The following is a 56851-nucleotide window of genomic DNA, read 5'->3' as shown; positions in this document are numbered from 1 at the left end:
TACGACCCGAGTGGTTTTGTGTACGAGGCTGTGACCGCCAACCGCCTGAACGGCGTGAAGGCGACGGTTCTGTATCAGGAGCCGGCCAGCAAGGAATGGGTGGTCTGGGACGCAGGCCCGTATGAACAGGTGAATCCGCACGACACGGACGATCAGGGCAAATACGGCTGGGACGTTCCGGAGGGCAAGTGGAAGGTGGTTTGGGAGAAAGACGGCTATGAGACCCAGTCGAGTGCCGAGCTGGATGTCCCGCCTCCGCATACCGAAGTGAATGCCGGGCTCGTATCCTATGAAGCGCCCAAGGTTCACTCCGTAACCGGTGTGAGCGGATCTGCCGGTAGTGTTGTGGATATCGAGCTGACCAAATATGTCAAAGTAACGGAAGCAGCGGCAGCGGCACAAGCCGTAATCGTGACCGATCCGGATGGCATCCAACTGGAAGGCAGTGTCTCCTTCGTCGATCCGGCCGACAATCCGGCCGATCCTGACGGTGCCGATCTCTCGAAGACCATCCGTATCACCCCCAAGACAGCACTGAAGCCTGGAAGGGACTACAGCGTGAAGGTGAGCGCCGCCTTCCAGAGCTACGCAGGGGTCTGGATGACGGAAGCCCATGCGGGCACGTTCGAAGTACGGACGCGCGACGAGGATGGACCCTCCGCCGCAGCAGATGCAGTGAAGGTAGAGGGCGGAGGCTCCATCCTCACCGTCACTTTCAACGAGAAGCTCAGCGGCACGGTGGATGCAGCGAAGTTCACGCTGAACGGCAGTGCTGACAGCATCGTATCTGCTGTGAGAGCGTTGAAGCCGAATGCCGCGAATGCCGCGGATACCGATTACGAACAGAAGGTGATGCTCACCCTGAGCGAGCCGCTGGCTCCGGGAACCGAAGCTCAGCTCGGTATCCTGGCCGGAGCGGTCGCAGATGCGGCCGGCAACGGGACGGGAGAAGCAGTGCTGAAGGTAGTGAATGCCTCCGGCGCATCCAGCAATGCAGCGCTCTCTGCGCTGGCTGTAGAGGAAGGTGCCTTGACACCGACGTTTGATCCATCGGTTCGGTCCTACAAGGTCCAGGTTCCTCAAGCAGCCGAAGCCGTGAATGTGACGGCATCCCTGGCAGACGGGGCGGCCCGACTGATGATCGACGGAACGGCAGCGGCAAGCGGAGTGCGCAGAACGGTCCGCATCCCGGATAACGGCTCCATCGCTGTGCGGGTAACCGCGGCGGACGGAAGTACCGTGCGGGAATACAGCCTGGAGGTGGTCCGGGGCGTCACGGAGCCGCTCGGAGCCGAGGCGGCCTTGTCGGCACTGACCGTCACGCCGGGCACCCTGTCGCCGGTGTTTGATCCGGCTGTGGAGACGTACACGGTTGAAGCCGCGGCGAATGTTACCGAACTGCAGGTTACGGCGACCGCCAAAGATTCGAAGGCGAAAAGTGTGAGCATCGCCGGTGAAGCTGCAGTGAGCGGCACGCCGAAGATGATAGCCATCCCGGCGGGGGGGCAGATCGAAGTTGTGGTTACCGCCGAGGACGGCGCAACGAAGCGGACGTACAAGATTGCGGTGGGCCGGAAGCCGGATTCGGGCAGCGGCAGCGGAGGCGATAACAGCGGAGGTGGCGGCAGTTCGAACTCCTCCGGCGGAGGATCCGCGCCTCCTCCAGCCAAGCCTGAGCTGACGCAGACCGAAGCGTTTACCAGCGCAAGCGGCGGTACCGGAGTGCGCGTTACCCTGCGGAGCGAGGCGATTGCTTCCGCTCTGCAGACGGGGACGGACGGGCAAAAGCAGCTGCCCGTCGAAGTGAAGGAGCAGGCAGGCGAATACGTGCTGCAGCTCTCGGCAGACGCGCTAGCGAAGCTGACGGAGAGCCATGCCAGTGTCATCTTCCAAGCGGCAGGCCTGCAGGCTTCCATCCCGTCGGCCCTGCTGGAGACAATACAGCTGCCGGCAGGAGCGCAACTGAACTTCACGATGGGCGCCGCTTCCGCCGCTGAACAGTCAGTTATGTTGGAAGCCGCGGCCCGACAAAGCGACGCACTGCAGCTCTCCGGGCAAGCGGTGAAGATCAAGCTGGAGCGGGTACAAAATCAGGAGGCTGCCCTGCTGGCCTTCGGCCATCCGGTGGTCTTGGAGCTGCCGGTACAGGAGAGCAGGCAGGAAGCGGTCTACCGGTTCGAGGAGGCGGACAGCAAGTGGGCCTTCGTATGGAACCAGCGGCAGGGATCCGGCGGCAGATCGGCCATTGAAGCCGATTTCTCCGGCACGTACGCTGTCATGGCCTACACGAACCGGTTCGGTGATATGACAGGGCACTGGGCGTCACTCGATATGGACTGGATGGCCCGCCGGCTGCTCGTCAGCGGAGCTGCTCCGGGAGCGTTCAACCCGGATCAGTCGGTTACCCGTGCCGAGTTCGCTGCGCTGCTCGTCCGGGCCCTGGATCTGAAGCCGGCAGCGACCGCAGGCTACCAAGGGTTCAGCGATGTTCCCCAGGACGCATGGTATGCGGCTGAGGTTAGAAGCGCCGCGGAGGCCGGACTGCTGCAGGGGGTTGCGGATCACCGCTTCGCTCCTCAGGCTTGGATTACCCGCGAGCAGATGGCGGTACTGATCTGGCGGGCGAATGTGTACCTGCGGGAAGCCGCAGGACAGCAGGCGGGAACCACCGATGCGCTGAAGCCGTTCAAAGACCAGGGAAGCATCTCCCCTTGGGCTGAGGCTGCCGCGGCGGCTGCGCTCGAAGCCGGTCTGATCCAGGGGACCGCTGCGGATACGTTTGATCCGCAGGGCTCCGCCACCCGTGCACAGGCTGCCGTGATGATCAAGCGGCTGCTGCAGCTGGGGAACGGACAATAACGCTGGGGAAATGAATGAACAGCCGGGCAGGGGAGGAATCTCCTGCCCGGCTTTTTGTACGCCCAGCATGGGCGCCATCTCTAGGGTGAGAGTCCCGAACGGGGGCTGGCGAGCGCCTACCGTTAGCCAAGGGCAAGGGTGTCGGCCGTGAGGCGGAATCTGAAGGAAGCCGGAGGCAAATGCACGGGCCAAGGTACACGAACCTAATTTGAGGCAGTGTCAGTCGGATGAGTCTCCAAGACAAGACGAAATCCAAAGCCGCCAAGGGCTGATGCTGTAAACTTAGGTGGTCGCGGGCAGACAGATGGCGTTCTTATCTGGGGAGGCCTGCGGATACGCGAAGTGACTTCGTAACCGCGGCTGAGAAGCCGCGCTGAATCCGCAGGAGTCAGCAGAGGCCATAGTACGCGAGTACGGGACGCCGGAAAGCGGAAGGGCTGAACCGAAAGGAGAGAGGAAACCGGTGCGTTCGCGTGAAGAGCAGAGACAGCAGAATATTCCGCAAGGGAGCTCGCGGCAGAGAGAAGCGGTGAAGCCGCCAGGGTATGCCGGAGCGCCGAGTTCTTCGCCGGCACAAGCCGACCTTTTCTCTCGCAAAGGCCAGAGCAGGCTGCTGGAGAAGATGCTCGAAGGGCACAACCTTCGGCTCGCCTACAAGCGAGTGGTACAGAACGGAGGAGCGCCCGGAGTGGATGGTGTAACGGTAGCCGAGCTACAAGCTTACCTGAAAACCCACTGGGAACAGGTGAAAGCCAACCTCCTGACGGGAAGCTACAGACCCGCGCCAGTCAAACGGGTGGAAATCCCCAAACCCGGAGGCGGTGTACGGCTGCTTGGCATCCCGACCGTAATGGACCGTTTTCTCCAGCAGGCGCTTCTGCAAGTGATGAATCCGATTTTTGATGCACATTTCTCGGGGTACAGCTACGGTTTCCGCCCGGGAAGACGGGCGCATGACGCCGTAAAGCAGGCACAAAGCTATATCCAAAGCGGCCTCAGATGGGTCGTGGATATGGATCTGGAGAAATTCTTTGACCGGGTGAACCATGACATGCTCATGGCTAGAGTAGCACGGAAGGTGGAGGACAAGCGTGTCCTGAAGCTCATCCGCTCCTATTTGAACGCCGGAGTCATGTCGCATGGAGCGTTGGAGCGCACACCGGAAGGCACGCCGCAGGGCGGTCCGCTCAGTCCGCTTCTGGCGAACATCCTGCTGGACGATCTGGACAAGGAACTGACAAGACGGGGACTGCGGTTTGTCCGCTATGCGGACGACTGCAACATCTTTGTCTCCAGCAAGCGAGCCGGGGAGCGCGTGATGGAATCGGTGATTCGCTTTGTGGAAGGAAAGCTGAAACTGAAAGTGAACCGGGATAAAAGTGCAGTGGACCGGCCATGGAACCGCAAATTCCTAGGCTTTAGTTTCCTGTCGAACAAACAGGCGACGATTCGGCTGGCTCCTAAGACAATTTCGCGATTCAAAGAGAAAGTCCGGGAACTGACGAACCGAACCAAGCCTGTACCGATGGAGGAACGCATCCGGCGCCTGAACCAGTACATGCTGGGCTGGCTAGGTTATTTTCGCCTAGCCTCGGCGAAGACGCACTGCCAAGCCTTTGACAAGTGGATTCGGAGAAGACTCCGCATGTGTCTATGGAAACAGTGGAAACGGGTGAAGACACGCATTCGCGAACTACGTGCGCTCGGCGTTCCGAACTGGGCTGCCTATATGTTGGCAAACTCCCGTCGAGGTCCGTGGGAAATGTCCCGTAGCACAAACAATGCCCTCCCGACTTCCTACTGGGAAGCGAAAGGGCTTAAAAGTTTGCTTTCTCGTTACTCGGAACTTTGTTAACCTTTTGGAACCGCCGTATGCGGACCCGCATGTACGGTGGTGTGAGAGGACGGAGGCTAGCCGCCTCCTCCTACTCGATTATTTAGATGGACGTACCAAAATTTTACAAGTTGATTTATGATGGAGGGAGAAGGGAGGGGAAGGGGCTTGAAGGCAATCCTGACAAAGGGGGAGAGATAATAATACATTCCAACTGGAAATCGTTATGTCTAAGCTACAGGTATTGACATTGACACTAGTGTTATAGTTTAAAATCCAAAAGGAAGGTAATTCACGAATGAAGATCAGTGCGCTTGCGGAAAAAACCGGCGTCAGCGTAAGGTGTCTGCGGCACTATGAGCAAAAAGGGCTCATCCACTCGACCCGGCTGGAAAACCGATACAGGGGACTATGATGAAGAGATCATCGACCGGATCAAGACCATTCAGTTTTATCTCAGTCTAGGATTTACGACTGAGCAAATCGCTGGGTTCCTGAACTGCGTATTGAAGTATCAAGAAGCCTTATGCACGGAAATCAAACCTTTGTATGAAAAGAAAATTCGGGATTTGAACATACAAATCAAGCAGCTCCTTGAACTCAGGGAAAGGCTGGAGTCCCGCTTTCATCAGATCGAACTGCATAACAGCAGCTGAAGCAGTGCAGCAGGCAGCATGGCGGAATAGCCAAGCGGCAAGGCGAAGGACCGCAAATCCTTGATCCCTCGGTTCGAATCCAGGTACCGCCTCCATCTTCATGCTGCGTCTTGTTTTCTGCGGCGGTATAGCCAAGCGGCAAGGCAAAGGACCGCAGATCCTTGACCCCTCGGTTCGAATCCAGGTACCGCCTCCAAATCTATATACCAGAGGAGAAAAACTCCATGGCCATGGTAGAGAAAGCAAGAAAGAAAGGGTATCACCAGCTGGTGGGCTCGGAAGAGGAGCTCATGTCCCTGCTCCGCAAGGAAGTGGCGGAAGCGGAAGGGCAGGAATTGGTCATTATGGCCGGGCACTTCATGCTGTTCCTGGACGAGTCTCAAGAAGGGCTGGTTCCCGGCGTGATGGAGGTGCAGCCAACGGACCTCATGAAGCAGCGGATTGCGAACCGGGTCGGAATTTTCCCGGCGTATACCTGGGGCAAAGGGGCTCAGCTTGCCAAAGAATTCCGCGACCGGTTCTCCGATATCAAGTTTCTGCTTCTGATCAATGACTGGCAGTACGTACCCGAGAAAGGGACGGCTTCCGACCTTCGAGCACAATTCTACGAAAACTTCTCCGAACTGCCTTCCATTTATATAGACCTCCTGCAGGCCTAAGGGTTCGGGCCGAAACATATGCTTTCAAGCCGCAAGCATCCGCTGGCTTTCCCGGAGACCTGGCTGAAGTACCGATTCCAAAAGAGTGCCGATAAACTGGTGAAAGAGGGGAAACTTGAGAAACGGATGGTGGAAGACCGTCCAAACCAATCCGAAGTGACCTTCCTGGATGAAGAAGGCAACTATAAGACACTGATCAGCTGCGGCATCACAGGCTGTGCAGGCGAAGTGACCGAGATGATCTCGGAAGTCCACAAAGCGGGCCACCGTCTTATGGTGATCTTCGCACCGGGCGAATGCTACCAGCCGGTTCGCACGGGAGTAGAGATTGCACTCAACCTGTACGGGCTGCAGGACATGAAGATCATTATTGCGGATCCCGGCGGAAGCGGAGAGATGAGCATGGAAGAAATCTATGAGAAGATGGTGAATTTCTCCGTATTCTATTCTTAAGAGGAGGGGCTGCATGGGCAGCCCCTTCGAAGCATTCGCGATGGGAGGGAACTTCGTGTCCGTCATTTATCTGGATAACTGCGCAACCATGCCCTGCCGCAGGGAGATTGCAGAGGCTATGACCGCGTATTTTTGCGAGGAATTCGGGAATCCGTCCTCGCAGCACATTCTGGGCAAGAAGGCCAAGCACGCGGTGAACGGGGCGCTGGCCAAGGTCGCCCGGTTCATCGGGGCGGAACCGGATGAGATTGTGCTGACCTCAGGGGCGACCGAGAGCAACAACCTGGCGATATTCGGCGTATTCGATGTGCATGAGAAGAGCCCGGTGAATGCCGTGTTCTGCCCGACCGACCATAAGTCGAGTCTTGATGCCGCCAAGGAGCTGAACCGCCGCGGTATCGATATAAGGTATGTCGATGTACTCCGGAACGGGCGCATCTGCCTCGATTCCCTGGAGCGGCTGCTGGACGAACATACGAGGCTGGTCAGCATTGCCTGCGTGAACTCCGAGATTGGCACGATCCAGCAGGTGGAGAAGATCGCCCGCTTGTGCGCGGATAACCGGGTGATCTGCCATATGGATGCGGTGCAGGCGGCAGGCCGGATCGAGCTGAACGTAAAGGACCTGGGGATCGGGGCGCTCTCGCTTTCCGCGCACAAAATCTACGGACCCAAAGGCGTCGGAGCATTGTATGTGGAAGCTTCCGTATCCAAACGGATGAGGCCCCTCCTCTTCGGGGGAGGACAGAACCGTCTGCGGAGCGGGACTCTCCCTACACCGCTGATTGTAGGGCTGGGCATGGCCTGCGAGATGACGGAAGAGGAGTTGCAGGAGAACTACGAGGCGACCGAGAGGGTGCGGGATTACTTCATCCATGTGCTGAGTCAGCAGGTGGATGAGTTTATTCTTACGACCGACTGCGTAAGTGTCCCGCATATTCTTAATGTGCAGTTCCCGGGCGTCAGTTCGGAGACACTGGTGACCGGGCTTCGGGAAGTGGCGGTCTCCTCCGGCTCCGCCTGCAACTCCGACAGTCTGGAGCCTTCCTATGTGCTCACGGCCATCGGCCTTACGGAGGAGCAGGCCAACAGCTCCATCCGGTTCTGCCTGCATCCGGACCTCTCCTATGAAGATGTCGAACGGGCGGTATCGAAGATTGCGCAGAAGATTTACAGCATGAAGTGCTTAAGTACGATGTGAAGAAGGGACATCCATGACGGCATATCGTGTTAACCCCTATATCAAATTGGCGCTGGGCATGTGCATCATCGGCAGTTTCGTCGTGGTCAACAAAGTGCTGAGCGCCTCGGTTCCCATCTTCCTCGCTTCGGGGATCCGGCTGTTCATCGGGGCGCTGGTCTTGAACGCGATGCTGTGGTATAAGGAGCGCGCCTTTCCCCGGCTGTCGCGGAGGGATTTTCTGATCGTATTCATTCAGTCCTTCGTCGGGGTGTTCCTGTTCAGCTTCTGCCTGCTGTACGGGCTGAAGTTTACCAGCGCCGTGGAGAGCGGCATTATTACAAGCACCACGCCGGCGGTGATCGGGCTCATCTCTTTTCTCTTTTTTAAGGAAAAATTAGCAGCCCACCAGCTCACCGGTATCGCGCTGGCCTTGGCGGGAGCTCTGGTGATTAACGTCTTCGGGATTCTATCGGGCTCGGAGTGGAGCCTCTCGCTATGGGGGAACCTGCTGATCTTTGGCGCGGTGATCGGGGAAGCAGTATTCATGACGTTCGGTAAGCTCCTGTCGGCGGACCTAAGCCCGCTGGCATCGGCGGCGCTTACCAGCACGATCGGCTGCGTCTTATTCCTGTCGGTCTCCCTGGTGCAGGCGGCCCAGTTCGAGATCATGGCGGCAGCGCCTCTCACCTGGGGACTGCTCGTGTATACCGGAGTGGTGGTTACGGTAATCGCGGTTCTGCTGCTGAATCAGGCCATGGTGCAGATCCCGGCAGGGTCGTCCGCCGCCTTCTCGGGGCTGATGCCGGTGAGTGCCGTTGTCCTCTCCTATGCCGCGCTGCACGAACCGATTCATTGGTACCATGTCGTCGGGATCTTGTTTGTGCTTGCCGGCATTCTATCCATCTCACGCCGGAAAAGGGCGGAAGTATCAGGAGAGGGACAGCAGAAGCCCGTCTCCTTATAGACCGGCTACGGTGTTCTGCCCAAATGAGGATAAGGATCAGCAGCGGCAGCGGAGTGGTGCATGGGACGGCAGGACGGTCTTCTTCCGTGGAAGAAGGCCTTTTTTCGTTGTACGGGATAGGGCGCGGGGTCCCCTTCATCTAAAAATTCCCTAAAGTGGAAGGATAATTGCAAGCCGAATCGAATAAGAATAGGGAACGTATGATCCCTATACTAAAAGGAGGAATTGGCTTGGAATCGACCGCCCATCCCGTTTCGCCCATTGTGATTGCACTTCCATCAATGACCGTCGCCGGTATTTCGATTGAAGCGAATCTGAAACAGATCAGTGAAGAGCTTCTCGGCCGGAAGGCCTACGAAACGATGCTGTCTCGCAGAGAGGAGCTGCCGGAGAAGCAATCCCCCCATCTCCACCTTGTTCAAATCTATCCGCTTAAGCCCGGCTTTCATGCACAGGTGGACGCGTTCCGCCAGATCATCGGCTGCCTTGTCCCTGAAGGGACGGAGCCGCCGGAGGGGATGACGGTCCATACCCTGCCGCCAAGGGAGTATGTGAAAGCGACCCACCAAGGCCCGGAGTCCGAACTGGGAAAGACGTATGATGCGATTTATGGACAGTGGATGCAGAAGAACGGGAGGCGCCCGGACTGCTTCGACTTCGAGGTGTGGGATGACCGCTACCGCCCGGACCAAGAGGACAATGAGATCGATCTATACGTCGCTTTGGCGAAGCTGTGAGAGGGGGAAGCGAGTTGAGCACAATGACCAAGAAAGCGCTGCTGAAGAAGGTGGAATGTGCGTACATTCCGGTGCGGGATGTGGCTGTGTCGGCAGCTTGGTATGAAGAGGTATTGGGCCTTACGCTGCGTTCGCCGCTGGAGCCGGGCAGGGGAGCGATTCTGGTGCTGGGGGATGGGCAGTGGCTCTTCCTGCTGCCGTGCAGTGAAGGTACGGCCATGACATTCGAGACCGCCGGCTGGGCGGAGAGCGGGCAGGCGTATGAGATGTTCCCGCTCTGCTTCGAGACCGAAGATATCGAGGGGCTGCACGCTTCCCTCCTGGCGGCCGGTACATGGGTGGAAGAAGGCATCCGGGATGAAGGGAGCTGCGGGAAGCAGCTGACATTCAAGGACCCGGACGGCAACAAATTCCAAGCCTGGCAGCAGCCTTAGACTGAAGGGAATAGGGCTGAAGCCGATTATAAGAAATATAAGATGGCAGGACCGAACCCTGATGAGATATAAATTCTTATATTTGAAAAAAAGGGAAGTGCCCCGAAGAGCACTTCCCTTTTCTGTGAAGTTTAATTGATTATTGCCCCGGAATCCGGACATGGAACTCAATACTGCGTTCTTGCACCTCAACCTTAATGCTTCCCTTATACCCTTCGACGATCCCTTTGACAATCGACAGCCCGAGGCCATGATGCTCGCCCTCCTTGGTCGAGAATCCAGGCTTGAACAATTGCTCGATCTCCTCTGCGGATGGCGGTTGATGGCACGGATTTTTCACCTTGATATGGAAATCACCGCTGTCCACCCATCCGGTCAGCAGCACTTCCCTTTCTTCAACGGCCAGCTTCTCCACTTCATCAAACGCATTATCGACAAGATTGCCGATAACCTTCACCATATCGACGGACTTCAGGGCATTGAGCGGCAGTTTGCAGAGATGCTGAAAATCATGCTGGAACCGGATCTTCCGCGAGATGGATGCGGCTACCTTGGCCTGCACCTGGGAGGCGATGACCGGATGATCAATCTGGATGAGATCGCTGATCTCCACAATCTCCTGGACGAACTGCTTCGTATACTTCTTAACTTCCTCGTATTTGCCAAGCTGAACCATGGTATGGATGGTCTGAACATGATTCAGAAAGTCATGCCGCTGTCCCCGTACGGTGGTGAACATCTTCGAAATATCCTCGATATATTGGTCCTGCGTGAGCTGGACCGCCGATTCCTTCGCCCGGCGCATATAGATCACATAGAGATAAATAATGATCAGCGCCATCAGCGTAGCCAGGATGATCAGATAGACCGCGTTGCGGGCCTGCTTGTCGAGGTGCGACTGAATCGACTGATAATCGGACACGACGCCAATGACGTAAGGAAACTCCTGTCCGCCCATGTCCCTGCCGGTGGGCACGGGGATAAAGCTCTTGATGACCTTACGGCCGGCGCTCACCCCGCTGTAGGTTATCGTCCGGTTCTCCGCGATGGACTGCCGCACACTGGCCACATCCCGGGACTCCGGGAACATATAGGTTCCAAAATAAATGTCCCGGTTGCTGAGAGATACGAACTTCGAACCGTCATTGCGCTTGAACTCCGGTGCCTTCTCTCCGAAGAGCTTCGGATTGAAGCCGGTAATCTCAAGGATGGTGCTGTCCTTTTTGAGCGTACGCTGTACGATTTCTTCGTACCCGACCAGGTTCTGGAATTCCCGGATCTGGCGGTCGTGCACGTAAGGGTTGATCATGTAATTCGTGGAGCCGTCATAATAATAGCCCCACTTGTCGATCGAGCCTGGGTTGGATGCTGAATATTCCAGCGGGCCCGCCCAGTAATTCTTGAGCTTCTGGCCCTCCGGTATGGATACGGGCTGAAGCTCGAACAGCTGCTTCATCGCCGTGTACCAGAAGCCCCACTTCTTGGCACTGATGCCGATCTCCTTGGGATCGGATGAGCGTACCCCCACAATGTCCTTCTCCTTGCGCTGGAACAGGGTGATGTGGGAGATGCCGAGCTCTTGGCTCAGGGCCGCGAGCTGCTCATTGGTAACGTTCTCGAAATTCGGATCAAGCGAGCGTTGAATGGTCATGGCGGCGATCCGAAGCTCCTGCCCGATAAGATCCTCTACGTAACGTACGGACAGATGATATTGAGAGATGGAATCGGTCAAATCGACCGCGATCATCTCGGACTCTTTCTGGAACGTATCTTCCAGTCTTTCCTGCGTGACTTCATAGAAAACGAAGTTATTTAAGAGAATGGTAGAGAAAAAGATTACCACGAAAATCACGATAAATTTCGATTTGTTAAACCATTCCGCTTTTAACACGGCGGCCACCCCGATTATAGGCAAAGTTCCTTATATTATAGCATATTTCGACAAAAACGCGGTAGATAAAGCTCGTAGATTCGTTTTTGCGCTCCGTTATGCTTCGCATAAAGGTCGCTGACCAAAACGAACTGCGTCGCAGGCAAGATAAAAACAGGAGGAGCCTGCAGATTCGTATTTGCGCTCCGTTATGCTTCGCATAAAGGTCGCTGTCAAAAACGAACTGCATCGCCGGCAGAGATAAAAACAGGAAGAGCTCGCAGATTCGTATTTGCGCTCCGTTATGCTTCGCATAAAGGTCGCTGTCAAAAACGAACTGCGTCGCAGGCTGGAGGCGAGTGTATAACCGGCTGCTGCAGAGATGGCGTCCGCCCGCCTGGAAATGGGGCGCCGCAAGCTCTATAATGCAAATGGGGCTCCCATTTGAACTGTGAGAAGGAGGCGTGGCCGTTTGCCGCAGCTCGATATGCCGTCACTTCTGCTGATTCTGCTGGCGCTGCTCGGCGTCGTCAGCCGGAACCAGTCGATAACCATTGCCGCCGTCGTGCTTCTGCTCATCCGGACCCTGGGTCTGCATCAGGCGTTCCCGTGGATAGAGAAGAACGGGCTCTCGCTGGGCATCATCATCCTGACGATCGGCATTCTCACTCCCCTGGCGAGCGGGACGATCAGCGCCAAGGAGCTCTATCAGTCCTTCCTGCACTGGAAATCCATCGCCGCCATAGGCGTGGGCGTCCTGGTAGCCTACTTGGGCGGACGGGGCGCCCACCTCATGTCCAGTTCTCCGGCGCTTGTTACCAGCCTCGTGATCGGAACGATCCTGGGTGTGGCCTTCTTCAAGGGCGTGCCGGTGGGGCCGCTGATTGCGGCGGGCATTCTGTCGCTCCTGGTGGCCAAATGAAAACAGACCTAACCGCGTGATCATCGGGTTAGGTCTGTTTTTTGTACGGGCGACGCCGGAGACGCCGGGTTACCAGCCGCGCACGGACATCCGTTCTTCCGGGCGCAGCGTTCTGTTTGAAACCATTCGGGGACTTCCTGTACACTGAAGTGAAGTGGCCCCGGAAGAACGGGCCGCGGTCAGCATGGGGCCGGGGCAGGGCGAGGGGGGGCATCGTCCCGCGAAGTCCTTCGTGCAGGGCGTCTGCGAGTTCTGCCCGCGGCCCGGCATCTGTTCGCCAGGCCCGGTAACCGGCGCTCCCGCGAAGGAGCTGGCGGCTGCGGTGACGAAGGCCTGCTGCGCCGAAGGGGCCATTGTACTCACGGCCAGCGTATACGGCAATGTGCTGTACTGCCTGACGCCGCTCGGCATTACCGGGGAGCAGCTCGAGGAAGGCCTCTCCATTCCGGGAGGCATGCTTCGAAGACTGATGGCTATCCAGCCTACGATAGGAGTCTGATAGAGCATGAAACAACATTTATGGATCGGCGGGCAGTGGAAGGAAGCCCGCTCTTATACGGAACTGCGTTCGCCTCATACCGGCGAACTGCTCGCGGAGGTCGGCCAGGCCGACGAGGCCGACGTGGAAGAAGCCATCGCCGCGGCCCAGGCGGCCGGCAGCGTGATGCGGTCGCTGCCTGCGCACGAGCGGGCCTGCATTCTGGAGAAGGCCGCCTTGCTCATGGAGCAGCGGGCGGAGGAGCTCGCACGGCTGCTGGCCCAGGAGGCCTCGAAGCCGCTGAAGGCCGGACGGGCGGAGATCGGCCGCACCGTGCAGACGTACAAGTTCGCCGCGGAAGAGGCGAAGCGGATTCACGGCGAGACCGTGCCGGTGGACGCGGCCCCGGGCGGGGAAGGGCGCCTCGCCTTCACGGTGCGCCGTCCGGTCGGGGTGGTGGGGGCGATCACCCCGTTCAACTTCCCGTTCAACCTCGTCGCGCACAAGGTCGGCCCGGCGATTGCCGCCGGCAACACGATCGTGCTGAAGCCCGCCGGGCAGACGCCGCTGAGCGCCCTGGCACTCGCCGGCATCCTGCACGAAGCCGGCCTGCCGGCGGGCGCGCTGAACGTGATCCCGGGCAAGGGCTCGGTGGTCGGCGAGAAGCTGGTGCAAGACAGCCGCATTGCGGCGATCACCTTCACAGGCAGCCCGGAGGTCGGCATCGCCATGAAGAACAAGGCCGGCCTGAAGCGGGTGACGCTGGAGCTCGGGTCGAATGCAGCCGTGATCATCGATGATACGGTCGAGATCACGCAGGCGTTCATCGACCGGTGCGTGCTCGGCGCATTCTCCTACAACGGCCAGGTGTGCATCTCGATCCAGCGGATCTATGTGCACGAGAGCCGGTATGAGGAATTCGCCCGCCGCTTCGTCGAGGCTGCCGAGAAGCTTGTCGTGGGCGACCCGCTCGAGGAGACGACCGATATCTCGGCGCTGATCGCCGGCAAGGAAGTCGAGCGCATAGCGTCCTGGGTCGATGCGGCGGTGTCTGAAGGGGCGGTCGTCCTCACGGGAGGCCGGGCTGTCTCGCCGGCGGTTTTCCCGCCAACGGTGCTCGCGAACGCAGCCGAGGCGTCGTCCGTCTCGTGCCAGGAGGTGTTCGGCCCGGTCGTTACGCTCTCCTCCTTCGCGGACGTATCCGAAGCGATCGCCGCCGTCAATCGCTCACGGTATGGGCTGCAGGCGGGGATCTACTCGGCGAACATCCATACCGCAATGCGGGCGGCGGAGGAGCTGGAAGTCGGCGGCGTGATCATCAACGACATCCCGACGTTCCGGGTCGACAATATGCCGTATGGCGGCGTCAAAGAAAGCGGGTTTGGCCGCGAGGGCATCAAGTACGCGGTCGAAGAGCTGACCGAGCTCAAGTTTATCTCGATCAAGCTGTAGCGGGATGGCTCGGCTTGGGCAGCGGCTGCAGCGGCCTCAGCCGCATCAGGCTTCGGGGCATCACGCGAGAATGACGGCAATTACCAGAGCGAGTGGAAGGCGGCAGCGGCTGCTTGGCCGTCGAGCTGGCAGGTGGATCTGGGTGCCGTGAAGACGATCCGCGAGGTCGATATCTCCTGGTTCATGTATAAGGGCTCCGAGGCCTACCACCAGTACAAGATAGAGTACAGCACGGACGGGACGAATTACACGACGATCGACCGGACATCGAACAAGACGTACGGCTTTACGACGGATGCGGTGAATTTCAATGCCCGCTATGTGCGGATTGCTCTGGTGAACGCGGTGCTGTGGAACAACCCGAATAACTGGTACACCCCGACATTATATGAGGTGAAGCTGCTCGGACCTTAAGTCAAGGGGGGAGCAGATCACTTACGAAGAACCGTCCCTTCCGAGGGGCGGTTGTTCTTTTTTGGGGATTGGATTCGATTTCCTTTCTCTTTCACCGGAATTTCACCGTACTGCGATAAGCTTCTTCTTGTAGGAAATAACCCAGTCACTCATTCACACATAACGCAAGAATCTGAGGAGAGGTGAACCGTATGAAGAAGAAAAAAGTAGGAAGCTGGATTGTGACGGCAGGTGTCGCCATCCTGGGCTGGGAGCTGCTGCAGAAGCTGATCTTCCATGGTCCCGGAGCGAGAGGAATGGCCGGAGGCGGACGCCACCGGGAGATGGCCGTGCAGGCATGGGGCAGCCGCCCGCGCGGTGGATTCCATTCCATGGGGCATCTGCCCATCTGGGCCGAGGTGCTGCTGCTGATCGCTTTCGTCGGCCTCGCCGGCTGGGCGTTCATCCGTTACCGGAACCGCCGGACGAAGTCGGCTGGAGCTGCTCCCGTAGGCAGCTCCATGACAGCGTACACGTCTTATGCAGAGATAAGACAGCCGGATGCAGGAACCGTGCTCGATCAATGGGAACAACAACAAATTACTCGCAAGGAGGACAAATAACATGGGGATCTTCGGAAGAATCAAGAACATTGCGGTGGCGGACGTGAACGATTTTCTCGACGGGCTCGAGAATCCAATCAGCATGGTGAAGCAGTACATTCGTGAGGTGGAAGAAGCGGCCACCCAGGCCCAGCAGGCTTACGCGAACCAGCTCGTGGCCGAGCGCCAGGTGGAAGGGCTGATTGCCGAAGCACAGAAAGCGGTGGCGAAGCGTACGCGTCAGGCGGAGCTCGCGGTCGACCAGGGCGAGGATCATATGGCGGCTCTGGCTCTGCAGGAGAAGCTCGTGCAGCAGCAGCGCCTTCAGACGTACCTGGACCAGAAGGAGCTGCTTGCCGGCCAGACGGCGGTGCTGAACGAAGAGCTGAAGAAGCTCAAGGACCTGCATGCGGTACTGCAGGACAAGCTGCTCTTCCTCACTTCGCGTGCGAATGCCGCCCAGGCGATCCAGAGTGCGAATGCCGCGCTGCGCTCCTTCGATACGAACAAGATCACGGGAGGACTGGCCCGGATCGAAGCCGGTATCTGGCGCAGTGAGGCGCAGGCTGCTGCAGCCCGCCACGTGCAGGGCGTGTTTGGCGGAGGCGCTCCGGTGAACGCAGGACTGCAGGCGGATGTGCAGGAGGAACTGAAGAAGCTGAAGGCTGCCCGCGCGCGGGGGTAAGATCAGCTGCAGGTGCAAGGCCGGCGAAGAAGAGATTCATCGCCGGTTTTTCTCCATGAATAGATTCGGCGCGCCGGACAAACGATGAAGTATATATGAGGCTGCGCTTTACATACCTGCGCTTTATATACTCTGATGGAAGAAAGAAGGAATTCCTTATGCGTAAATACAGACAGCTGCACCTGTGGATCGGGCTGATCTGCTCGGTCTTTATTCTGATGGAATCGGTTACGGGACTCTTCCTGGCCGAGCCGTGGATGATCGGTGGGGAAACCCGCACCGGCGGCAGGCCTGCTGCGGCTCCGGCAGCCGTTTCGGCCGCGGCAGCAGGAAACACGGGTACAGCTGCTGCAGAAGGGACCGGAGGCGGCCAAAGCACGCCGCCGGCCTTCCAGCGCGGAGGCGAGCAGGGCTACAGCAGTCTTATGGGGATCATGCACCAGCTGCACGAGGGGAGAGTCGGCAGCACGAATCTGCGCTGGCTGGTCGATGTGACGGCTGTGGCGATGATTATCCTCACGGTGACGGGAATCGCGCTCTCGATTCAGACCCTTCGTGCCCAAAGCAGGTCGCGTAAGCGCCGGCAGGGGGGACACGGTCCGGAAGTGGTCTGAACAGAGTACAGCAAGGTACGCTGGACCTTGCTCCAGATAGTGGACCAAGACCACAGGTTGACATGAAAGCAAGAAGCGGAGGGCCAGAGGCTCCTCCGCTTCTTGCCTTTTCGTTACTGCCTGCGGAGGAGCCGGGTGTACTTCTCATAGATGGGGGCTGTGCAGCCCCCACAGAAAAAGCCCGCCCGGCAATGCTGCCGGACAGGCCGTATCGGTTTCCATACGTTGTATGGATGTCGTGACTTCTGCTGTCTTAGGTGGTTGCTGCACCCGCAGAGGTACCCGTCGAAGTTCCGGAGGATGTCCCTGTGGAAGGACTGCCGGCTGGTGCGGTATGCTTCTGATCGATGAAGGTCTTGATCCGCTCCTTTTCCTTCTGGAGCAGGGCGTCGATCAGCTTCTGCTTGTCCACGCCTTTCTCGGCGGCGATCTCGCTGAGCGACTTGCCGGCCTTCAGGCCGTCGAGTACTTCCTGCTCGGTCATGCCGAGCACGCCGGCGGCCTCGCTCATGCCGTGGAAGCCTCCGCGTCCTCCTTTGCCTCCGTGGCCTTTACCGAAGCCCGTCGTGCCCTGCTGCTTGATCCGCTCCGCGACCTGGGTGCTCAGCTGCGCCTTGCGCTCGTCAGCTTGGGCCTGCGTCAGCTTGCCGTCCGTGACGGCCTGGTCGAGACGCGCGCTCTCCTGCTTCACGAGCAGGTCGGTCAGCGTCTGGTCGGAGACGCCTTTGGCCGCGGCGATGTCCGACAGCGATTTGCCGGACTGCAGCTCGGTTCTCAGGCCCTGAGCATCCAACCCGAGCAGAGTGAGCAGCTCGGTGTTATCCAGGGAAGCTCCATGGCCGAAGCCGCCCTTGCCTTTGAGGCCGCCGATGCGGTCCTTCGAAGCTGACTGAGCTGTCTGGGCAGCGGCGGACGTATCCGTGCCTGTCGTAGTAGCGGTGGACTGGGCGTAAGCCGTTCCGGCAATCGCCATCAAGGCGAGAGCGAGCGTCAGGGGCAGTGCTTTCTTTTTCATCAAGAAATCCCTCCAAGGTAAGTGTCGGGCCTGCCTTCGCTCTGGCATCCGGGCGGCCCATGATTTAGTATAAGGAGCAACAGTGAAAAACGGTGAAAAGCGCTCGGGCTTTCACCTGAATTTCACCCGGCGGGACTAAGCTGAAGGAGTACGGAAAAGGAGGGAATCGGGACGATGAACATACTGCTTGCGGAGGACGATGACCGGCTCGGTGAACTCGTCGCGCATATGCTGAAGAAGAAGGCGGGCTACCGCGTGGACTGGGTGATGACGGGCGGCGACGCCTACGATTACGCGGTGGCCGCCCATTACGATATACTCATCCTCGATTGGATGATGCCAGGCGGGGACGGGGTGGAGGCGTGCCGCCGGCTGCGCCGCTCGGGTTACACGGGAGCGGTGCTTATGCTGACGGCCAAGGATGCGCTGCAGGATCGGATCGAGGGCCTGGATGCGGGAGCGGACGACTACCTCGTGAAGCCGTTCGAAATCGACGAGCTGCTGGCCCGGCTGCGTGCGCTCTCCCGGCGCAATTACGCGCCGCTGAAGGAAGAGACCGTGAAGATCGGCGGCATTCTGCTGAACCGGACAGGCTGTACGGTGCAGCTGGGGGAAGAGACGATCCAGCTGACGCCCCGGGAATTCCAGCTGCTGGATATTCTGGCGTGCAACAAAGGACAGGTGCTGTCGAGGGAAGTGCTCCTCGACCGGATCTGGGGATATGATGCGGAGGTGTCGGCGAAGACCGTCGACGCCACAGTGAAGCTGCTGCGCAAGAAGCTGGAGCCGCTCGGCGGCCAAGAGCTGGTGCAGAGCGTACGCGGGGTGGGATACAAGCTTGAAGACTAGATGGAAGACTAGCTGGAAAGAACGGATGGCACGATTCCGGGGAGAGGATATGTTCGGGCGCACCCAGCGCCGGCTGACGCTCGTCTACAGCGGCGTGCTCATGCTGTTCCTGATCGTATTCATTCTCATTTTTTATTCGATTCTCCACTACATGATCTGGAAGGACCAAGAGCAGGAGACCAGTGCCCTGGCGGATCAGGAGCTGCAGGCGATTGCCCGGTATCTCGGGGACCATGGGCGGCTTGATCCCCGCACCCTCGAGAGTGAGGGAGTGCTGTCCGGTGCGGAAGACCAGCTGTTCCATTACATTGTCAGCCCGTCGGGTGAGCTGCTGTACGGGCAGGAAGCCGACCGCCGCATGCGTCCGGAGCTGCTCTCGCTGGTGAATGCGGGCCGCAGCGGCTTCACCGGCATGCATCAGGAGTTGCTTCGATACTCCGGGGACCGCATGGCCGGGGAGGGCCGCCGCCCGCCGAGGGGCTATAAGCGCGGCATGGACCAGAACCAGCCGCTGGAGTTCCGGCTTCTGGTCGCGGAGCGGCCGATCCAGACGGATGGTCAGCTGCTCGGCACGCTCTACATCGGCAAGAATGTCTCGTATCACTATGAGCTGTTCTCCTGGCTGAGATACCTGCTGGCGGGCCTGGGCCTGTTCTTCTTCGGGATCGCCCTGTACATCAGCCACCGGATGTCCCGGCGGGCCATGGTTCCGATCCAGGCCTCTTACACGAAGCAGCGGGAGTTCGTCGCGGATGCCTCCCATGAGCTGCGGACGCCGCTCAGCGTCATGCTGTCCTCCATCGACGCGCTGGAGATGGAGCAGACGGAGGAGACCGATCCCTTCTCCCGCAAGCTGCTCTCCGGCATGAAGGAAGAGGTGAAGCGGATGAGCCGGCTGGTCGGCGACCTGCTCACGCTGGCCCGCTCCGACATGCCGGAGTACCGGCTGCAGCGCGAGCCCTTCGATCTTGAGCCGTATGCCCGGAGCGCCGCGGAGTCCATGCAGGGGCTTGCTGCCGCCAAGGGGGTCCGGCTGGAGGCTTCCTTCGCCGGCCCCCTGCAGGCCGTGGGCGACGCCGAGCGGCTGAAGCAGCTGCTCTACATCCTGCTCGACAACGCGGTAAAGTACACGCCGGAGGGCGGAGAGGTGCACCTGAACCTGCGGGCGGAGGGCGGCGATGCGGCCCGCCGGCTGGTTCTGGAGGTGCAGGATACCGGCATCGGCATTGCGCCTGAGGACCGGGACCGCATCTTCGACCGCTTCTACCGGGCCGACAAGGCCAGGAATCGGCAGCAGGGAGGACACGGCCTGGGGCTCGCCATTGCCAAATGGATCGTGGATGCGCATGGCGGCTCGATTATGGCCCAAAGTGAACCCGGCAGAGGCAGTGTCTTCACTGTGCGGCTGCCCGCCGGCAGGGAGGGCTGACGTCTCCAGCGGGAGCAGGGCTTCGAAGCCGTGCTCCCGGGAACCGCCTGCACCAACAGCCGGCCCGTACGTCGTAAGCGTACGGGCCGGCTATTTGGTTTGTGTATGGGACCTCGGCATCCCTCGGCAGCACAGCTCCGGCTCACCCCTTCTTAGCCACCTTGGCCTGGTACATCCGGCGGTCTGCGGCTTGCATCAGCTCGAAGAGGTCTCGGGAATCATCCGGGTACAAAGCCGCCCCGACGGAAACGGCAACAGGCAGGCTGAGCTCTTCCGACAGCCGGGCACACTCGGCTTCCAGCCGGCGGAGCATGGCCTGCAGCCCTTCATCGTCCTTATGCTGGCCGACGATGACGAACTCATCGCCTCCCCAGCGGGCGGCGATGTCGCTCTGCCGCGTGTGGCGGACGAGCATTCCGCTGATGGCATGGAGCACCCTGTCCCCGGTTTGGTGGCTGTATTTGTCGTTAATTTCCTTGAAATTATCGCAGTCGAGGACGAGCACATAGAGCTTCACACCGTTGCGGTCCGCCAAGGCGGACAGCCGGCCGAAGGAATCGGTGACGAACCGGCGGTTGTAAAGCTCGGTCAAGGTATCCTTCTCACTGTAATATTTGGCCCGGTCATATTGGAGTCCGGCCCACCAGGACAGAAGCACGAACAAAGGGTAACCGAGGAGGTCGGCGGGGTCCACCGTACTGTCCCTGTGATAGTAGTAGAGGATGTAAGAAGTATGGACAAGGAGAACAATACCGGTTACCGTCAGTCGGCCGAAGTAGTTCAAGGCAATCACCCTTTGGGTTAGTTCTTAAGTCCTATGATTAATGGTGAGTCTATTGTAGCATGAGAAGGGCTTTTGCGGCCAATGATTATGCAGCCAAAGGGTTCGGATTCTTGTCCACCTCTTACATATGCTCCAATCTTCCACCCCGTATGCCCCCTTGGCTCAGCCATCGTCTGGGAATTGGAGGCAGGCGCGTCGTTTGCTGCTGCAAGGTGCCTCACCGGGTCACGTCAAAAACCGGCTTTCCCCACAGAAGCGGGAGCCGGTTTGGAATCAGAGCCGCCGAATCAGGAAGACATCTTGTCCTTCTTCTTGCCGAGGGGCAGGGACAGCGCGAATTTCTTGCAGGCCGCCTTTTGCTTTCCGTTGCGGTCGAAGTGCAGTGTGGCATTGATCTCGCCGCCGAGGATGATGATAATGCTCGACAAGTAGAGCCAGGTGAGCAGCACGATGATGCCGCCGATACTTCCGTATGTCTTCGTATAATTTCCGAAGTTATTGACGTAGAAGGAGAAGAGAAGCGAGGTGACGACCCAGCCGAAGGTGGCGAAGACCGCGCCCGGCAGCACCTCCTTGAAGGTCAGCCGCAGATTCGGCACGTAGCTGTACAGGAGCATGAAGACCACGATCATCGTCACGAGCGGAATGGCGTACTGGGCGATGCCCCAGATCACGTCGAAGGAGCCGGGCAGGTGCACGAACTTGTAGATCGTCTCGCCGATCAGCCGGCCGAACACCAGCATGACGAAGGCGAAGACAATGACGACGGCGAGCACCAAAGTGAAGGCGATCGAGATCAGCTTTACTTTCCAGAAGGGACGGTCTTCTTCGGCGTCATACGCCTTATTCAGCGATTTGATGACGGCGCTGACCCCATTGGAGGCCGACCAGAGCGTGGCCAAGAGACCGATCGAGAGCAGGGAGCCGCTCTGGGACTTCTGGATCTCGGAGAAGGCATCCCGGATCGTCTGGGTCGAGAGGTCCGGCAGCACCTGAGAGATGCTGTCGATGGCATCCTTTGCGGTCAGGTCCGTGAAGCTGAGGACGGCGATCAGGAAAATCAGGAACGGGAAGAAGGACAGGATGAGATAATAGGTGAGCTGCGCACCCATGGCCGGGACTTCATCGTCCTGGAACCGGCAGTACAGACTCTCGGCGAAAAGACGGAGCTTCATCTTGTGGACGGGCTTGCCGGCTTCGGTTCCGGGGGCTTGCCGGTGCTCGCCGTTATGGGAATAGCCGCTGAATGTACCCTGACTGGGCTTGCGGCCTTTATGTACGGCTTTCATCGGAGGTTCCTCCTCTCAGGTGGCCTAGTTCAAGTTACCAAGTATTTACCCGTGGCGGATAAGCCCTGAATCAAAAGGGGGGAGGCTACCGAGCGCTTCGGGGTAAGGAAGCCCCTCGGAATGATTTTCCACTCCAAGCCCCGGTTCAGCGCCCCCTTGTACGGTTAATCACCTCTTGGCTCCGGTGGAGCTTAAGCCAAGCAGGGAGGCAGAGCAGACTTATGCAGATCGAATCCGAATACATTCTGATCGTCCACACGAACGATGACATTCATATACGAAGTGTTCTGATGGAGAATGATCTGGCGGAGGCCATGGACCTTCGCCGTTATGCCGAGAGGCACCACAGCCGCGCCGAATGGGTGGAGATGATCACCAAGGAGGAGTTCAACGACCGGCTCGACCGGATGCTCTCCGAGTTCTAAGGGCGGCAGGGGAGCGCGCGAAGCCCGGATCTCTGCGGTTACGTACGGGGACCGCTTCAGGAACCGGAGGAACCGGCCGATATATAGACTAGGGCGGCGGAATCGGCCTGGATCAGGGGGAACCCTGACTGCGCTTTCTGACATAGGCCAAACATGATAGGATAAGAGGCAGGAACAAAGGAAATCGGCAGCATAGAACGGGGTGACAACAGATGTTCTTAGAAAGTTTTTTTCAACGGATGAAGCGCGGGGAGTTCAACAACTACCCGAACCTGACTCCGCTGCACCAAGGCCTCGCCTATACGGTGAAGCTGCCGGATATGGTGACGAATCTGCTGATCGTTCCCTACGAATATACCGGGCTGGCGTATATTGAGCCCTCTCCGAATCCGGGGAACACGATCAACATTTTTCCCTATTATCTCGGCCAGGTGATTGAAGAGTTCGAGCTCTCCCACGGGACGGATCTGCATAAGCCGACAACCGAGGAGGCGGTGCTCGAGAAGCTCTACAAGCATGCCTGGGAGCTGGAGCAGGCGATGGCGGCGCGCGGCGGATCGTTCGAGGACTACATGATGAAGATGAAGGGCCTCATTGATTTTTTGCGGTATTTCAATTCCGCGGTGAAGATCGGCAAGATTTCGTAATTCGGGCTTGGAGGTGGAGCGGGAGTGATCGTGGTGTTCGCCTATCTCGCCGTCATCAATCTGATCGGCTTCGGGCTGATGGGAAGCGACAAGTCGCGCGCCCGCAGGGGCGGACGGCGGAGGGTGCCGGAGAAGCGGCTGTTCCTGATCGCGGCGGCAGGCGGAGCGCTCGGCGTATGGATCGCCATGCGCGCGTTCCGGCACAAGACCCAGCACCGGAGCTTCGTAGTGGGCATTCCGGTGATCCTGGCGGTTCAGGTGCTGGCCGGGCTGTATGTCTTCGATCTGGTCCGGGTCGGAGGCTGAACAGGAGGATACGACAGAGAGCGTCCGCGCGTGCGGGCGCTTTTTTCAATATAGGGCGTGCCCAGCTAAGCACGCATCTTCTAGCCGGTGAAAGTCCGGTCGCGGGAGGGGCCAAGCCCCCGCGTAGCTTGGATACTTGCGTATGGCGAAATCTGTACGTAAAAGCGTATCGACGGAAGTGCTGTCAGAGACAGCGCGAGCAACATGTCAGGCCGTAACATGAAGTGAATCCTGCCGCGTCGTCAAAAAGGCCTCGCAAGAGGGAAAAGAGGAAGCCGAGTCTCGCCTATAAGGACGAAGGCCAAGGAAGCTGTATGGAACTTGGAGCTGCAGCGAAGAATCTTCCGGCGTATAGGGAGCGGCATGACATGAAAGAGGATGCAGTGAACTGGGGAGACCCTCCCCTGCACGGGAATTTTTTTTTTTTGAACCCGTAAAGAGACTCTCTATAAGCATGCACGGCGAAATGAGCAGTCTGCAGGAAGGGAGTCCGAGGGGCTCATACTACCGGGGAACGCAGGACAACACAATCTGCGGGAGGGAAGGGGCTCTGCTTTGTTCATGTTTCTTAAGGAGGTACGAGTCAGTGAATGCCAAGCGGCTAACGACACCAAAGGAAAACGTTCAACAACTCCAAGAGAAACTAGGTCATGCGGCCAAGGAGAATAAGAAGCGTAGATTCCATGCGCTCTATGACAAGGTGTATCGGATGGATATTCTGAGGGAGGCATGGAGGAGAGTACGAGCCAATAAAGGATCGGCTGGAATCGACGGAGAGACACTGGCGGACATAGAGGAACAAGGAGAGAACGTCTTTTTGCACGAATGTCAACGAATCCTTAAAGAAGGCAAGTACCATCCGCAGCCGGTAAGACGGCGCTACATTCCGAAGAAAGATGGAAAGCAAAGGCCGCTGGGTATCCCCACCATCCGAGACCGCGTCGTACAGATGGCAGCGAAACTGGTCATAGAACCGATCTTTGAAGCGGATTTCCAGGAAGCTTCGTTTGGATTCAGGCCGAAGCGAAGCGCCAAGCAGGCGCTGGATCGTATCCGAAAAGCATGCAACCGTAAAGGGAATTGGGTGGTCGACGTCGACATCCAAGCTTACTTCGATAACATCAATCAAGAGAAGTTGATGAAGCTGATGGAAATGCGAATTAGTGACAGGCGCCTCTTGAAGCTGGTAAGAAAGTGGCTGAACGCGGGTGTCATGGAGGAAGGAATGATTCGACGCACGGATCTGGGAACGCCGCAGGGCGGAGTCATCTCTCCCCTTTTGGCGAACATCTATCTGAACTACTTCGACATCCTGTGGGAACGACATGGGAGCGGACTGGGGGAACTCACACGATATGCCGATGATCTGGTAGTAGTGTGCAAAACAAGGAAAGAAGCAGAACGAGCCTACCAACTGATCCAGACGATTATGGAACGGCTCGATCTTACCCTGCATCCCATCAAGACGCGCCTTGTCGGGTTATGGACAGGAGAAGAAGGGTTTGACTTTCTCGGCATGCACCATCGCAAAACAAAAGCGGAAACTTCCCAAGGGAAGGTGTACTACACAACCCAGCAGTGGTTAACCCGGAAAGCGGAAGAACGTATCCGGGAGGTTGTTAAAGAACGTCTCGCACCGCCGAAGATGAGACACAAGTCATTCGCCGAACATGTGCGGTGGCTGAATCCAAAGATTCAGGGGTGGAGGAATTACTACTACACAGCCTACAGCCAATTAAAGCTGGCCAAACTGGACTGGTACATTTTGCAAAGGTTTACGAGATGGTATGCCAAGAAGAGGCAACGTGCGAGGTGGGGGAGTTCGCTTCAAGAAGTAAGGTTTCTGACCAGGCAATATGGACTTAAAGCGCTTTTGTGATCTGCATGCACATGAATGACGAACATCGGAAAGCCGTATGAGGGAAAACCTCACGTACGGTTTGATGAGGAGGGGCAGAAATTTTCTGCCCTTTACTCTAGAATGTTCTCCCCGGAAGGCAGAGCTCTGCCGCGGTTTCTTGACAGGGGTTCCACGCGACGTTATATTTCAACGTAAAAGCATAGCAGAGAACCGGAGGGATACGGATGGCCCGCAGACGCAAGGATTTGGCTCCGGAGGATCTGCTGGAGACACGGAAAAAGATTGTCGCGACAGCCCACCGGCTGTTCATGGAGCTTGGGTACCGGGCGGTGTCGACCCGGGTGATCGCTGAGGCCTGCGGCCTGACCCAGCCGGCCCTGTATCATCATTTTGCCGATAAGCAGGAGCTCTACCTGGAGGTCATCCGCGAGATTCTCGCGAAGAACGGGCAGGCTCTCGAACGCATCCGCCAGCGCGAAGAGCCGCTGGAGCAGCGGCTTCGCCGGGCCGCGGCCTATCTGCTGCTTCATGCGCCGCCGAATATGAACATCATGTTCCATGATATGCGCCATGAATTGGATGAGGCTTCGCGGGCCGCCGTGCATGAGTGGTTCCGGCAGGGTTTCGTCGGGCCGCTCGCCTCCCTCTTCGGGGAAGGGCAGCGGGAGGGGCGGCTTAGGGGACTGGAGGAGGGCGGAGCCGATCCCTTCTCGTCGGCATTCCTGCTCCTTAGCATCAGCCGCTCGATGCTGAGTACGGATCTGGATAAGGATAAGACCGGAGAGGGCCTGGACGGCCAACGGGAACAGGCGGCCCTGGAGCGGGCCGCCCTGATCGTGGATATTCTGCTGCACGGCATGGTGCGCCGTACCGGAGAGAATGCAGGATAACACGGGCTGCGTGCCGGACCCCGTCCGGAGCTTCAAGGGGGCTGCCCTGATGTGCCTTGGCGGCCATGGGCAGACGCAGCTACCGGCGGATGGTTACGCGCGTGCCGAGCGGCACCTTCGCCGCCAGGGCGTTCACGTCCCAGTTGAACATCCGGACGCATCCGTGTGAGACCGCCTTGCCGATGGAGGAAGGGTTGTTCGTCCCGTGTATGCCGTAATGCGGCTTGGAGAGACCCATCCAATAGCTTCCGTAAGGGCCGCCGGGCTGCGGAACCTTATTGATGATCGTGTATTCCCCCTCGGGTGACTGTGTCAGCATGGCCCCGACCGCGATAGGATACGTATTACGGACAATATTGCCCTCGAGCAGATGCAGCTTGCGGTCCGACAGGTCCACGATAATCCGGTAGGCCATGAACGGCTCACTTCCTCTTCGTTTGGTCCTGCAGTATCCTATGCAGAGAGGGCGCTGCACGCACCTGATCTTCCCCCTGGCTGCAGGGCAGCCTGCACGGGCAGGGAGGGCGGAGGGCTAATCCTCTTATCCTTCCGCGAACCTTATGACATTCAGAAATCGGGTGATTCCGCATGCTGCGCATCTGCGCTGTAACGACCAACCGGCAGTTTCTGCCGTCGATCTCCCTGCAGGAGATCGGAAGTCCGGGGCTGCTCTGGTATTGGGCCGACTTCAACGGGCCGACCGAGGAGGAAGCGATGCTGCTCGACCGGCATTTTCACTTTCACCCGCTTGCGGTGGAGGACTGCTTCTATCTGCTGCAGCGTCCGAAGCTCGATCATTACGAGGACGTGCATTTCATGATCATGCACTCCCTGGACCCGCTGAAGCTGGCTGCCCGGGAGGTCGATATGTTCATCGGGCCGAATTTCATCGTCACCTACCATAAGGATGCGCTGAAGGAGCTGGACGAGGCCTGGGCACGGATCCAGCGGAAGGACAACTGGAAGAAGGGGCATCTCTACGCTGCTTACTCGGTCATGGATAAACTCGTCGACCAGTACTTCCCGGCCGTTCACGAGTTGGAGGATCAGCTGCTCGGGATCGAAACCAGGCCGCGCAAACGCTCCACGCAGATGCTCATGGACGAAGTCTTCGAGATCCGCTCCCGCCTTTTGAAGCTGCGCCGGACCATCGTGCCGATGCGCGATCTGCTGTACCGGGTGATCAACTCCGACCGGATCGATGGGATCAGGGAGCAGATGTACTATTTTACCGACGTGTATGATCACCTGTTGAAGCTCTCGGAGATGATCGATTCGAACCGCGAGGTTACGGCCGACATGCGGGACCACTATATTTCGGTGAACGCCAACCGGATGAACACGATCATGAAGACGCTGACGGTCATCACGACCATTTTCATGCCGCTTACTTTCATCGCCGGCATCTACGGCATGAACTTCGAGCATATGCCGGAGCTTTCCTGGGAGGGCGGATATTATGCGGTTCTCGGGGTGATGTTCGGCCTGGGCTTCGGCATGTATCTATGGTTTCGCCGCAAGGGCTGGTTCGAGTAGCGGCGAAGCCGGCATACAAGCTCCCGGGCCCGGGCTGTCATAGGCCGGTAAGGCGGGGGCGGGCAGCTCCCGTGTGCGGCTTTCGTGGGCAAGCAGACTTTGAGAAGGGCCCCCTGTCCAAAGTAAGCTTCCAAGCCCGTGCCCAAATACGCTATAATCTAGGAGACGCTGCAGCGGCCTGACGGCCGGGCGTCTCTTTCCCGCGCCCGTCTTGGGCCGGAGAGAGAGGATAGATAAATAGAGAACATAGGATGGGAGAGTGCAGCAGTTGAGTGACATTTTGAATGCGATCATTATGGGCATCGTGGAGGGCTTGACCGAATTTCTGCCGGTCTCATCCACCGGCCACATGATTCTGACCGCGCACCTGCTCGGCTTCGAGGGCGACAGAGCCAAGACGTTCGAGGTCGTAGTCCAGCTGGGGGCCGTACTTGCGGTATTGGTGCTGTATTGGCGCCGGTTCCTCGGCTTCCTGGATGTCCGGCCCGGCTTCATGAAGCGTCCCGGCATTAACGTGGTGCATGTGGCTTTGGCGATGATTCCCGCCGTGGTTATCGGGCTTTTGTTCCGGGACCAGATCAAGGCCTTCCTGTTCGGACCGAACCCGGTGCTATACAGCCTCGTGGCCGGCGGGGTGCTTATGATTGTGGCGGAGAAAGCGCGGGTGCGCGTGACCTCCGAAACGATGGATGACATTACATACAAGCAGGCGCTCGGCATAGGCCTGTTCCAGTGTCTGGCCCTCTGGCCCGGCTTCTCCCGCTCCGGTTCCACCATGTCCGGCGGGATGCTGCTCGGCACGAGCCAGAAGGCGGCAGCCGAGTTTACGTTCATCGTATCCGTGCCGATGATGTTCGCCGCATCGGGATACGATCTCTACAAGAGCCGCGAATTTCTCACCATGGCTGACCTTCCCCTGTTCCTGATCGGTCTGGCCGCTTCCTTCATCGTCGGGATGCTGGCGATCGTCACCTTCCTTAACGCCATCAAGAAGCTGAAACTGAGCTATTTCGCCTACTACCGCTTCGCCCTTGCCGCCATCTTCTTTATTATTCTGTATCTGTAATGCTATAGGTCTGCATAACATGAACAAACACCGCAGGGCAGCTGGCCGCCTGCGGTGTTTTGGTTTGGGCAGGGACGCCGCGAGCGCTTTTTGAGGGCAGTCGTAAGCCGCTCCGGATCCGGAGCGGCTTACGACTGCCGGCAGCGCGCTTCGGGGACCGCCTCGGCGGCCAGGAGGCCCGACCGGCCCGTCCCCCCGGGGCCGGATACATGGACTGCCTGGTAAAACCACCGGCCAGGGTCAGCCCCGGCATATGTAAAAAAAGAGGAAGCGGTTCTTTCCCGCTCCCTTAGCCTGCCCAAAACAGGGCGAGAAGGACAACAAATCATTCGGATGATTCTCCGCGGTCAGGCGGATACTAGGTTCAAAAGAAGCGGCTGTACGAGCCCGCGTCTTACTTGGAACCGGCGGCCGCCGCCGCTGTGGAAGCAACTCGCTCCTGAGCCGCTTCCTCCAGCTGAGAGGAAGCCCGGTCAAGCAGCACGGCCATTTGCGCCCGTGTTGTCGGCTGGGCCGCGCGAAACGTGCCGTCGGGATAGCCGCTGACGATCCCATATCCGGCCAGCGTGCGGATGGCCTCGTAGGACCAGCGCGAGGCTGTGACATCCTTAAAGCCCGGCAGGGCTGCGGACAACGACGGCTTCAGATCCAGTGCTCGCACAAGCATAGCGGAGAGCTGCTCCCGGGTCAGCGGGGCTTCCGGTTCGAATCGGCCGCCGCCCGTACCGTCGATCAAGCCCGCGCTGCGTGCGGTTCGAATGGCCTCATAAGCCCAGTGGGAGGCCGGAACATCGGTGAACGAAGCCGCGGATGTTACGTCTGCCGCCTTCAAGTCCAGCGCCCGCACCAGGATGGCCGCGGCTTGCGCCCGCGTCAAGGAAGCGTCCGGAGCGAAGGAGGTGGAGGTCATGCCGGTCATCCAGCCTTTGTCGGCGGCAGCGAGGATTTCTTCCGTCGCCCAATGGCCTTCCGTATCCGCAAAATAAGTGCGGTTCAGCCAGTTGTCGAAATAGCTCCAAGTTTCCGCTGTTTCCTGTCCCATACTCCAGACCCCGGAGCCTTTCAGATTATATTTGCTGACGAGCTTCAGCTTCGCTTTGATCGATTCTTCGTTCTCATACCATACCGTGTAGGACTGCCCCGCCGCGAGAGGCTTGTAGCTTACCGTAACCGCGGAGCTTCCTTCCGGCAGATAGAAATTCAGGACGGGCGACGCCGTATCGGCATCGAAGATGACCGAACCGCCGTAAGAGGCGGCAAGCTGCTCGACCTTGCGGTTCGAGATCCCGAGTCCCTTGATCGTGCCGTCCTGACTCCAGAGACGTCCGTAGAAAGGAATGCCGAGCAGCAGCTTGTCGGAAGGCACACTCTTCAGCGCCTGCTGCACCGACTTCTCCACCCAGGCGAGGCTCGCTACCGGACTGGCGGTCTCTTTGCCCTCATAGGATTCGTCATAAGCCATGAGCAGAATATAATCGGCGTACTGTGCCAGAGCATCCATGTCGTAGGAACCGTGCCAGCCTTGCGTCCAGTCGTTCGGGTTGGCTGCTACTGCAACCGACACTTCTTTGTCCTTGGGAAGCTTCTCCCGCAGCAGGCGCACCAGGTCGGTGAAAGCAGCCCGGTCTTCATCCGTCACATTCTCAATATCCACGTTGATGCCATCGAGGCCGAGGCTTACAATCTTGTCCGCGATCTCCTGGGAGAGCAGCTCCCGGTTCGCGAGTGCGAGACGGCCGGCTTCCCGGCTCCAATGATTGCTGAGAAAAGGAACTACTTTGACCTGCTTCGTATGCATGGTGTTCGTGAAGCTTTGAATCCCGTCGGCCCATAAGAGGGTCCCGTCTGCCTGAATATCGATGAAGCTGGGGGATACCCGGTCAAGGGATCCCTGCGTGCGGTCCACCTGTGTAATGTAAGTGGAGGTCGAGCCTCCGTACAAATATCCCAAGCTCATGCGTCCGGCGGACTCGGCGCTGACCGGTCCCGCAGTAGGCAAAGCTGCCGCCAGAACGGCAGCGGTCACGAGCGTCTTGATGATTTTCATGAGGTTACCGCTCCTTTGCTGTATCTTTGCTTTGTATGCCCCTTATCATAGTACGGGTTCCCGGCATGATCCACGGCAAGTTGTTTCCATTGCAGTAAGGTAACGCACCCGCATGGAAAACAGCCCCCTGACAAGGCGAGTTAAGAAAGCGAATTCAATTTCTCTGTTGTCGTCCTGAAAAAACATGATAGGGAAGGCCGGACCCGTTTTTGCGTCCTCCATTATGGTGAATAACAAGATAGGAGAAAGTCGATGAATCGGAGAGGTGGAAGGAATTTGAAAAGATGTGTCGAATGTATGAACATCCAGATTGCTGCTGCCCATTGTGATACAATATGTATCTAATTTAGAGAGGACAGGTGGATTTGAAGCCTATGATTCGTACCCGTAAAGGCCCGGTATACGGCCTGATTCTGCTGCTGCTGTTTCCTGCGCAGATCCATGCTGCCGGGAGCCCCAGTGTCAGCATCCTTGCCCCGGGCCAAGGCATGCCAAGCGGCTCCGTATTGAATGTGAAGGCCGCAGTTACGGGCTTCACTGGTGTGAAAGGGGTTACAGCACGGGTGGGTGAGCGGGAAGCCCCTCTGACCCAGACCTGCATCTATGCCCAGTGTCATTGGACGGGCCCCCTCTCTCTTGAAGGATTGGCGAAAGGAGCCCAGGAGCTCAGCGTCCGGGCGGTGGATGCCGGAGGACACAGCTATGAGGCCCGTGGGGCTTTCATCTATGACGAGCCTCCGCAGCTGACCGTCTCAGGCCCAACTTCGGGCCATGTGTCGCGGGACGGCCTCTTCCGTGTGACGGCAGAGGCCTCCGACGATACGGGGGAACCGGCTGTGACCGTCAAGGTGACCGAATACCAATCGGGGCAAGTGCTGGGCTCCTTCCAAGGAGGAGCGAAGGTCAGTCAGGAATTCGATGCCCGCGCCTTCGACGGGCGCAAGCTGGAAGTTCACGTGACTGCGGCTGACGGCCGGGGCAATGAGACCCAACTGACACGCATCGTGCATGTGGAGACAAGCCCTTACTTGAGTACGGTGGAACAGGTGCCGGGGGACATTGCCGATTTTGACGACAGCCGGATCCTCTATACGGCTGCCGACGGCTCCCTGCGGATCCGTGAGCGGGGAACCTCCCGGGATACCATGGTCTTTGCCCAGCCGGGGCGGACATCGCTGGAGCAGAAGCTGGTGCCGGGCGGGGCGGTGTTCTCCCTGTACCGGGCAGGCTCGTTCTCCGACCAGGAGCTCTATTGGTGGCAGGACGGCAAGCTGACCCCTCTGGCCTCGGGCGCTTCGGTACGCAGTGCGACTTGGCGGGCGGTCTCCGGCAAGCATGCGGTGTACGACGAGTTTCCGCAGTCGCAGACGTATTATCTCAACACGGAAACCGGGGAACGCCGGGTGATCGGGTCTTCCATCTATCATGCGGATATTACGCCTGAGGGGCACCTGGTGTTCTTCGATACGGACGGCATCTACCGGTATGCGCCGGATACCGGCACGCGGACGCTGCTACTCGGGCTGGAAGGCTGGGATTCTTACGAATACAGCAATCCGGTGGCCGACGGCAGCAAGCTCGTTTTTTCGTACCATTCCAACATCTCGAAGTTCGACGGCGGCACCATAACGGAACTCAGTCCTCCTTATTCGGATGAAGAGATCGAACGCGGTGCGGAAGTTCTGCCTTACCGGGACTACCAGGCTTATAAGGGATGGATTGCGTATACGAAGGGGGACGGGACCGGCCGTGCGGTCTACTTGGAGTCGCCGGATGGCAAGGTCCGTGAAGCGGCGAATGTGGGAGGGCATCCTTCCCTCGGCCGGCTGACGGAGAACGGGACGTTCTCCTTCTATTATAACGGCCGGTTGTATCTGGGAGGACCCAAGGGAGAGCCCGCAGCAGTGGCCTCCAGCCGGGGGCTCGATGCTTACCGCGGCGGAGCGTTCTACAAGGCGCTGGGAGACACCTTGTTCCGAATCAGCCCGAGGCTCGACAACCTCCCGCCGGTCTGGCCGCCGGAAGTGGGACTGACGGTGACCGACGTGACGTATGATCATGTGCGTCTGCAGTGGGAGGCGGCCGAGGATGATTCGGGCGAGCCTCTGACGTACAACCTCTACCGCGACGGTGAGCTGCTGGGCTCGGCGGCTGATCCGGCTGGGGGGTACCTGGCGGAGGGCCTGGAGCCTGGGCGGACCTACAACTTCTCGGTGGAGGCCAAGGATAGTACCGGCAACCGGAGCTTGAATAATCCGCAGACCCGTGTCACCACCGCGCCGCGTCCCTTTGTTTCGGCGCCGCCGAAGCTGGAGCTGGATACACCGCTGGCCGAGGAGGTAGTCCGTTCGGGCGGGATCCGGGTCAGAGGGACGGCTTCCGACGACCGGGCGCAGCCGACGGTCACGATCCGGCTGCACCCGGAAGGTCTTAAGCCTGTGGACATCCCGGCATCCGGCGGGACCTCGTTCGATCAGAACCTGGATCTCTCCGCTTATGAGGGACAGCGGGTGGAGATCGAGGTAACTGCAGCCGATGACGAGGGCCAGACTGTCGGCGTGCGGAGGGCGGTTCATGTGGAGTCGGGCGGCGCGCTGCTGCCGGAGGCGGAAGCGGACGGACGCATCGTCGGCTTCGACGGGGAGCGGCTGCTCTTCATCCGCAGCGACGGCACGCTGGTGGTGCGCAGCCGGGCGGGCGGCGAAGACATTCCGGTCTTCGCGGAGCCGGATACGGTTACGGACGAGCACATGCTGACGCCGGACGGCGTGCTCTTTGCCGCCTACGGCAGCGGAAGCGGCGAGCCCAAGGGGCTCTATCTGTGGCGAGCAGGCAAGCTCACCGAGCTGACGGCCGGCGTGAAGGCCGCCGAGGGCTGGTGGATGATGCGGCAGCGAGAGCACGTGGTCTTCGCTGCGGTGGAAGAGAACCGGAACGCTTATTATCATCTCGACACCCGGACAGGTGCGGTGACACCGATCGGGGTGAAGGGGCTGAGCGGAGCCGACGCCGGTCCGGACGGCGGGTTGATCCTCTCCGACGGGACGGGGCTCTATACGTTCCGTCCGGACAGCGGAAGGCTGGAAGCGCTGCTGACTCCGCCGGACGGAGAGCGGTACGAACATCCCGAATGGGAGGGCGGTAAGCTCCTCTATACCCATGCAGGAGCGATTGTACAGTATGACGGGGCCTCGAGCACCGTGCTGAGCCCCGCGGCAGCGGATGGCGGGCAGCTGGACGGGGCGGATTACGAGGCGGCCGGGGGCTGGACGGCCTTCACCCGAAGCATGGGGGATGCAGCCGGTTCGAGGCAGATCTTCCTGCGCTCTCCTGAGGGCATCATCAGCCAAGTGACCTCTTACGAGGATCACGGCCATCCGCGGATATCCGGTCTGGCTGCCGATGGCACGCTCACGTTCTATTCCGACCGCAATCAGCTGTATGCGGTCACTCCTGCCGGGGGGCCGAAGAGGCTGGCTTCGGCGGACGGCGTCGACGGGCTCCAGGACGGCCGCTTCTACAAAGCGGTCGGCCGCACCCTCTTCCGGCTGCAGACGGGGAGCGGGACGGCTCTGCCGCCCGTTTGGCCTGCGGATGAGGCGCTGACGGTCAGCGGGGTAACGTACGACAGCGCCCTCCTGCAGTGGAAGGCGGCTTCAGGCCCTGGCGGCGTCCAAGCTTATACGGTGTACCGCGACGGTGAGGCGCTGGAGACCGTTGATGCGGCGGTGTACGCCTACAAGGCGTCCGGACTTGCGGCAGGCCGGACGTACACCTTCTCGGTAGCCGCCATAGACGGAGCGGGTCTCGTGAGTGCGGACAACCCGAGCGTGAAAGTGAGTACCCTGGGGGCTCCTGCTTCTGCGGGCGGGACGGTGACACTCCAGGCGAAGCCGGGCTTCGTCCATACGGGAGATGAGCTCGAGCTCCGGCTGCGTGCCCGGGGCGCCGCCGATCTGCGGGGCTTCCTGCTCAAGCTGGATTACGACCGGAACCGCTTTAAGCTGAACCATATTTTCCTCCACCCGGAGTTCGGGACGGAGAACAAGACGGTGCAGCTGTCGAAGTACTTGTCCACCCCGGGAAGAATAGGACTGAAGGGCACGCTGCTCGAACCGAAGCCGGCCATCAGCGGCTCTCCGGGCCTAATCACGCTTCGCTTCACGGTCCTGCAGCCCGGTGAGGGGACCTTCACTTTGGCCGGCGGCTCCGTATTTACGGACAGCCGGGGCGGCGTGCAGCCTGTTCCGACGCCCGTGACGCTGACCGTATTCGCGGACAGCGCCGATCTGAACGGGGACGGGCGGACGGATGGGCAGGATGCGGCGCTGATCTCCGCCCGCCTCGGGGTATCGGCCGGGCAGGCCGGGTACGAGACGAGGCTGGACCTGAATCAGGACGGACGGATTGACGTGAAAGATCTTCAGTATGCGGAAGCGTTAGCGGCTGAAGACAAGGCTTCGAAGCCGGCCTCTTCTTAGCGGGGCGCGAAGCCAGCGTCGACGAATGGAATGCCCCGGGCGGATGCTCCGGGGCATTTTTGTGCACGTTTCATGACAAGCAATCGATGTTCTCTTAGAGGCAGCTGCCTGCTTCTTGTGGTGGGGCGTACGTAACACTGTGTAACTATGGTGGAGGATGTAATAGTCATCTTAAGGCTGCAGCCGGGAACGGTACGCTTTGGGGGTAAGTCCGGTGTGCTTCTTGAAGGTATGGTAGAAGTGCGAGACATCCCCGAACCCGCTTTCGCCCGCGATATCCGTTACCGGCAGGGCCGTACGGCGGAGCAGCTCCTTGGCCCGGTGCAGCCGGTAGGCGGTAAGGAAGCCGTTCATCGTATATCCCGTGGTACGTCTGAAGAGTTCAAACAGCCTGGAGCGGGAGAGGTGGAAGCTGTGGTGCAGCTCCCCGACCTCAAGTGTCTCATCGTTGTACCTGCGGGCAAGCTCCTGCAGAACCTGGCCCGCGAGCTCTTCATCCGAGAGGGCACCGCTGTGTCCTCCGGGGGCCGGCTGCAGCCCGGCCCGGGCGAGGGTGAGGAACAGCCCGGTGAGATGGTGGTCCACCGCCAGGCGGAAGAGCGGGCCCTCCTCGTCGATTTCCCTCTCGAGCGAGGCGAGAATCGCGCGGACCTCGAGCAGGAGCGCCGGAGGCAGATGCAGGTGGGTGCACGGGGCCGGCGGCGTGCCCCACAAGGCTTCGGCGGCTTCGGCGAAGCCCTCGGTATGGGTCTTTAACCGGTCCACGAGCGGCTCGCCCAGCGACAGCACGTACCGGTGAAAGCCCTCGTGAACCGCCGGGCGCGGCAGATGCAGGACATGGGGGGCTACGAGGGTCAGCGTGCCGGGAGCCAGCGGGTAGATTCCGTCCCCGGCGAGGAACACCCCGGTGCCCTTAAGGCAGACATACAGCTCGTATCCGCGATGGCTGTGGAGGTGCATCTGGCCGAGCGGCTGCTCCCGGAGCCGGCAGTGCACCGGGGAACGGGACAGAAAAGCGTTCGTGACCTCATCGGTCTGCTGCTCCGGATCGGGGGAGACGGGCACGGCAGGCCGCGATTCCGAAATCATGCGCTGACCTCCTCCTCTGCTCTTCGAAGCGTTAATCTCTTGGAACGGCTTTTGCAGTAAGCGCTCTCTTATCAGCTTTATTGTACCGGGAGCTGGCAGCCGAAGGAAGGGGGCACCGGATTTTTCCCCACTGGACTGGAGACCGTTCCCCACGTTCGTCATGCGGTTCTCCGCTATAGTAGGAGGAAAGTGGAACGCGTTAGTGGTGAGGCAATTTGCGGCAGGGCCGCATACGGGAGGTCGGGCAGCAATGGAATTGGCATTGGCAGGAGAACGGGTCAGCGGCTACATGCTGGAGGATCATACGGGCAATTGGGGACTGGACCTGAACCAGTGGGATTGGGTTCCCGGTGTGGGGGTTATCGCTCTGCTGGAGTATGGGCGCAGCACCCGGCAGGAGAAGCTCCGCGCCGAACTGCACCGGTGGGTCAAGCGGAATGGATCGAAGGCCGGGTCCGCCCGGGTCATCAATGCCATGGCGCCCTTCGCCGTTTATCCGGAATTGTACAGGGAGACAAGAGAGGCGTCCCTTAGGGAAGCGGTGATCCGCACCGCGGACTGGATGATCGGGGAGGCGCCCCGGACCCGGGAGGGAGCTTTCGAGCATACGGTGACCGAGAACGTGAGCTTCCCGGAGCAGGTCTGGGCCGATACCGTATTCATGGCAGTGCTGTTCCTGGCCAGAGCGGCCCGCCTGACCGCTTCCGAGGGGTACGCCCGGGAGGCGGCAGCCCAGGTTGAACTTCATCTGAGGCTGCTGCAGGATGAAGCTACAGGCGTCTTGTTCCACGGCTGGAACTCCGGGGAAGGCAGCCATATGTCGGCGGCCCGGTGGACCCGGGCCAATGCCTGGATCGCTGCCGCCGTGCCGATGATTCAGGAGGAGCTGGCCGGCCTTGCAAGCCTCACGGACGAGAGTCTGGCCCGCTACCGCCGGCTGATGGGGGCACTGGCGGGATACCAGCAGGCAGGGGGTCTGTGGGCCACAGTCCTGGACCGGCCGGACTTCTACGAGGAGACCTCGGGCAGCGCCGGGATCGCCTGCGGCATGCTGCTGGGGATCCGTGCCGGGCTGCTGGGACCGGAGCTTCGCCCGGCAGCGGACCGCGCCTTGTCGGCCGTGCTGGACTGCGTGACGGAGAACGGAGAGGTGCAGGGCGTATCCGGCGGCACGCCGGTCCTGGACTCGGTCGAGGCGTACGGGCGGATTCCGTGCCATCCCACCCTCTATGGCCAGGGCCTGGTGCTGATGCTCCTGGCGGCGGTGGAAGCGGCGGAGCGGCAGGACGGTTAAGCGGGGGCGGCGTCTTTCATCTTCGGCGCATCGCTGCGCAGCCGGATCCTTCAACTCCATCCGCATGTTCACCAGCCCGTCCGGCGCGGTGCCGGAAGAATTTGTGCGGGCCGGGCCTTCGTCCAAGCGCCCTGAAGGCAGGATCATATACTGAAGACATGAGCGATGGGGAACGGAGAGCGGCCCGGAAGCTCAAACTTACCGAAGGAGTGATCCGAAATGGGTTATGCAGGCGGATGCGGCGGCGTAGGTACCGGTTTTACTTCGACTGGCGCAATTTTGGTGCTTTACATCCTGCTCGTGATTGTACTTGCAGCAGGATTCTGTATCTAAGCTGCGGGGTGCGGCTCTAGGCAAAAACCGGTCATTCCCTTTGGGGGAGTGGCCGGTTTTTTGAGGTCCGGACGTCTTCCATGTCATCCACCAGCGCAAAAGACGGTCCCGAACCCTGCGGGACCGTCTTGCTTCTCGTTGGCCGGAACGGTTGGCTGGGGCCTCCTCCCCGGGATGCATCAGGCAGAGATGGCGGCGCAGCTTCAGGAGCACAGAAGGCTCTGCTTTCAGAAGAGCAGCGTCCAGCCCTCCCGCACCTGCCCCTGGGTATAGGACACGCCGTGCACCTTGAGTCCGTCCGGATCGAGCAGCGTGATAATATCGCCCTTGTTACGCAGGAACTCCTGCCCGCCGGATGCCCGCTCGAGCGGCACCGTCAGGAACTGGCCTGGGGCTAGCAGGCCGCCCAGAGGCTGCTTCTGCTTGCTGCGGTTGGCCAGCGACCAGCCGGTAAGGTCCACAGGCTCCGGCGAGGCGTTGAGCAGCGTCACGCTCTCCTGTCGATCGGCAGCAGCTCCGTCGGGACGGACCACCGCACCGACGATGTACAGCGGACCGTCCGGCTCCGACGGCTTGCCTCCGGGACGGTCGGGCTTGTCCGGCTTGTCCGGTGCGGGGACCGGCCTGTCCCCGATGCGGTGGCCGGTACGGTCGTCCGTGTGCCAGGTCTGCGACTGGAAGGCTAGGAAGAGCCCGATCCAGCGTCCCTCGGACGGGAAGTGGATGAGCAGGGCGCCGTCCTGATAGACGCCGTCATCCTGCCGGAATTTGGCATCGTTGCCCTGATTCATATGAATATTGTGGACTCCGCGGCCGGGCCGGAAGCCGAAGATTTTGTCGGACTTGTCCGGCTCCGGCCCCCACTCCTCGCCGAACACATAGAGAACCGCATCCTCTACGGCCAGCGCGCGGCGGATATAGAAATCGCATTTTTCGTTGAGGTCGTTATCCTGCCCGGGAACATCGAAAGGCAGCGGGACCATATCCTTCGGATCGAAGAGGTTGCTGCGGATAAAGTCCAGTGCCGCTCCGCCGGGACGCCCCTCCAGCTTCGTGAAGCCGTAAGGAAGCTCGGCGAGCTTCTCCGTAACGGCGTGCTGGAAATGTTCGTCGGCATAGTAGAGGAGCTCGGAAGGGCTGAGCTGCGACCGGACATTGACAGCCAGCCGGAAGTCCTCTCCCTCCGCGACCGCGTGCACTTGGTAATGGGCATTCTCGGGGACGCCTTTGCGGCAGTCCACGGCCTTGCATTTCAATACTCCGTACTGGATCGGCATGGGGATCTCTGCTCCTTTTTCGTTACATGGTCAGACAAGATTCCACATCATTTGCTCCTTTCATTGTATCGGATCGTGTCCGAAAAGGGTGTCGAAAGGTGCCGGTCCCAAGGGCCTCACTTGCCGACAAACCTCGCTACTTTGTTCCTACGAAGGGGGGAGTAAGAATAGAGTTGACAATGCGATTGATAACCATTATCATTAGGTAAATGTGATATTGAGAATCATTATCATGACTATCAACCAACAAGATCCGCATCCGGAAGTTTTATAGATGAGGGAAGTGGGGAGACACGCCATGTCAGCGGAAATGTTCGAATATTTGGAGAAACACTACTTTTTCAGATCGGAGCCGCAGCCGGGCGAGCTGTTCCGCTTCACCTGGGAAGAACTGACGGTGCCTGCAAAAGCGGCTGAGCTGCTTGCCGTATACGGCTCCGCCATCAAGGCGCAGGGCCCGGAGGTGACCGCCGCCTATTTCGGTTCCTGGCTGGGCGGTTTGTGCGCGGCACTGCAGTATATGATCTCGTATCATGGGGCGGCGCTCCGCCTTACACCCGATAATTTGACGTTTCAGGCCTATCCGAGAGGCCATCATACCGCCTTCGCGTTCCTGCTTGCCGACCGGGAGTCGACCGAGGTGCCTGCCGCCTGTCGTGAGGAGTGGCGTGATGCGCTGCTCCGGGACTTTTATGGGAACCGGCTGCGGCCCTTGGTCGAAGCGGTGGCTGCAGCGGCGGGAGTGGATCCCGGCCATGTCTGGAGTGCCCCGGTCACGCGGATCCATTACGCCTATGATCATCTGCTCGAAACCGCGCCCGATGAGGAGCGGCGGCGCATCGTAGAGGAAGACTTCCATACCCTTCTGCAGGGCCTGGAGGGTGAGTGGTTCGGCCGCAAGCGCAATCCGCTGGATGTGAAGTTCCGCTACGTGGAGAACCCGCTCGACACGCAGGAGAAATGGCGCATCAAGGCCTCCTGTTGTCTGGCCTACCGTACCGATTCCGGCCACGGCTTCTGTTATACCTGTCCGCGGCTTACCGCGGCGCAGCGGGAAGAGAAGAAGGAGGCCATGCTGGCCGCCGCAACCTCATAGATTCGCGTTTTTTATACATTCGCAGCATCACCAGTCGGGAAGAGCACCGGCTGCACATTCACTATAGGACGAAGGAGTGCGAAACATGCCGTCGATACTGGTCGTAGGCGCCGATCATCTGGGCAACATGCCCGATCATCTGGCCGATATCGGATTTGATGAAGTAGTACATATGTCTGGACGTAAATGTCAAATGGTGCGCAAGGGGATCCCCGAGAAGGTCGCCGCTGTGCTGGTATTGACGGATTATGTCAATCACAACCTCACCAAGGTGATTAAGCAGCAGGCCAAAGAGCAGGAAGTGCCGATCTATTACGCGAAGCGTTCGTGGTGTTCGGTGAAGAAGGCGCTGTGCGATTGTGCGGATACCTGCGAATGGCTGAACAATAAGAGCAGCCATTAAGACGCATGCCGTTCCCGATACATAAGAAGAAGACCCCGATGCATTCCCGGTGAATGCATCAGGGTCTTTTTGCCGTTGTTGTCGGCGCAGGTGGAGGGCGGACCGCTTCGGATCCCGGTTGTTTCGGGGCCGATGTCAGCCGTGGCCTGGGGCAGCTTTCGGACGGGCCAGCGTGCCCGGACTTTACTCACAGCTGCAGTTCAGTACGGGCTTCCGGGCCGCTTGGGTCTCGTCGAGCCGGCGGACCGGCGTCGTATATGGAGCGTTCTTGAGCAGGTCCGGATCCCGCTGCGCCTCCTCCGCAATCCGGATCAGGGTATCGATAAACCCGTCGAGCGTCTCCTTGCTCTCGGTTTCGGTAGGCTCGATCATCATGCACTCCTCGACATTGAGCGGAAAATAGATCGTTGGCGGATGGTAACCGAAGTCGAGCAGCCGCTTCGCCACATCCAGCGTGCGGATGCCGTACTTCTTGAGACCGCGGCCCGACAGGACGAATTCATGCTTGCAAATCCGGTCATACGGCACCTCGTAGTGGGAGGAGAGGCGGCGCAGCATGTAGTTTGCGTTCAGCACGGCGCACTCGGATACCCGGCGCAGCCCCTCGGGTCCGTAGGAACGGATATAGGCATAGGCGCGCAGCAGGATGCCGAAGTTGCCGTAGAACGCCTTGACCCGGCCGATGGAATCGGGCCGCTCGCCGTCCAGCGTATAGGAGCCGTCCGCCCGGCGGGCGACTACCGGCTTCGGCAGGTACGGGGCCAGCAGCTTCTTCACCCCGACCGGACCGGCTCCCGGGCCGCCGCCGCCGTGCGGGGTGCTCATCGTCTTGTGCAGATTGAGATGCACGACGTCGAAGCCCATATCGCCGGGCCGGGTGATGCCCATGATGGCGTTGGAGTTGGCGCCGTCATAATAGAGCAGGCCGCCGGCTTCGTGCACGATGGCCGCGATCTCGGTGATCCGGCTCTCGAACAGGCCGAGGGTGTTCGGGTTCGTCAGCATGAGAGCGGCCGTATCCGGACCCGCTGCCGCTCGCAGACGCTCGAGATCGACCAGGCCGTCCGGGCCGGAGGGCAGCGTCACCGTCTCGAACCCGGCGGCTGTCGCGCTGGCCGGGTTCGTGCCGTGAGAGGAGTCGGGCACGAGCACCTTCGTGCGCTTCTCGCCCTGCGCCTCATGATACGCGCGGATCATCATGAGACCCGTCCATTCGCCGTGGGCTCCGGCCGCCGGCTGAAGCGTCACCTCGTCCATCCCGGTGAGGGCGGCGAGATCCTCCTGCAGCCGGTAGAGGAGCTCCAGCGCGCCCTGGATCGACTCCTCGGGCTGGTACGGATGAATCTTGGCGAAGCCGTCCAGCCGCGCGGCGTCCTCGTGGAGCTTCGGGTTATATTTCATCGTGCAGGAGCCGAGGGGATAGAACCCGTTATCCACACCGAAGTTTCGCCGGGAGAGGGCCGTATAATGGCGGACGACGTCCACCTCGTACACCTCGGGCAGCGCAGGAGGCTTTTCGCGAAGCAGATCGGCGGGAATCAGCTCCCTCGGGTCCGTCTCGGGGACGTCGCAGGGGGGCAGCGAATAGGCGGTCCGGCCCGGGCGGCTGAGCTCGAAGATCAGCGGCTGGACTTCCTGTCTCTGCGTATTGTCTCTTCCATCTTCCGTCATAACCACGCCTCCAATCGCTGGGCGAATGCGTTAATCTCTTCCCGGGTGCGCCGCTCCGTCACGGCGATGAGGAGCTGACCCTGCAGGGCCGGGTCGACGGAGCCGAGGTCATGGCCCGCCAGATAGCCGTCCCGGAGCAGGCTGCGCCGCAGGGCCGGCACATCGGTTCCCTCGGGCAGCTTCAGCGTGAACTCGTTGAAGAACGGGGAGCCATAAGCCAGGCAGACGCCGGGAATCCGGCTCAGCACGCCGGCCGCGTAATGGGCCTTGTTCAGATTAAGCCGGGCCGCTTCGGCGATTCCCTCCCTGCCCATCAGCGACAAGTACACAGACGCGCCGAGCGCCAGCAGCGCCTGGTTCGAGCAGATGTTCGACGTCGCCCGTTCCCGGCGGATATGCTGCTCGCGCGTCTGCAGGGTCAGCACGAAGCCGCGCCGGCCTTCGCGGTCCGTGGTCTGGCCGACGATGCGGCCGGGCATCCGCCGCATGAGCGCGGACGTGACGGCGAAGAAGCCGCACGTCGGTCCGCCGAGCGAGGCGGAGAGGCCGAGGGGCTGCGCATCGCCGGTGACGATGTCTGCGCCGAGCCGGCCGGGGGCCTCCAGCAGCCCGAGCGACAGCGGATTGACGCTCACGCCGAGCAGTCCGCCGTGGGCGTGGGCCTCCGGCTCGATCGCCCGCAGGTTCTCGATGCAGCCGAAGAAGTTCGGCGACTGCACGAGTACGGCGGCCGTCTCCGGCGTGACCGCTTCGCGCAGGGCCTCGAGGTCGGTTACCCCGTCCCGGCAGGGGACCTCCACAACCTCGAGGCCGAGTCCCCGGGCCGTGGTGCGCAGGATCTCCCGGGCTTCGGGGTGGACGCCCTGCGACACGGCCAGCCGCCTGCGCTGCACGGCGGCACAGGCCAGCGCCCCGGCTTCCGCCAGCGCGGTCGCTCCGTCGTACATGCTCGCATTGGCGACGGCCATGCCGGTCAGCTCGCAGATGTACGACTGGAACTCGAAGATCGCCTGCAGCTCGCCCTGGGAGATCTCGGCCTGGTAAGGCGTATAGGCCGTATAAAACTCCGACCGCGAGAGCATATGTCCGATCACGACCGGAATATGATGGTCATAGATGCCGGCCCCGAGGAAACTCATGTACCGCTCGCTGTCGGCATTGCGGCCGGCGAGGATTTTCAGATGCTTCAGCAGAGCCGCTTCATCCAGGGCGGACGAGACCGGCAGCTTCCCGCAGAAGCGAACCTCCTCCGGTATGTCGGCGAACAGGTCCTCGATGGAGGAGGCGCCTATTGTGCCCAGCATCTCTTCCTGGTCCGCAGGGGTCATCGGCAGATAACGGTGCCGGATCGGCTGTGTCTCAGACATGGGGTCCACCTCCTAGGGTGTAGGGCTCTTTTTTCGGTAAAAAGGCGCAGGCACGACCCGGGCACGCAGAAGCTTGCCGCGGATCTCCACCAGCAGCTCCGTCCCGAGAGCCGCCTGCTCCGCTTCGATCAGCGCAAGGCCGAGATTGCGCTTCAGCGTAGGAGACTGCGTCCCTGTGGTGACTTCGCCGATCGGGCGGCCGTCAGCCGAATGGACGGGGTAATGGCTGCGGGGGATGCCCCGGTCGATCATCTCGATGCCGGCGAGCTTGCGGCGTACGCCGAGCTCCTTCTGCAGCAGCAGCGCCTCCCGGCCGATGAAATCCTCCTTGGTCAGGCGGACGAACGGGCCTAGTCCCGCCTCGAGGGGCGAGATCTGCGCGCTGAGCTCCTGCCCGTACAAGGGAAGCCGGGCCTCGAAGCGCAGCGTGTCCCGGGCGCCAAGACCGGCGGGCTGCAGGCCGAAAGGCTCCCCCGCCTGCAGGAGGCCCCGCCAGACGGCGCCCGCATCGTCCGCGCCGACATAGAGCTCGAACCCGTCTTCGCCGGTATACCCGGTGCGCGAGATCAGGGCGGGGATCCCGCCGCACAGGGGGATGTGATCGGCGAAGGCGAAGGGCCGAAGCTCCGGCAGGGGACCGTCCGCCGCTTGAGCGAGAATCTCGGCCGCTTTGGGACCCTGCAGTGCCATCAGGGCGGTCGCTTCCGAGCGGTCTTCGAGATGGGCGCCGGGGACCTGGTGCTTCTGCAGCCACTCGAAATCTTTATCGATATTCGAGGCGTTCACGACCAGCATGAAGCGGTCGGACGCCAAGCGGTAGAGCAATAGGTCATCAACAGTGCCGCCGTCCGGATAGCAGAGCAGGGTATATTGGGCTTCGCCGTCCTGCAGCCGGCCGACATCGTTGGTCGTGAGCCGCTGAAGCCAGGAGGCGGCCTTCGGGCCGGTAACGAGGAATTCTCCCATGTGGGAGACGTCGAATAACCCCGCCCGCTGCCGTACGGCTTCGTGTTCGAGGGTGAGGCCCGCGGCATACTGCACCGGCAGCTCCCAGCCGCCGAAGTCGATGCATCGTGCGCCGTGCGCATCATAGAACGGGTACAGAGAAGTTCGCTTGAGCGGTTTCATCCCATCACCTCCGGTTCGATTGGGTAACGAGGGAAGGCCAGCAGCTGCGTGACTGTGATTGAGTTTGTGATTGAGTCTGTGATTGGGTTTGTGTGTGGTTCTGTACAGGGGAGGAAGGGCGGAAGAAAGGCGAGAGGCTGGAAAGAGCCCAGCCATGCTAATTTCATTAATACGTGACACCGCAGGAAATGTCAACCAATAATCTGACTTTTCTAAGTATTTTGTTTATATTCTTGACACGGGGAAAGAGGGTGCTTTACTCTCTTATATGAAATCGAATTTTTCCACTATTTTCAGGGAAAGCGGGTGGAGCCGGGATGAGTGTGGTGAAGGCTGAGCTGCTTTACAGTGAGGATCATGAGTGGGCCGCGAAGGCGGAGAGCGGTACGATTCGGGTAGGCATCACCGATTTTGCCCAGCGGGAGCTTGGGGATATCGTTTTCGTGGAGCTTCCCCAGGTCGGTGCCGTGGTGGAAGCGGGGGGGAGTCTCGGCACCATTGAGTCGGTGAAGACCGTTTCGGACCTGTACGCTCCTGTAAGCGGACGGGTGGTGAAGGTCAACGAGGTGCTGCTCGATCGGCCTGAGCAGGTGAATGAGGACCCGTACGGGGCCGGCTGGGTGGTGGAGCTGGCGATCGAGGGGACGCTGGAGCAGGCCGGGGCGCATCTGCTCACCGCCGAAGGTTATCTCTCGCATATCGATTCACTTAACGAGTAAAGGCCGGCCCGCTCCGGCTCCTTTCGCCAAAAAGCCGAACCCCCGCACGGAACTGCGGTGGGTTCGGCTTTTTGGTGAGGCCTTTTGGCGTGCCTCGCGATCAGCTCCATGCTTGGCCTGGGGGCGCTCCTTCCTTGCGGCCAGTTCCTAAACGCCCGAACTGCAGACGGTCCAGCACTCTTCCGCACGGCGGCCCACAGCTTTTCTTATTACTGGTTCTCCGGTTACTCGTTCTCCGGGTGCTGTGCGATATATTCCATGAGCTCGCGGATTTTGAGTACGCACACGAGCTCTTCCTTATAGGTGACGAAGCCCTGGATATACGGGCGTTCTTCCGGCAGATCGCCTTCATCCATGTTCTTGATCGGGATGGAGGTGAAGTCGTAAGCCTCTTCCACCATCAGCCCGTACGTCTTGTCCCCGAGCCCGATGATGATGATCCGGGTGGTCGGCTTGACGGTTGTATGGCTGCCGACCAGATAGTGGCGCAGGTCGATGATCGTATGCAGCTTGTTCTCATACTTCATGACGCCGAGCACATAGGTCGGCATTTTGAGGACCGGCGTAATTTTGGTTACGGGCACGATCGACTTGATTTGCTGGGCCGAAATGGCATATTTCTCGCTGCCGATCCGGCAGATGATAGCTTCTAATGTTTGGGATTCCACGGCTGTTGCCTCCTCGAATGGAACGTTCTGCGGGTCTTTCTATTCATTGTACACCAAGGGGAGAGACACTATGTAAGGAGGCGGCTCCTGCCGTATTCCTTACCTGCCGGCCGTATCGCGGTGCGTGTTTCGGGCCGGCTACCCTTTTGGGACGGGATGCTTGTATAATATAGAGAAGTCACGGTCATCCACAAAAGGTCTTATTCCTCACGAACCGGCAGTTCTGCAGCCAAGAATACGGGAGGTACTCATGAAAAAATTTGTGCTAGGATTGCTCTGCGGAGCGGGGCTGGCTTTCTCCGCGGCCGCTTATGCATCGGAAGAAATTCGGGCGGTCCTCTTCCCCGTCCAATTCGAATTCAACGGCGAGAAGGTAGAGACGCCTTCCCGGTTCGCTGTTCTGAACTATAACGGCCACACCTACGTCCCTCTGCGCTATATGGCGGAGAACCTTGGGGCCGGTGCGGTTTACCGGGAAGAAGACAAGACCGTTGCGGTCGTCTCGGAGCCGAGCGGAGCGGACGAGGCCGCCAAGCGGATCTGGGCCGCCCGATACCGTCTGGAGCGGGGCATGTCCTCCAAGGAAGTGCGCGACGCGCTCGGTGAGCCGTCCTTCTCCGCACTGCTCGACAGCTCGCGCCAGCAGTGGCGCTATGACATCGGGGCCAAATCCGGCTACCAGAACAGCGGCGGCGTGAGTGCCGACATTGAAGCTCTGCAGCGGGGCGACCTGCAGGCACAGATCTTCGTCTCCTGGAACGCAGCCGGGGAAGTGGACCGCTATGAGCTTTGGATTGCCGGCGCCTCGGAGGGCGGCACCCATCCGGTCAGCGTTCACATCGTATATCCGGACGGAACGTCGAGCACGTCGGAATACTAACATCTTTTCCCTTCAAGGCCGGTTCCGCAGGAGCCGGCTTCTCTTTATGAAGCCTCTCATAAAAGTCCCCCACAAGAAGCCCCTCCCGGGAAGCCCCTCCCGGGAAGCCCCTCCCGGGAAGCCCCTCTCAAGAAGGCCCGCTCCGGCGGAGCCGTTATGCGTAGTGAGCTTCTTTCGCGCTGCTCCGCATGCCCTCCATACTCCGCATCTTGTGCAGGGTCATCCATTTCATTGAGCTTCACTCTTGTGAACGTACGCCCCAGGCCGCTTTTCCACGACGTCGTGCCCTAAGGATCACTTGGCGCGGTATGCCCCAAGCTCTTATCCAAGAAGTGCGTGCCTCGCAGAGCCTCCTTCCCAATTCCTTTCCCGAAGGTTCAATCCACGCCGGCATATAAGCAGAGGCTCTACCTTTGCACAGCCGACCGAGCTTGCCGGACGAACCCGCCTGCCGCAATCTGCCTATTGGTTTTATCGACACGGCGGGCGTCCAGGTTTAGAGACCTCCTTCATTTTGTCCAGACGGACAGGCCCTTGTGCAGATCCCAGGACGTAGTCCAGCCGAACGTTTCTACGGTGTATTCCCAGGTCAGTGGAAAATAGGTCACATTGCGGAACAGCAGCGGGGGATAAGGGTCGGTGGCGAGGTCGACGGTTCTGCCATCAATGGTGATGGGGAAGGAGGCGACATAGGCGGTGAGGGGGCGGCTACCGGCAGGGGGACCCGCTTTTGCAGCCGGGGAGAGGGGGACGCGTTCCTCCACGCCCGAGCGGATCGTAAGACCGGTTTCTGCGGACCATTTCAGCTGCAGCCCTGCGGCCCGGCTGACGTCCCACGTCATGGGGATATACGTAATGTCATGAAAGAGGAGCGGGGGATAAGTGCTCTGCAGGCGGTTCAGAGCGGAGCCGTCGAGCTCTACCGGCCAAGCGGGAACCTGGACATCGACCTGCATGGCCGAGGCCTCGGCGGGGAGCGGAGAGTCAGCAGAGGCGGCATACAGACCGAGCAGCAGCGAGCCTGCGGCCCACAGGCGCAGTTTGCTTTTCAACATGGGCGGGTTCCTCCTTATTGGAATCGGACGAACTCCACCCCCCGATTGTTGCCGCGGCTTAGCTCCGATTATTTCTTAGTAAATTTGGAAAATCATACATAATGATGCATTCCTTGGACATCCTATCCTTGTAAGAGCGTCAACCATCAAATTATTTTCTTCAGGAGGTTCACATGCACACCCAGCAACGTTTTGCCGCTCATGAGTTTCTCGAGACCCAGGAAGCGGTGCGCACCAAAGCCGCGCATATCGAACTGTACGGCGTATTGTTCTCGATGGCGCAGGACACACATCTGAAGGACATTCTGTTCAACCAGCAGCGCCGCATGATCGAAGGGTACAATTTCGGCGTTCAGCTGCTTCAGGGAAGAGGCATCGCGGTTCCTGCTCCACCGCATACCCCTGAACTGCGGGTGTATGAGCAGCCTCAGATCGGACTGCAGCAGCCATCCCTGCCGGCTCCCAATCCGAACGCGACGACGCTGTCCGACGTGTCGATCTCGACGATTGCCTTGAACCTGCACAAAACCGGCTCGGCGGTCTCCATGCTGTGGGCGAACGAATGTGTCGAGCCGCAGATCCGCCAGTACCATGCGACCTCCGCTAATATCTGCCAAGAGATGGCATTCGAGATGTTCCAATATATGAACTACAAAGGCTACTACCAGGCTCCGCAGCTCGCCGACCACACGATGCGTACGATGATCGGGGCGGTCCAGCCCGCACAGCAGCAGCAGCCTTATCAGACTCATTTCAATCACTAGCACGGAGCCGACGGGAACGAAACCCGCAGCGGCGACAACACAAACAAGCGGCGGAGTCCAGGCTCCGGCCGCTGTTTGGTGTTCCTATTTCTTTATCTTACAGAACGAGCGCGCTGCTCACGATCACCAGCAAGATGAAGAGAACCAGAATGGCACCTGTCGAAGTAAAACCGCCGGCATATGCACCCATTGTTCATTCCTCCTTCAATCCTTGTTGCTTCGGAGCCGGAGCTCCTTCACACCCTATATCCTATGCCCTTGGATTCCGCGGCGGATGGGTGTACGCCCGGCTGCGGCTAAAATGGGCAGGAACCCGGCAGACCAGTCGTTAGCAGAATGTTAAGAAAACTAACGGTTGCCGGCGGCGTTCCTAATCCTATCCTCAAAGGTTTTTGGCATAATGGGATCATACTAAATGACCGGGAGGAAAGAACGCTCATGGCAAAGATTCTGGTAGTGGACGACGCGGCGTTTATGCGCATGATGCTCCGTACGATGCTGACGGAGGCGGGACACGAGATTATCGGGGAAGCGGCCAACGGCCTAGAAGCGGTGAACGCCTATCTGACGACCAAGCCTGACCTTGTGACGATGGATATTACGATGCCGGAGCTTGACGGGGTAGGGGCTGTGAAAGAAATTCGGGGCCATGATCCCGCAGCGCGGATTATCATGTGCTCAGCGATGGGCCAGAAGGCGATGGTTGTGGATGCGATCTCCGCGGGGGCGAAGGATTTCGTCGTGAAGCCGTTTCAGAAAGACCGGGTCGTGGAGTCGGTTAACAAAGTGCTCGGCCTCTAAAAAAAGGCGGGACATCTCCTGCAGTCACAGGAAGGGCCGACCGGTCCTTCCGCCTGCCTACCCCAAAGAAGCCAAAAAGCTGCCGGGAGCTCATGCTCCGGCAGCTTTTTGTTTCTGTCATTGGATATGTTCAATACTCACACACCGTCCTCAAAAGGACGGCATAGGCGGCTGTCTCCATGTCCCAGCGCTTTTCGCTCTCCTCGGTATGCGGCCTGCCGAGGGCAGCCCGGCTTAAGAGGAGCGCCGCCTGAACGCCTCCTCCGCGTAGAGCCGGAAGTTCTCCTCGTCGTAGCAGACGAAGAGAACCTGACGGATCGTCCCTGGTCCATCCGCATGGCTTCGGACGAAGGCGGTTACTTCCTCCCAGGCGCAGGCCGCCGCGAGCTCTTTGGGGACCCCGTAGATGCCCGTCCCGATGTTCGGGAAGGCGATGGAGCGGAGCCCGTGCTCTGACGCCAGGGCCAGCACGCTCCGGTAGCAGCGCCTCAGCACCTCGGCTTCCCCCTGGGTGCCGCCGTTCCATACAGGGCCTACCGTATGGATCACGTGGGAAGCCGGCAGCCTGCCCCCGGTTGTGATTACTGCTTCGCCCGGAGGACAGCCGCCCTGCCTGGAACGGATGCGGATGCAGTCGTCCAGAATCGCCCTTCCGCCGGCCCGGTGAATGGCCCCGTCCACGCCTCCGCCACCGAGCAGGCTGGAATTGGCCGCATTGACGATGGCGTCCGCCTTGATCCGGGTAATATCGCCCCGCATAACTTCAAAGGATACGTTGCCGACTGTGATCGCAGCTGTCGTCATAAGAATTCCGCCTCCTTTAAGCGCCCCCATTTTTCTTCGTATCTTCCTATTTACCCACTTCAACGGCAGCTGTTATGCCCGGGTGCAGGTCTTATGCACAAAAAAAAGACAGGGGATCTCGCGATCCCTCTGCCTTTCCTGCCGAACATGGCTGTCTGCGGGGGCTACCCGTACACGCGGATCTCAACGACTTCGGCACTGGGGCTGCCGTTCGTCTGCCCGACGGCCAGCCTCAGCCGCTCTACCGTTACCGGCGCATTCAGCCGGTGCACCCGCTTGCGCTTGCGGTTGTCCCGCTCTTGGTGCAGTACCTGCCAGGAGCCGTCGATGAGGCCTTCGATACGGTAATCCCGCACAAGCTCAGGGATGATCTCGAACGGTGTGCGGTGGTGGTGCAGATTGATCAGATCCTCGTTCACGTCGTCGTTGAACACGAGCTGCACCTCATTTACCTGTACCGCTTCCGGCCACGAGAGCTCCAGCTGCGCTTCGCCTCCGGAAGCCAGCGGCTCGGATACCCAGAGGTGCGGCTGGCCGTAGGGACGAAGGTAGCCGTTCACCGCCTGATCCGGCGCGAAGGCGTTCGTCTCCGGATGGGCCCGGAAGCAGAATGGCCGGCGGGCCCCCAGCTCCCGCATCGTCCATTCCACGACGGGCTGATCGCTCCGGTAGTTCTCCGGGTTCTGGGCGGAGGCCGGTGCCGCACTGTGGTGGAAAGCCACCACGCCGGTCTGCGGCTGATCGGACAGGTACAGCGCCACCTGCGGATTGGCCTTCACGACGACGAACGCATTCTGCGCTTTCTCCGGTGCCCAGCCGAGCGGGATCTTCACCCACTGGCGTTCTCCGGCCTTGGCCGTCCCGGTGCTCCGCAGCTCGAGCGTATGCGGCACGTAGTTCTCCGGCCTGCCGGTGCTCCACACCTCGATCTCCAGCACCGTGTCCTCCGCCGCATCGGCAAGCAGCTCCAGCTCGGTGAGCTCGGGGGCGACCGGCAGCAGCAGCCCGGCGTCCGCCTTCAGCGGATAGCGCTCCGCCGGTGCTTCCAGGCCCAGGCGCCGCAGATGGCCGGACGCGCTGACCGCCGCCCGGCGGGCGAGATCCGCGTCATCGGCGCTACGCAGCCCGATGACCGAGGCATCCTGCCGCAGCAGCGTCTGATGCAGCTCGGCGAGGTGCTCGCGGTAGACGCCGCGGGGCGTCGTCCCGTGCTGCACCGCCAGCGCCGCGCCGGTGCCGGCCGCTTCGCCGATGACGGCACACGTCGCCATGACGCGCGTCGTGCCGAAGGCTACATGCGTGGCGCTGATGTTGCGCCCGGCGAAGAGCAGGTTGCTCACGTTCGCCGAGTAGAGCGAGCGGAACGGCACGTGGTAGACCCCGTCCGTGTAGAGGTGCTTCGAGCCGCTCTCCTGCGCGTACATGCCCTGCGGCGGGTGCAGATCGATCGACCAGCCGCCGAAGGCAACGCGGTCTTCGAACTCCCGCTGGGCGAGGATATCGTTCTGGTTCAGCACATAGTCACCCACGAAGCGGCGGTATTCCCGCTTGCCGGGCAGGGAGCCGACCCACTCCAGCGTCATGTTCTCCGCCTCGAACTGCCCGGAATTTTTGATGTAATCCCAAATGCCGTAGATGACGGACCACAGCTCGTCTCGGATCCGCTCGTTCTCGTGCACGGTGTCCAGCTCGCCTCCCCATTCGATCCACCAGTAATGGCAGCCGGAGTCGCCGCTGCGGATGACCCGCCGGATCGGGATCGACGTCTGGGTGATGTCCTTGGCGAAGCTCGGAGGGACGTACTTCACGGGCTGTCCCGCATCCTTGCTGTAGAAAAGGATCGTGCTGCCGAGCGTAATGTCGTCCGGGGTCTCCGGCGCCCATTCCTCGTTGTACTCGTGCCGCGCCTCCCGGCCCAGGCGGTACTTCGCCCCGGCGAGGAAGCCGACCAGCCCGTCGCCCGTGCAGTCGAGGTACATGCCGCTCTCGAAGCGGATGCGCCGCTCCGAGCCCATCATCCACCCCGTCACGGATACGATGCTGCGGTCCTCTTCGGAGCCCTCCGCCTCCACTTCGTGCACATCCGTGTTGAGGAAGAGCTGGATATTCTTCTCCGCCCGGACGGCTTCGAGCAGCACCAGGTCCCAGAAGTACGGGTTCCCTTCGGGATTACGGTACTGATTCTCCACGAAGAGCTCGCCCATGATGCCGGTTTCCCGGGCATAGCGGTGGGTGCCGTGGCCGGTCGCTCCGCATACCCATACCCTGACCTCGCTGCTGGAGTTGCCGCCGAGAACCGGGCGGTTCTGGACCAGGGCGACGGTTCGGCCGAGCCTCGCGGCGGCAATCGCAGCGTTCACGCCGGCAAGGCCTCCGCCGATGACGGCAATATCGGTTTGTACGGTTTCGTTTTTCATGGGATCACCTCATCAATGTTATACGAAATTTCATACGCAGTCCGTTGGTGGTTACGCTTGCATGGCCGTTCTGCTATACTGAGATCAGATGATTATGGTTCCATTGTATTCAAGGCGGAGGCCTTTGAACATGCACGTAATTGATCACTAACATATACAAAATTTCAGCCGAAGAGAGGTGCTGCGTATGCCGGATTGGCGCTGGGTTCCGGAGGTGACGAACCGAGTCTACTGGGAACGGATCCGGGCCTTTCAGCTTCGGGAGGATGCGTATGGGGACTGGGTGGCCTTCGCCGTCAAGGAAGGACGCTTTCGTTATTCCGTCAGCGGAGTACAAGGGGAAGCAGGATTCGGAGACATCGTCTTCTGTCCGCCGGGGGAGCGGTTCGAGCGCGAGGTTCTGGAGGAGCTATCGTTTCACTTCGTTGCTTTCCGGTGGAGCACCGGCGCCGCCTCTGCCTCCGAGCCGAATGGAGAGGGGGTGGGCCTCTTGCCGCATCCCGCAGGCGCGATTTCCGTGGTGGATCATCAGAGGCTCTCTTCGAACTACTTTTATATGGAGCAGCTGCAGCACGCCTCCCCAGAGCGCAGATTGGCTCTTGCGGCACACGGCTTTCAAGACTTATGGCAGCTCATCTGCCTTGAACGGGAGCTGGCCTCGGCCTCCGGACGGCAGGCCGAAGTCGAAGATCCGCAGATGCAGGCGGCGGCTCTGTGGCTCCGGCAGCATGCCTTCGGGCCTGTCCTGTTGAAGGAGCTGGCGGCGGGGCAGGGGTGCACGCCCGTTCAGTTCACGAGAAGGTTCCAGGCCGCGCTGGGAGTATCGCCGATGGATTATGTGACGTCGCTGCGGCTGCAGCAGGCCCGGACGCTGCTGCTCGAGACCGCCTTGACGCTGGATGAGATTGCCGAGCGGTGCGGCTACGAGAACGGGTTTTATCTTAGCCGGATGTTCTCGCGGAAGCTGCGGCTCTCCCCCTCCGCCTACAGGAAGCTTCACCGGGTTTGAATGGCTGCGCCGCTTCACGTTTGAAGTGCAACCCACGCGCCCTCCGGTTCGTCTATAAGGTTATCTTATGGATGCCTTTTCCAGCAAAAGGAGGCTGAATCGTTTGAATCTCATCGTCGTTATCGTGCTCGTGGCGATTGTAGGAACGGTAATCAGCGGTCTGAGGGGAGACCGCAGAGCCCGAAGGGGCGGCAGAAGAAACGGGAACGATATGTATTATGACGGTACGCACCATTATAATGGGATGGATACAAGCAGCAGCGGCCCGGACAGCAGCTGTTCGAATGGAGGCAGCGGAGGCTTCGGTTCGGGAAGCGATGGAGGAAGCTGCGATAGCGGAGGCGGAGATTGAGATGAACGGGATGGACCAAGAGCATCGGAGAAGATTGATCACCCAGGCTGAGGGCTTGGTACAGGAGCAGCTTGGAGGGGACAGCAGCGGCCACGACTGGTGGCACATGTTTCGGGTGGCCCGTACCGCACGGCGGATGGCCGAGGTCGAGGGAGCGGATGTGTTCATCTGTGAGCTGGCCGCGCTGCTTCATGATCTTGCAGACGAGAAGCTCGTTGAAGACAAAGAGGCCGGGCAGCAGCGGATTGAGGCGTGGCTGAAGGATGCGGGAGCAGGTGCCGGGGATACCGCTCATATTATGGAGATCATCCGGAACGTGTCGTACAGCGGGGGGCATGGAGCTCCGATGCGGACCCTCGAGGGGCGGATCGTGCAGGATGCCGACCGTCTTGATGCGATCGGGGCGATCGGCATCGGCCGGACCTTTGCTTATGGCGGGGCCAAGGGGCGCTTGATGCATGACCCCACGGAGGAGCCGCGGGAGAGCATGACCCGGGAGGAGTACCGGAGCAGCGGGGGAACCGCCATCAACCATTTTTATGAGAAGCTGCTGAAGCTTAAGGATCTGATGAACACGGACACCGGACGTGCCCTGGCACTGGAACGCCACAAGTATATGGAGGGTTTCCTGCAGCAGTTTTATCAGGAGTGGGAGGGCGAGAGTCCGCTGCTTCGCAAACCGCAGTGATAGATTAGCTGCTGCATGCCCAATGAACCTTATCGGATCGATAACCGGTAAGGTTTTTTTGCTGTGCACGGAAATTGATTTTATGGAAAATAAAGGGTTATCCTGTTATCGGGCGCGCTGCAGGTGGTTAATAGGCTGAAGGACTTACCCTATGAATCATTGACAGCATAAAAATAATTGGGAGGAGCGAATCCGGATGGAGCGAAAATGGTGGAAGGAAAGCGTGGTGTATCAGGTATATCCCCGCAGTTTCATGGACAGCAACGGGGATGGCATCGGAGACCTGCGGGGCCTGGTCGAGCGTCTGGATTATATCCGCGAGCTCGGTGCCGACGTCATATGGCTGTCTCCCATCTATGAATCGCCTAACCGGGACAACGGGTACGATATCAGCGATTATTTCCGGATTATGAAAGAGTTCGGAACGATGGAGGACTGGGAGCTCCTGATCGAAGAGATTCATGGACGCGGCATGAAGCTGATGATGGATTTGGTGATCAACCATACCTCGGACGAGCACTCGTGGTTCAAGGAATCGCGCCGGTCCAAGGACAATCCGTACCGCCATTTTTACATATGGAGACCACCGGGCAGCGACGGAGGCCCTCCGAACAACTGGGCTTCCATGTTCTGCGGCTCGGCATGGGAGTACTGCGAAGAGACCGGCGAATACTACCTTCACTTATTCAGCAAGCACCAGCCGGATTTGAATTGGGACAACCCCAAGGTCAGACGCACGTTATACGATATGATCTGGTGGTGGATTCACAAAGGGGTGGACGGCTTCCGGATGGATGTCATCAATTCGATTTCGAAGGATCCATCCTTCCCGAGCGCAGGAGAGGGAGAACTGGCCGATGGGAAGCAATATTATGAGAACGGTCCCCGTGTTCACGAGTATCTGCAGGAGATGAACCGGGAGGTACTGGCGCGGTTCGATCTCATGACCGTAGGCGAAACGGGCGGCGCTACGACGGAAGACGCGCTCCGGTACGCCGGCAGGGAGGGGAAGGAGCTTCAGATGATCTTCCAATTCGAACATGTCGAGCTTGATTATGGGAAGGACAAGTGGAGCATTGTCCCCTGGAAGCTCAAAGATCTGATCGCCGTACTCAGCAAGTGGCAGACGGAGCTGGAGGGCAGGGCCTGGAATACGCTTTACTTCAATAACCATGACCAGCCCCGGTCCGTTTCGCGGCTGGGCGATGATGAAGAATACCGCGTCCCGTCGGCCAAGCTGCTGGCCACGATGATTCACATGATGCAGGGCACGCCGTATATTTACCAGGGCGAGGAGATCGGGATGACCAATGTGCGCTTCCCGTCGATAGACGATTACCGGGATATCAGTACCCTGCAGTTCTATAAGGAGCAGGTGGAGGAGAAGAGGCGCGATCCCCGTGAGGTTATGGAGGTTATTTATAGCAGGGGGCGGGATAACGCGCGGACGCCAATGCAGTGGAATGCTTTGGAGCATGCGGGTTTTACAAGCGGTGCCCCATGGATGAAGGCTAACCCGAATTATACATCCATCAACGTAGAGGCGGAACGCTCCGACCCGAATTCCGTTTTTCATTACTACCGCCGACTGATCTCCCTCCGCAAAAAGCATCCGA

General features: G+C 59.9%; 54 protein-coding genes, 2 tRNA genes and 1 pseudogene (2 of these 57 running past the window's edge). 41 read left to right on the top strand and 16 right to left on the bottom strand.

What is annotated here, in order from left to right:
• The 12 genes from ACP26L_RS33455 to ACP26L_RS33400 form a co-directional block, all read left to right on the top strand.
• Nucleotides 1-2859, top strand: partial view of an S-layer homology domain-containing protein gene (locus ACP26L_RS33455; RefSeq protein ID WP_426449909.1) — the 3' end only. The gene continues 5352 nt to the left of window position 1, outside the view; only the last 2859 of its 8211 coding nucleotides appear in the window; its start codon lies off the left edge, out of view; the stop codon is at nucleotides 2857-2859.
• Nucleotides 2860-3322: 463 nt separating this feature from the next.
• A complete protein-coding gene (ltrA, locus tag ACP26L_RS33450; protein WP_426445489.1) occupies nucleotides 3323-4714 on the top strand; it encodes a group II intron reverse transcriptase/maturase in 1392 nt (463 codons plus the stop codon).
• A 277-nt stretch (nucleotides 4715-4991) separates the two neighbouring features.
• Complete coding sequence (locus ACP26L_RS33445) at nucleotides 4992-5108, top strand: MerR family DNA-binding transcriptional regulator (RefSeq protein ID WP_426449908.1); 117 nt, start codon at nucleotides 4992-4994, stop codon at nucleotides 5106-5108.
• A gap of 7 nt (nucleotides 5109-5115) precedes the next feature.
• Nucleotides 5116-5349 carry a MerR family DNA-binding protein gene (locus ACP26L_RS33440; RefSeq protein WP_426455196.1) on the top strand — a complete coding sequence of 78 codons (234 nt, stop codon included), beginning with the start codon at nucleotides 5116-5118 and terminating at the stop codon, nucleotides 5347-5349.
• 20 nt (nucleotides 5350-5369) lie between these two features.
• Nucleotides 5370-5444, top strand: a tRNA-Cys gene (locus ACP26L_RS33435).
• Between the two features lie 26 nt (nucleotides 5445-5470).
• Nucleotides 5471-5545: transfer RNA gene (locus ACP26L_RS33430), tRNA-Cys, on the top strand.
• Between the two features lie 28 nt (nucleotides 5546-5573).
• Nucleotides 5574-6008 carry a hypothetical protein gene (locus ACP26L_RS33425; RefSeq protein ID WP_426449907.1) on the top strand — a complete coding sequence of 145 codons (435 nt, stop codon included), beginning with the start codon at nucleotides 5574-5576 and terminating at the stop codon, nucleotides 6006-6008.
• Between the two features lie 99 nt (nucleotides 6009-6107).
• On the top strand, nucleotides 6108-6461 hold the full coding sequence (locus ACP26L_RS33420; protein ID WP_426449906.1) for a hypothetical protein: 354 nt from the start codon (nucleotides 6108-6110) through the stop codon (nucleotides 6459-6461).
• A gap of 13 nt (nucleotides 6462-6474) precedes the next feature.
• The gene (locus tag ACP26L_RS33415; RefSeq protein ID WP_426449905.1) at nucleotides 6475-7662 is read left to right on the top strand and encodes a cysteine desulfurase family protein; all 1188 of its coding nucleotides are present in this window, start codon (nucleotides 6475-6477) and stop codon (nucleotides 7660-7662) included.
• 13 nt (nucleotides 7663-7675) lie between these two features.
• A complete protein-coding gene (locus tag ACP26L_RS33410; protein WP_426449904.1) occupies nucleotides 7676-8608 on the top strand; it encodes a DMT family transporter in 933 nt (310 codons plus the stop codon).
• Nucleotides 8609-8838: 230 nt separating this feature from the next.
• Nucleotides 8839-9345 (top strand): GyrI-like domain-containing protein, encoded by a 507-nt coding sequence (locus tag ACP26L_RS33405; protein WP_426449903.1) that lies wholly within the window; start codon nucleotides 8839-8841, stop codon nucleotides 9343-9345.
• Nucleotides 9346-9368: 23 nt separating this feature from the next.
• A complete protein-coding gene (locus tag ACP26L_RS33400; RefSeq protein WP_426455195.1) occupies nucleotides 9369-9779 on the top strand; it encodes a VOC family protein in 411 nt (136 codons plus the stop codon).
• A 139-nt stretch (nucleotides 9780-9918) separates the two neighbouring features.
• Here ACP26L_RS33400 and ACP26L_RS33395 read toward each other — a convergent pair whose 3' ends face one another.
• Complete coding sequence (locus ACP26L_RS33395) at nucleotides 9919-11631, bottom strand: sensor histidine kinase (RefSeq protein WP_426449902.1); 1713 nt, start codon at nucleotides 11629-11631, stop codon at nucleotides 9919-9921.
• Between the two features lie 490 nt (nucleotides 11632-12121).
• On the opposite strand from ACP26L_RS33395, the gene ACP26L_RS33390 reads away from it, so the two are divergent.
• From ACP26L_RS33390 to ACP26L_RS33360, 7 genes and pseudogenes are all read left to right on the top strand, one after another.
• Nucleotides 12122-12571: a DUF441 domain-containing protein gene (locus tag ACP26L_RS33390; RefSeq protein ID WP_426449901.1), complete on the top strand. Its 450-nt coding sequence runs from the start codon at nucleotides 12122-12124 to the stop codon at nucleotides 12569-12571.
• A 154-nt stretch (nucleotides 12572-12725) separates the two neighbouring features.
• Complete coding sequence (locus ACP26L_RS33385; RefSeq protein ID WP_426449900.1) at nucleotides 12726-13070, top strand: hypothetical protein; 345 nt, start codon at nucleotides 12726-12728, stop codon at nucleotides 13068-13070.
• 6 nt (nucleotides 13071-13076) lie between these two features.
• Nucleotides 13077-14501, top strand: coding sequence for an aldehyde dehydrogenase family protein (locus tag ACP26L_RS33380; RefSeq protein ID WP_426449899.1), 1425 nt, complete (start codon nucleotides 13077-13079; stop codon nucleotides 14499-14501).
• 24 nt (nucleotides 14502-14525) lie between these two features.
• A pseudogene (locus ACP26L_RS33375) lies at nucleotides 14526-14915 on the top strand (discoidin domain-containing protein); the annotation flags it as partial.
• 191 nt (nucleotides 14916-15106) lie between these two features.
• On the top strand, nucleotides 15107-15517 hold the full coding sequence (locus tag ACP26L_RS33370; RefSeq protein WP_426449898.1) for a hypothetical protein: 411 nt from the start codon (nucleotides 15107-15109) through the stop codon (nucleotides 15515-15517).
• A 1-nt stretch (nucleotide 15518) separates the two neighbouring features.
• Nucleotides 15519-16181, top strand: coding sequence for a PspA/IM30 family protein (locus ACP26L_RS33365; protein ID WP_426449897.1), 663 nt, complete (start codon nucleotides 15519-15521; stop codon nucleotides 16179-16181).
• Between the two features lie 158 nt (nucleotides 16182-16339).
• Nucleotides 16340-16795 carry a PepSY-associated TM helix domain-containing protein gene (locus ACP26L_RS33360; protein WP_426449896.1) on the top strand — a complete coding sequence of 152 codons (456 nt, stop codon included), beginning with the start codon at nucleotides 16340-16342 and terminating at the stop codon, nucleotides 16793-16795.
• A 253-nt stretch (nucleotides 16796-17048) separates the two neighbouring features.
• Here ACP26L_RS33360 and ACP26L_RS33355 read toward each other — a convergent pair whose 3' ends face one another.
• A complete protein-coding gene (locus ACP26L_RS33355) occupies nucleotides 17049-17810 on the bottom strand; it encodes a hypothetical protein (protein WP_426449895.1) in 762 nt (253 codons plus the stop codon).
• 174 nt (nucleotides 17811-17984) lie between these two features.
• Here ACP26L_RS33355 and ACP26L_RS33350 point away from each other — a divergent pair, with 174 nt between their 5' ends.
• The gene (locus tag ACP26L_RS33350) at nucleotides 17985-18659 is read left to right on the top strand and encodes a response regulator transcription factor (RefSeq protein WP_426449894.1); all 675 of its coding nucleotides are present in this window, start codon (nucleotides 17985-17987) and stop codon (nucleotides 18657-18659) included.
• Nucleotides 18649-20088: a sensor histidine kinase gene (locus ACP26L_RS33345; protein ID WP_426449893.1), complete on the top strand. Its 1440-nt coding sequence runs from the start codon at nucleotides 18649-18651 to the stop codon at nucleotides 20086-20088. The genes ACP26L_RS33350 and ACP26L_RS33345 overlap by 11 nt, the downstream gene beginning before the upstream one ends.
• A 142-nt stretch (nucleotides 20089-20230) precedes the next feature.
• Here ACP26L_RS33345 and ACP26L_RS33340 read toward each other — a convergent pair whose 3' ends face one another.
• Complete coding sequence (locus ACP26L_RS33340) at nucleotides 20231-20872, bottom strand: GGDEF domain-containing protein (RefSeq protein WP_426449892.1); 642 nt, start codon at nucleotides 20870-20872, stop codon at nucleotides 20231-20233.
• A gap of 287 nt (nucleotides 20873-21159) precedes the next feature.
• Nucleotides 21160-22161, bottom strand: a complete 1002-nt coding sequence (locus ACP26L_RS33335; protein ID WP_426449891.1) for a YihY/virulence factor BrkB family protein — start codon at nucleotides 22159-22161, stop codon at nucleotides 21160-21162.
• 221 nt (nucleotides 22162-22382) lie between these two features.
• Here ACP26L_RS33335 and ACP26L_RS33330 point away from each other — a divergent pair, with 221 nt between their 5' ends.
• The 5 genes from ACP26L_RS33330 (at nucleotide 22383) to ACP26L_RS33310 (ending at nucleotide 26290) form a co-directional block, all read left to right on the top strand.
• Nucleotides 22383-22586: a hypothetical protein gene (locus tag ACP26L_RS33330; protein WP_426449890.1), complete on the top strand. Its 204-nt coding sequence runs from the start codon at nucleotides 22383-22385 to the stop codon at nucleotides 22584-22586.
• 239 nt (nucleotides 22587-22825) lie between these two features.
• The gene (locus ACP26L_RS33325) at nucleotides 22826-23233 is read left to right on the top strand and encodes a hypothetical protein (RefSeq protein ID WP_426449889.1); all 408 of its coding nucleotides are present in this window, start codon (nucleotides 22826-22828) and stop codon (nucleotides 23231-23233) included.
• Between the two features lie 24 nt (nucleotides 23234-23257).
• Nucleotides 23258-23539 carry a DUF1294 domain-containing protein gene (locus tag ACP26L_RS33320; protein WP_426449888.1) on the top strand — a complete coding sequence of 94 codons (282 nt, stop codon included), beginning with the start codon at nucleotides 23258-23260 and terminating at the stop codon, nucleotides 23537-23539.
• 586 nt (nucleotides 23540-24125) lie between these two features.
• Entirely contained in the window at nucleotides 24126-25418 is a 1293-nt protein-coding gene (gene ltrA, locus ACP26L_RS33315) for a group II intron reverse transcriptase/maturase (RefSeq protein WP_426449887.1), read from the top strand.
• Nucleotides 25419-25624: 206 nt separating this feature from the next.
• A complete protein-coding gene (locus tag ACP26L_RS33310) occupies nucleotides 25625-26290 on the top strand; it encodes a TetR/AcrR family transcriptional regulator (RefSeq protein WP_426449886.1) in 666 nt (221 codons plus the stop codon).
• 79 nt (nucleotides 26291-26369) lie between these two features.
• Here the strand turns inward: ACP26L_RS33310 and ACP26L_RS33305 are convergent, their stop codons facing one another.
• Nucleotides 26370-26705 (bottom strand): L,D-transpeptidase, encoded by a 336-nt coding sequence (locus ACP26L_RS33305; RefSeq protein WP_426449885.1) that lies wholly within the window; start codon nucleotides 26703-26705, stop codon nucleotides 26370-26372.
• Nucleotides 26706-26878: 173 nt separating this feature from the next.
• Here ACP26L_RS33305 and corA point away from each other — a divergent pair, with 173 nt between their 5' ends.
• Complete coding sequence (gene corA, locus ACP26L_RS33300; RefSeq protein ID WP_426449884.1) at nucleotides 26879-27826, top strand: magnesium/cobalt transporter CorA; 948 nt, start codon at nucleotides 26879-26881, stop codon at nucleotides 27824-27826.
• 268 nt (nucleotides 27827-28094) lie between these two features.
• Nucleotides 28095-28892: an undecaprenyl-diphosphate phosphatase gene (bacA, locus tag ACP26L_RS33295; protein ID WP_426449883.1), complete on the top strand. Its 798-nt coding sequence runs from the start codon at nucleotides 28095-28097 to the stop codon at nucleotides 28890-28892.
• Nucleotides 28893-29286: 394 nt separating this feature from the next.
• Here the strand turns inward: bacA and ACP26L_RS33290 are convergent, their stop codons facing one another.
• Complete coding sequence (locus ACP26L_RS33290; RefSeq protein ID WP_426449882.1) at nucleotides 29287-30939, bottom strand: S-layer homology domain-containing protein; 1653 nt, start codon at nucleotides 30937-30939, stop codon at nucleotides 29287-29289.
• Nucleotides 30940-31313: 374 nt separating this feature from the next.
• Between ACP26L_RS33290 and ACP26L_RS33285 the strand changes: the two genes are divergently transcribed.
• Nucleotides 31314-35420 carry a fibronectin type III domain-containing protein gene (locus ACP26L_RS33285; protein ID WP_426449881.1) on the top strand — a complete coding sequence of 1369 codons (4107 nt, stop codon included), beginning with the start codon at nucleotides 31314-31316 and terminating at the stop codon, nucleotides 35418-35420.
• Between the two features lie 171 nt (nucleotides 35421-35591).
• Here the strand turns inward: ACP26L_RS33285 and ACP26L_RS33280 are convergent, their stop codons facing one another.
• Nucleotides 35592-36509 carry an AraC family transcriptional regulator gene (locus ACP26L_RS33280; RefSeq protein ID WP_426449880.1) on the bottom strand — a complete coding sequence of 306 codons (918 nt, stop codon included), beginning with the start codon at nucleotides 36507-36509 and terminating at the stop codon, nucleotides 35592-35594.
• Nucleotides 36510-36759: 250 nt separating this feature from the next.
• Between ACP26L_RS33280 and ACP26L_RS33275 the strand changes: the two genes are divergently transcribed.
• Together ACP26L_RS33275 and ACP26L_RS33270 are read left to right on the top strand one after the other, a co-directional pair.
• Nucleotides 36760-37803, top strand: coding sequence for a glycoside hydrolase family 88/105 protein (locus tag ACP26L_RS33275; protein ID WP_426449879.1), 1044 nt, complete (start codon nucleotides 36760-36762; stop codon nucleotides 37801-37803).
• Nucleotides 37804-38022: 219 nt separating this feature from the next.
• Nucleotides 38023-38136, top strand: coding sequence for a YjcZ family sporulation protein (locus ACP26L_RS33270; protein ID WP_426449878.1), 114 nt, complete (start codon nucleotides 38023-38025; stop codon nucleotides 38134-38136).
• A gap of 227 nt (nucleotides 38137-38363) precedes the next feature.
• Here ACP26L_RS33270 and ACP26L_RS33265 read toward each other — a convergent pair whose 3' ends face one another.
• A complete protein-coding gene (locus ACP26L_RS33265) occupies nucleotides 38364-39413 on the bottom strand; it encodes a DUF2278 family protein (protein WP_426449877.1) in 1050 nt (349 codons plus the stop codon).
• 298 nt (nucleotides 39414-39711) lie between these two features.
• On the opposite strand from ACP26L_RS33265, the gene ACP26L_RS33260 reads away from it, so the two are divergent.
• Nucleotides 39712-40509, top strand: coding sequence for a (2Fe-2S)-binding protein (locus ACP26L_RS33260; protein ID WP_426449876.1), 798 nt, complete (start codon nucleotides 39712-39714; stop codon nucleotides 40507-40509).
• A gap of 85 nt (nucleotides 40510-40594) precedes the next feature.
• Nucleotides 40595-40912, top strand: coding sequence for a DUF2325 domain-containing protein (locus tag ACP26L_RS33255; protein ID WP_013921050.1), 318 nt, complete (start codon nucleotides 40595-40597; stop codon nucleotides 40910-40912).
• A 183-nt stretch (nucleotides 40913-41095) separates the two neighbouring features.
• Here ACP26L_RS33255 and gcvPB read toward each other — a convergent pair whose 3' ends face one another.
• The 3 genes from gcvPB to gcvT are packed head-to-tail and all read right to left on the bottom strand — an operon-like array spanning nucleotide 41096 to nucleotide 45078.
• Nucleotides 41096-42583, bottom strand: coding sequence for an aminomethyl-transferring glycine dehydrogenase subunit GcvPB (gene gcvPB / locus ACP26L_RS33250; RefSeq protein ID WP_426449875.1), 1488 nt, complete (start codon nucleotides 42581-42583; stop codon nucleotides 41096-41098).
• Nucleotides 42580-43950: an aminomethyl-transferring glycine dehydrogenase subunit GcvPA gene (gcvPA, locus tag ACP26L_RS33245; protein ID WP_426449874.1), complete on the bottom strand. Its 1371-nt coding sequence runs from the start codon at nucleotides 43948-43950 to the stop codon at nucleotides 42580-42582. The genes gcvPB and gcvPA overlap by 4 nt, the downstream gene beginning before the upstream one ends.
• A gap of 12 nt (nucleotides 43951-43962) precedes the next feature.
• Nucleotides 43963-45078 (bottom strand): glycine cleavage system aminomethyltransferase GcvT, encoded by a 1116-nt coding sequence (gene gcvT / locus ACP26L_RS33240; protein ID WP_426449873.1) that lies wholly within the window; start codon nucleotides 45076-45078, stop codon nucleotides 43963-43965.
• A 317-nt stretch (nucleotides 45079-45395) separates the two neighbouring features.
• Here gcvT and gcvH point away from each other — a divergent pair, with 317 nt between their 5' ends.
• Nucleotides 45396-45797: a glycine cleavage system protein GcvH gene (gene gcvH, locus ACP26L_RS33235; protein WP_426449872.1), complete on the top strand. Its 402-nt coding sequence runs from the start codon at nucleotides 45396-45398 to the stop codon at nucleotides 45795-45797.
• 224 nt (nucleotides 45798-46021) lie between these two features.
• On the opposite strand, the gene ACP26L_RS33230 is transcribed toward gcvH, so the two are convergent.
• Complete coding sequence (locus ACP26L_RS33230; RefSeq protein ID WP_014372507.1) at nucleotides 46022-46465, bottom strand: chemotaxis protein CheW; 444 nt, start codon at nucleotides 46463-46465, stop codon at nucleotides 46022-46024.
• A gap of 250 nt (nucleotides 46466-46715) precedes the next feature.
• Between ACP26L_RS33230 and ACP26L_RS33225 the strand changes: the two genes are divergently transcribed.
• Nucleotides 46716-47345: a stalk domain-containing protein gene (locus tag ACP26L_RS33225; RefSeq protein WP_426449871.1), complete on the top strand. Its 630-nt coding sequence runs from the start codon at nucleotides 46716-46718 to the stop codon at nucleotides 47343-47345.
• A gap of 509 nt (nucleotides 47346-47854) precedes the next feature.
• On the opposite strand, the gene ACP26L_RS33220 is transcribed toward ACP26L_RS33225, so the two are convergent.
• Entirely contained in the window at nucleotides 47855-48400 is a 546-nt protein-coding gene (locus tag ACP26L_RS33220) for a hypothetical protein (protein ID WP_426449870.1), read from the bottom strand.
• A 173-nt stretch (nucleotides 48401-48573) separates the two neighbouring features.
• Here ACP26L_RS33220 and ACP26L_RS33215 point away from each other — a divergent pair, with 173 nt between their 5' ends.
• Nucleotides 48574-49164: a spore coat protein gene (locus ACP26L_RS33215; RefSeq protein ID WP_426449869.1), complete on the top strand. Its 591-nt coding sequence runs from the start codon at nucleotides 48574-48576 to the stop codon at nucleotides 49162-49164.
• 97 nt (nucleotides 49165-49261) lie between these two features.
• On the opposite strand, the gene ACP26L_RS33210 is transcribed toward ACP26L_RS33215, so the two are convergent.
• A complete protein-coding gene (locus ACP26L_RS33210; RefSeq protein WP_426449868.1) occupies nucleotides 49262-49354 on the bottom strand; it encodes a YjcZ family sporulation protein in 93 nt (30 codons plus the stop codon).
• A gap of 248 nt (nucleotides 49355-49602) precedes the next feature.
• Between ACP26L_RS33210 and ACP26L_RS33205 the strand changes: the two genes are divergently transcribed.
• The gene (locus ACP26L_RS33205) at nucleotides 49603-49965 is read left to right on the top strand and encodes a response regulator (RefSeq protein ID WP_426449867.1); all 363 of its coding nucleotides are present in this window, start codon (nucleotides 49603-49605) and stop codon (nucleotides 49963-49965) included.
• Between the two features lie 234 nt (nucleotides 49966-50199).
• Here ACP26L_RS33205 and ACP26L_RS33200 read toward each other — a convergent pair whose 3' ends face one another.
• Together ACP26L_RS33200 and ACP26L_RS33195 are read right to left on the bottom strand one after the other, a co-directional pair.
• Nucleotides 50200-50769: an O-acetyl-ADP-ribose deacetylase gene (locus tag ACP26L_RS33200; protein WP_426449866.1), complete on the bottom strand. Its 570-nt coding sequence runs from the start codon at nucleotides 50767-50769 to the stop codon at nucleotides 50200-50202.
• Between the two features lie 164 nt (nucleotides 50770-50933).
• Nucleotides 50934-53186, bottom strand: coding sequence for an FAD-dependent oxidoreductase (locus ACP26L_RS33195; RefSeq protein ID WP_426449865.1), 2253 nt, complete (start codon nucleotides 53184-53186; stop codon nucleotides 50934-50936).
• Nucleotides 53187-53373: 187 nt separating this feature from the next.
• On the opposite strand from ACP26L_RS33195, the gene ACP26L_RS33190 reads away from it, so the two are divergent.
• The 4 genes from ACP26L_RS33190 to ACP26L_RS33175 all read left to right on the top strand — a co-directional run.
• Nucleotides 53374-54195 carry a helix-turn-helix domain-containing protein gene (locus ACP26L_RS33190; RefSeq protein WP_426449864.1) on the top strand — a complete coding sequence of 274 codons (822 nt, stop codon included), beginning with the start codon at nucleotides 53374-53376 and terminating at the stop codon, nucleotides 54193-54195.
• 103 nt (nucleotides 54196-54298) lie between these two features.
• On the top strand, nucleotides 54299-54547 hold the full coding sequence (locus ACP26L_RS33185; protein WP_426449863.1) for a hypothetical protein: 249 nt from the start codon (nucleotides 54299-54301) through the stop codon (nucleotides 54545-54547).
• 1 nt (nucleotide 54548) lies between these two features.
• Entirely contained in the window at nucleotides 54549-55235 is a 687-nt protein-coding gene (locus ACP26L_RS33180) for an HD domain-containing protein (protein ID WP_426455193.1), read from the top strand.
• A 196-nt stretch (nucleotides 55236-55431) separates the two neighbouring features.
• Nucleotides 55432-56851 carry the 5' portion of an alpha-glucosidase gene (locus ACP26L_RS33175; RefSeq protein WP_426449862.1) on the top strand. Its footprint extends 272 nt past the window's final position, so 1420 of the gene's 1692 nt are visible here — the first part of the coding sequence; it begins with the start codon at nucleotides 55432-55434; its stop codon lies off the right edge, out of view.

Origin of the sequence: Paenibacillus sp. S-38, from assembly GCF_049942825.1 — a bacterium.
Taxonomy (GTDB): Bacteria; Bacillota; Bacilli; order Paenibacillales; family NBRC-103111; genus Paenibacillus_G.
The sequence above is the reverse complement of the archived record's forward strand: the minus strand, read 5'-3'. Positions and strand labels throughout refer to the sequence as shown.

Coding starts and splice junctions, on each gene's coding strand:
- ACP26L_RS33365 (WP_426449897.1), top strand. CDS start 15,519: ATGGGGATCTTCGGAAGAATCAAGAACATTGCGGTGGCGGACGTGAAC.
- ACP26L_RS33215 (WP_426449869.1), top strand. CDS start 48,574: ATGCACACCCAGCAACGTTTTGCCGCTCATGAGTTTCTCGAGACCCAG.
- gcvH (WP_426449872.1), top strand. CDS start 45,396: ATGAGTGTGGTGAAGGCTGAGCTGCTTTACAGTGAGGATCATGAGTGG.
- ACP26L_RS33220 (WP_426449870.1), bottom strand. CDS start 48,400: ATGTTGAAAAGCAAACTGCGCCTGTGGGCCGCAGGCTCGCTGCTGCTC.
- ACP26L_RS33370 (WP_426449898.1), top strand. CDS start 15,107: ATGAAGAAGAAAAAAGTAGGAAGCTGGATTGTGACGGCAGGTGTCGCC.
- ACP26L_RS33260 (WP_426449876.1), top strand. CDS start 39,712: ATGTCAGCGGAAATGTTCGAATATTTGGAGAAACACTACTTTTTCAGA.
- ACP26L_RS33310 (WP_426449886.1), top strand. CDS start 25,625: ATGGCCCGCAGACGCAAGGATTTGGCTCCGGAGGATCTGCTGGAGACA.
- ACP26L_RS33200 (WP_426449866.1), bottom strand. CDS start 50,769: ATGACGACAGCTGCGATCACAGTCGGCAACGTATCCTTTGAAGTTATG.
- ACP26L_RS33410 (WP_426449904.1), top strand. CDS start 7,676: ATGACGGCATATCGTGTTAACCCCTATATCAAATTGGCGCTGGGCATG.
- ACP26L_RS33305 (WP_426449885.1), bottom strand. CDS start 26,705: ATGGCCTACCGGATTATCGTGGACCTGTCGGACCGCAAGCTGCATCTG.
- gcvPA (WP_426449874.1), bottom strand. CDS start 43,950: ATGTCTGAGACACAGCCGATCCGGCACCGTTATCTGCCGATGACCCCT.
- ACP26L_RS33205 (WP_426449867.1), top strand. CDS start 49,603: ATGGCAAAGATTCTGGTAGTGGACGACGCGGCGTTTATGCGCATGATG.
- gcvPB (WP_426449875.1), bottom strand. CDS start 42,583: ATGACGGAAGATGGAAGAGACAATACGCAGAGACAGGAAGTCCAGCCG.
- ACP26L_RS33350 (WP_426449894.1), top strand. CDS start 17,985: ATGAACATACTGCTTGCGGAGGACGATGACCGGCTCGGTGAACTCGTC.
- gcvT (WP_426449873.1), bottom strand. CDS start 45,078: ATGAAACCGCTCAAGCGAACTTCTCTGTACCCGTTCTATGATGCGCAC.
- ACP26L_RS33265 (WP_426449877.1), bottom strand. CDS start 39,413: ATGCCGATCCAGTACGGAGTATTGAAATGCAAGGCCGTGGACTGCCGC.
- ACP26L_RS33280 (WP_426449880.1), bottom strand. CDS start 36,509: ATGATTTCGGAATCGCGGCCTGCCGTGCCCGTCTCCCCCGATCCGGAG.
- ACP26L_RS33190 (WP_426449864.1), top strand. CDS start 53,374: ATGCCGGATTGGCGCTGGGTTCCGGAGGTGACGAACCGAGTCTACTGG.
- corA (WP_426449884.1), top strand. CDS start 26,879: ATGCTGCGCATCTGCGCTGTAACGACCAACCGGCAGTTTCTGCCGTCG.
- ACP26L_RS33400 (WP_426455195.1), top strand. CDS start 9,369: ATGACCAAGAAAGCGCTGCTGAAGAAGGTGGAATGTGCGTACATTCCG.
- ACP26L_RS33355 (WP_426449895.1), bottom strand. CDS start 17,810: ATGAAAAAGAAAGCACTGCCCCTGACGCTCGCTCTCGCCTTGATGGCG.
- ACP26L_RS33380 (WP_426449899.1), top strand. CDS start 13,077: ATGAAACAACATTTATGGATCGGCGGGCAGTGGAAGGAAGCCCGCTCT.
- ACP26L_RS33275 (WP_426449879.1), top strand. CDS start 36,760: ATGGAATTGGCATTGGCAGGAGAACGGGTCAGCGGCTACATGCTGGAG.
- ACP26L_RS33180 (WP_426455193.1), top strand. CDS start 54,549: ATGAACGGGATGGACCAAGAGCATCGGAGAAGATTGATCACCCAGGCT.
- ACP26L_RS33255 (WP_013921050.1), top strand. CDS start 40,595: ATGCCGTCGATACTGGTCGTAGGCGCCGATCATCTGGGCAACATGCCC.
- ACP26L_RS33335 (WP_426449891.1), bottom strand. CDS start 22,161: ATGAAAGCCGTACATAAAGGCCGCAAGCCCAGTCAGGGTACATTCAGC.
- ACP26L_RS33425 (WP_426449907.1), top strand. CDS start 5,574: ATGGCCATGGTAGAGAAAGCAAGAAAGAAAGGGTATCACCAGCTGGTG.
- ACP26L_RS33270 (WP_426449878.1), top strand. CDS start 38,023: ATGGGTTATGCAGGCGGATGCGGCGGCGTAGGTACCGGTTTTACTTCG.
- ACP26L_RS33415 (WP_426449905.1), top strand. CDS start 6,475: ATGGGCAGCCCCTTCGAAGCATTCGCGATGGGAGGGAACTTCGTGTCC.
- ACP26L_RS33290 (WP_426449882.1), bottom strand. CDS start 30,939: ATGAAAATCATCAAGACGCTCGTGACCGCTGCCGTTCTGGCGGCAGCT.
- ACP26L_RS33210 (WP_426449868.1), bottom strand. CDS start 49,354: ATGGGTGCATATGCCGGCGGTTTTACTTCGACAGGTGCCATTCTGGTT.
- ACP26L_RS33445 (WP_426449908.1), top strand. CDS start 4,992: ATGAAGATCAGTGCGCTTGCGGAAAAAACCGGCGTCAGCGTAAGGTGT.
- ACP26L_RS33360 (WP_426449896.1), top strand. CDS start 16,340: ATGCGTAAATACAGACAGCTGCACCTGTGGATCGGGCTGATCTGCTCG.
- ACP26L_RS33195 (WP_426449865.1), bottom strand. CDS start 53,186: ATGAAAAACGAAACCGTACAAACCGATATTGCCGTCATCGGCGGAGGC.
- ACP26L_RS33325 (WP_426449889.1), top strand. CDS start 22,826: ATGAAGCGCGGGGAGTTCAACAACTACCCGAACCTGACTCCGCTGCAC.
- ACP26L_RS33225 (WP_426449871.1), top strand. CDS start 46,716: ATGAAAAAATTTGTGCTAGGATTGCTCTGCGGAGCGGGGCTGGCTTTC.
- ACP26L_RS33330 (WP_426449890.1), top strand. CDS start 22,383: ATGCAGATCGAATCCGAATACATTCTGATCGTCCACACGAACGATGAC.
- ACP26L_RS33285 (WP_426449881.1), top strand. CDS start 31,314: ATGATTCGTACCCGTAAAGGCCCGGTATACGGCCTGATTCTGCTGCTG.